The 57,671-nt window shown below is 71.8% G+C and carries 45 protein-coding genes; 9 read left to right on the forward strand and 36 right to left on the reverse strand.

Annotated features, from left to right (window positions below):
- Window positions 1-135: 135 nt before the first annotated feature.
- From D1648_RS16470 to D1648_RS16480, 3 genes are read right to left on the reverse strand one after another with little or no spacing between them, the layout of a single operon-like run.
- Window positions 136-966 (reverse strand): carbohydrate ABC transporter permease, encoded by an 831-nt coding sequence (locus tag D1648_RS16470; protein ID WP_122943677.1) that lies wholly within the window; start codon window positions 964-966, stop codon window positions 136-138.
- On the reverse strand, window positions 963-1,895 hold the full coding sequence (locus D1648_RS16475) for a carbohydrate ABC transporter permease (RefSeq protein WP_122943678.1): 933 nt from the start codon (window positions 1,893-1,895) through the stop codon (window positions 963-965). The genes D1648_RS16470 and D1648_RS16475 overlap by 4 nt, the downstream gene beginning before the upstream one ends.
- 4 nt (window positions 1,896-1,899) lie before the next feature.
- Window positions 1,900-3,198: an ABC transporter substrate-binding protein gene (locus D1648_RS16480; RefSeq protein WP_122943679.1), complete on the reverse strand. Its 1,299-nt coding sequence runs from the start codon at window positions 3,196-3,198 to the stop codon at window positions 1,900-1,902.
- A 479-nt stretch (window positions 3,199-3,677) separates the two neighbouring features.
- On the opposite strand from D1648_RS16480, the gene D1648_RS16485 reads away from it, so the two are divergent.
- Window positions 3,678-5,018, forward strand: coding sequence for an MFS transporter (locus D1648_RS16485; RefSeq protein WP_241155554.1), 1,341 nt, complete (start codon window positions 3,678-3,680; stop codon window positions 5,016-5,018).
- A 16-nt stretch (window positions 5,019-5,034) separates the two neighbouring features.
- Window positions 5,035-7,326: a family 78 glycoside hydrolase catalytic domain gene (locus D1648_RS16490; protein ID WP_122943681.1), complete on the forward strand. Its 2,292-nt coding sequence runs from the start codon at window positions 5,035-5,037 to the stop codon at window positions 7,324-7,326.
- Window positions 7,327-7,390: 64 nt separating this feature from the next.
- Here D1648_RS16490 and D1648_RS16495 read toward each other — a convergent pair whose 3' ends face one another.
- The 17 genes from D1648_RS16495 to hutH form a co-directional block, all read right to left on the reverse strand.
- A complete protein-coding gene (locus tag D1648_RS16495; RefSeq protein WP_122943682.1) occupies window positions 7,391-10,057 on the reverse strand; it encodes a glycosyl hydrolase in 2,667 nt (888 codons plus the stop codon).
- Window positions 10,058-10,151: 94 nt separating this feature from the next.
- Complete coding sequence (locus tag D1648_RS16500; RefSeq protein WP_122943683.1) at window positions 10,152-11,465, reverse strand: ABC transporter substrate-binding protein; 1,314 nt, start codon at window positions 11,463-11,465, stop codon at window positions 10,152-10,154.
- A 218-nt stretch (window positions 11,466-11,683) separates the two neighbouring features.
- Window positions 11,684-12,700 (reverse strand): LacI family DNA-binding transcriptional regulator, encoded by a 1,017-nt coding sequence (locus D1648_RS16505; RefSeq protein WP_122943684.1) that lies wholly within the window; start codon window positions 12,698-12,700, stop codon window positions 11,684-11,686.
- A 53-nt stretch (window positions 12,701-12,753) separates the two neighbouring features.
- A complete protein-coding gene (locus tag D1648_RS16510; protein WP_122943685.1) occupies window positions 12,754-13,857 on the reverse strand; it encodes a LacI family DNA-binding transcriptional regulator in 1,104 nt (367 codons plus the stop codon).
- 47 nt (window positions 13,858-13,904) lie between these two features.
- Window positions 13,905-15,368 (reverse strand): tagaturonate epimerase family protein, encoded by a 1,464-nt coding sequence (locus D1648_RS16515; protein ID WP_122943686.1) that lies wholly within the window; start codon window positions 15,366-15,368, stop codon window positions 13,905-13,907.
- Window positions 15,365-16,666, reverse strand: a complete 1,302-nt coding sequence (locus D1648_RS16520; protein WP_122943687.1) for a Gfo/Idh/MocA family protein — start codon at window positions 16,664-16,666, stop codon at window positions 15,365-15,367. Before D1648_RS16520 ends, D1648_RS16515 begins: the two co-directional genes overlap by 4 nt.
- A complete protein-coding gene (locus tag D1648_RS16525; protein WP_122943688.1) occupies window positions 16,663-18,021 on the reverse strand; it encodes a Gfo/Idh/MocA family protein in 1,359 nt (452 codons plus the stop codon). Before D1648_RS16525 ends, D1648_RS16520 begins: the two co-directional genes overlap by 4 nt.
- 190 nt (window positions 18,022-18,211) lie before the next feature.
- Entirely contained in the window at window positions 18,212-19,144 is a 933-nt protein-coding gene (locus D1648_RS16530; protein WP_122943689.1) for a carbohydrate ABC transporter permease, read from the reverse strand.
- Complete coding sequence (locus D1648_RS16535; protein ID WP_122943690.1) at window positions 19,137-20,075, reverse strand: carbohydrate ABC transporter permease; 939 nt, start codon at window positions 20,073-20,075, stop codon at window positions 19,137-19,139. The genes D1648_RS16530 and D1648_RS16535 overlap by 8 nt, the downstream gene beginning before the upstream one ends.
- A 76-nt stretch (window positions 20,076-20,151) precedes the next feature.
- A complete protein-coding gene (locus D1648_RS16540) occupies window positions 20,152-21,459 on the reverse strand; it encodes an ABC transporter substrate-binding protein (protein ID WP_122943691.1) in 1,308 nt (435 codons plus the stop codon).
- Window positions 21,460-21,877: 418 nt separating this feature from the next.
- On the reverse strand, window positions 21,878-23,695 hold the full coding sequence (locus tag D1648_RS16545) for an ABC transporter substrate-binding protein (RefSeq protein ID WP_122943692.1): 1,818 nt from the start codon (window positions 23,693-23,695) through the stop codon (window positions 21,878-21,880).
- Entirely contained in the window at window positions 23,692-23,940 is a 249-nt protein-coding gene (locus D1648_RS16550) for a hypothetical protein (RefSeq protein ID WP_122943693.1), read from the reverse strand. The genes D1648_RS16545 and D1648_RS16550 overlap by 4 nt, the downstream gene beginning before the upstream one ends.
- Window positions 23,937-24,992, reverse strand: a complete 1,056-nt coding sequence (locus D1648_RS16555) for an ABC transporter ATP-binding protein (RefSeq protein WP_122943694.1) — start codon at window positions 24,990-24,992, stop codon at window positions 23,937-23,939. The genes D1648_RS16550 and D1648_RS16555 overlap by 4 nt, the downstream gene beginning before the upstream one ends.
- Window positions 24,985-26,070: an ABC transporter ATP-binding protein gene (locus tag D1648_RS16560; RefSeq protein ID WP_122943695.1), complete on the reverse strand. Its 1,086-nt coding sequence runs from the start codon at window positions 26,068-26,070 to the stop codon at window positions 24,985-24,987. Before D1648_RS16560 ends, D1648_RS16555 begins: the two co-directional genes overlap by 8 nt.
- The gene (locus tag D1648_RS16565) at window positions 26,070-26,987 is read right to left on the reverse strand and encodes an ABC transporter permease (protein WP_122943696.1); all 918 of its coding nucleotides are present in this window, start codon (window positions 26,985-26,987) and stop codon (window positions 26,070-26,072) included. The genes D1648_RS16560 and D1648_RS16565 overlap by 1 nt, the downstream gene beginning before the upstream one ends.
- Window positions 26,984-28,096, reverse strand: coding sequence for an ABC transporter permease (locus tag D1648_RS16570; RefSeq protein ID WP_122943697.1), 1,113 nt, complete (start codon window positions 28,094-28,096; stop codon window positions 26,984-26,986). Before D1648_RS16570 ends, D1648_RS16565 begins: the two co-directional genes overlap by 4 nt.
- A gap of 189 nt (window positions 28,097-28,285) precedes the next feature.
- Complete coding sequence (gene hutH, locus D1648_RS16575) at window positions 28,286-29,863, reverse strand: histidine ammonia-lyase (protein ID WP_122943698.1); 1,578 nt, start codon at window positions 29,861-29,863, stop codon at window positions 28,286-28,288.
- Window positions 29,864-30,048: 185 nt separating this feature from the next.
- Between hutH and D1648_RS16580 the strand changes: the two genes are divergently transcribed.
- Window positions 30,049-31,101, forward strand: coding sequence for an NAD-dependent protein deacetylase (locus tag D1648_RS16580; RefSeq protein ID WP_241155555.1), 1,053 nt, complete (start codon window positions 30,049-30,051; stop codon window positions 31,099-31,101).
- Window positions 31,102-31,117: 16 nt separating this feature from the next.
- Here the strand turns inward: D1648_RS16580 and D1648_RS16585 are convergent, their stop codons facing one another.
- Window positions 31,118-31,450, reverse strand: coding sequence for a helix-turn-helix transcriptional regulator (locus D1648_RS16585; protein WP_122943699.1), 333 nt, complete (start codon window positions 31,448-31,450; stop codon window positions 31,118-31,120).
- 134 nt (window positions 31,451-31,584) lie between these two features.
- On the reverse strand, window positions 31,585-32,514 hold the full coding sequence (locus D1648_RS16590; RefSeq protein WP_122943700.1) for a hypothetical protein: 930 nt from the start codon (window positions 32,512-32,514) through the stop codon (window positions 31,585-31,587).
- A gap of 150 nt (window positions 32,515-32,664) precedes the next feature.
- On the opposite strand from D1648_RS16590, the gene D1648_RS16595 reads away from it, so the two are divergent.
- The 4 genes from D1648_RS16595 to D1648_RS16610 all read left to right on the forward strand — a co-directional run bounded on the left by D1648_RS16595 (window position 32,665) and on the right by D1648_RS16610 (window position 37,540).
- Complete coding sequence (locus D1648_RS16595) at window positions 32,665-33,435, forward strand: LamB/YcsF family protein (protein ID WP_122943701.1); 771 nt, start codon at window positions 32,665-32,667, stop codon at window positions 33,433-33,435.
- Between the two features lie 83 nt (window positions 33,436-33,518).
- Window positions 33,519-35,390, forward strand: a complete 1,872-nt coding sequence (locus D1648_RS16600) for a carboxyltransferase domain-containing protein (protein ID WP_122943903.1) — start codon at window positions 33,519-33,521, stop codon at window positions 35,388-35,390.
- Window positions 35,391-35,403: 13 nt separating this feature from the next.
- Window positions 35,404-35,895, forward strand: coding sequence for an NUDIX hydrolase (locus D1648_RS16605; RefSeq protein ID WP_122943702.1), 492 nt, complete (start codon window positions 35,404-35,406; stop codon window positions 35,893-35,895).
- 238 nt (window positions 35,896-36,133) lie between these two features.
- Entirely contained in the window at window positions 36,134-37,540 is a 1,407-nt protein-coding gene (locus tag D1648_RS16610) for an MFS transporter (RefSeq protein ID WP_122943703.1), read from the forward strand.
- Window positions 37,541-37,694: 154 nt separating this feature from the next.
- Here D1648_RS16610 and D1648_RS16615 read toward each other — a convergent pair whose 3' ends face one another.
- The 10 genes from D1648_RS16615 to D1648_RS16660 all read right to left on the reverse strand — a co-directional run bounded on the left by D1648_RS16615 (window position 37,695) and on the right by D1648_RS16660 (window position 49,676).
- Window positions 37,695-38,162: a ribose-5-phosphate isomerase gene (locus tag D1648_RS16615; RefSeq protein WP_122943704.1), complete on the reverse strand. Its 468-nt coding sequence runs from the start codon at window positions 38,160-38,162 to the stop codon at window positions 37,695-37,697.
- 175 nt (window positions 38,163-38,337) lie between these two features.
- Complete coding sequence (locus D1648_RS16620; RefSeq protein ID WP_122943705.1) at window positions 38,338-40,074, reverse strand: dihydroxyacetone kinase family protein; 1,737 nt, start codon at window positions 40,072-40,074, stop codon at window positions 38,338-38,340.
- Window positions 40,075-40,231: 157 nt separating this feature from the next.
- On the reverse strand, window positions 40,232-41,017 hold the full coding sequence (locus tag D1648_RS16625; RefSeq protein WP_122943706.1) for an SDR family oxidoreductase: 786 nt from the start codon (window positions 41,015-41,017) through the stop codon (window positions 40,232-40,234).
- A 151-nt stretch (window positions 41,018-41,168) separates the two neighbouring features.
- Window positions 41,169-42,518, reverse strand: a complete 1,350-nt coding sequence (locus tag D1648_RS16630) for an MFS transporter (protein WP_122943707.1) — start codon at window positions 42,516-42,518, stop codon at window positions 41,169-41,171.
- 226 nt (window positions 42,519-42,744) lie between these two features.
- Window positions 42,745-43,746 (reverse strand): D-ribose ABC transporter substrate-binding protein, encoded by a 1,002-nt coding sequence (locus D1648_RS16635; protein ID WP_122943708.1) that lies wholly within the window; start codon window positions 43,744-43,746, stop codon window positions 42,745-42,747.
- 76 nt (window positions 43,747-43,822) lie between these two features.
- The gene (locus D1648_RS16640) at window positions 43,823-44,908 is read right to left on the reverse strand and encodes an ABC transporter permease (RefSeq protein ID WP_122943709.1); all 1,086 of its coding nucleotides are present in this window, start codon (window positions 44,906-44,908) and stop codon (window positions 43,823-43,825) included.
- 28 nt (window positions 44,909-44,936) lie between these two features.
- The gene (locus D1648_RS16645; protein WP_122943710.1) at window positions 44,937-46,472 is read right to left on the reverse strand and encodes a sugar ABC transporter ATP-binding protein; all 1,536 of its coding nucleotides are present in this window, start codon (window positions 46,470-46,472) and stop codon (window positions 44,937-44,939) included.
- On the reverse strand, window positions 46,469-47,155 hold the full coding sequence (locus tag D1648_RS16650; RefSeq protein ID WP_122943711.1) for a DUF2291 family protein: 687 nt from the start codon (window positions 47,153-47,155) through the stop codon (window positions 46,469-46,471). Before D1648_RS16650 ends, D1648_RS16645 begins: the two co-directional genes overlap by 4 nt.
- A 242-nt stretch (window positions 47,156-47,397) precedes the next feature.
- A complete protein-coding gene (locus D1648_RS16655) occupies window positions 47,398-48,486 on the reverse strand; it encodes an alcohol dehydrogenase catalytic domain-containing protein (RefSeq protein ID WP_122943712.1) in 1,089 nt (362 codons plus the stop codon).
- Window positions 48,487-48,743: 257 nt separating this feature from the next.
- Window positions 48,744-49,676, reverse strand: a complete 933-nt coding sequence (locus D1648_RS16660) for a sugar-binding transcriptional regulator (RefSeq protein ID WP_122943713.1) — start codon at window positions 49,674-49,676, stop codon at window positions 48,744-48,746.
- A gap of 269 nt (window positions 49,677-49,945) precedes the next feature.
- On the opposite strand from D1648_RS16660, the gene D1648_RS16665 reads away from it, so the two are divergent.
- Window positions 49,946-51,433 (forward strand): FGGY-family carbohydrate kinase, encoded by a 1,488-nt coding sequence (locus D1648_RS16665; protein WP_122943714.1) that lies wholly within the window; start codon window positions 49,946-49,948, stop codon window positions 51,431-51,433.
- Between the two features lie 46 nt (window positions 51,434-51,479).
- Here the strand turns inward: D1648_RS16665 and D1648_RS16670 are convergent, their stop codons facing one another.
- Genes D1648_RS16670 through D1648_RS16680 form a run of 3 tightly spaced genes read right to left on the reverse strand, consistent with a single transcriptional unit; the run spans window position 51,480 to window position 54,775 of the window.
- The gene (locus D1648_RS16670; protein WP_122943715.1) at window positions 51,480-52,838 is read right to left on the reverse strand and encodes an ABC transporter substrate-binding protein; all 1,359 of its coding nucleotides are present in this window, start codon (window positions 52,836-52,838) and stop codon (window positions 51,480-51,482) included.
- Window positions 52,839-52,877: 39 nt separating this feature from the next.
- A complete protein-coding gene (locus tag D1648_RS16675) occupies window positions 52,878-53,786 on the reverse strand; it encodes a carbohydrate ABC transporter permease (protein ID WP_122943716.1) in 909 nt (302 codons plus the stop codon).
- Window positions 53,783-54,775 (reverse strand): carbohydrate ABC transporter permease, encoded by a 993-nt coding sequence (locus D1648_RS16680; RefSeq protein WP_122943717.1) that lies wholly within the window; start codon window positions 54,773-54,775, stop codon window positions 53,783-53,785. The genes D1648_RS16675 and D1648_RS16680 overlap by 4 nt, the downstream gene beginning before the upstream one ends.
- 195 nt (window positions 54,776-54,970) lie before the next feature.
- On the opposite strand from D1648_RS16680, the gene D1648_RS16685 reads away from it, so the two are divergent.
- Window positions 54,971-55,849, forward strand: coding sequence for an SMP-30/gluconolactonase/LRE family protein (locus tag D1648_RS16685; RefSeq protein ID WP_122943718.1), 879 nt, complete (start codon window positions 54,971-54,973; stop codon window positions 55,847-55,849).
- A gap of 46 nt (window positions 55,850-55,895) precedes the next feature.
- Here the strand turns inward: D1648_RS16685 and putP are convergent, their stop codons facing one another.
- Window positions 55,896-57,440 carry a sodium/proline symporter PutP gene (putP, locus tag D1648_RS16690; protein ID WP_122943719.1) on the reverse strand — a complete coding sequence of 515 codons (1,545 nt, stop codon included), beginning with the start codon at window positions 57,438-57,440 and terminating at the stop codon, window positions 55,896-55,898.
- Window positions 57,441-57,671 lie beyond the last annotated feature (231 nt).

Consider the following 57,671-nt stretch of genomic DNA (forward strand, 5'->3'; position numbering starts at 1 on the left):
ACCGGGCGCTCCCGCGTCCACCTGCGTACGTGATCCGCACCCGACTGCCGGGATCATCGACCGCGTGCACGAAGGCCCCGGGGCCCCGCTTCCTGCGGATAGCCCCGGGGCCGACGACATCCCGGTCAATACTGCTCAGCCCTTCACAGCCCCAGAGGTCATGCCCGCCACGATCTGCCGGTTGAAGAACAGGAACACGATGAGCGGCGGGATCGTGATGAGCAGGATGTTCATGAACAGCAGGTTCCACTGCGTGGAGTACTGGCTCATGAAGTTGTAGAGCGTCAGCTGCACGGTCGCGTTCTCCTCCCCCGGCAAGAAGTACAGCGGGTGCACGAAGTCGTTGAACACCGCGACGGACTGCACGACGATCACCGTCACCACGGTGGGCTTCAGCAGCGGCAGGATCACCTGGAAGAAGAGACGCAGCGGCCCGCAGCCGTCGATGATGGCCGCCTCGTCCAGCTCCCTGGGGACCGTGGCCATGAAGGCGCGGAAGAGGAGCACGCAGAACGAGATCCCGAAGGTGATCTCGACCAGGATCAGGCCGGGCAGCGTCTTGAACAGACCCAGGGACTGCAGCACCCAGATGGTCGGCACGACCGCCGGCGGGACGATGAGGCCCATGAGCACCGCAGCGTTGACGAAGCCGTTGATACGGCTGGCGCGGCGCTGCAGCACGAAGCCGACCATCGCCGCGACGATCACCATGCCGGTCACACTCGCGACCGTGAGGATCGTGCTGTTCACCATGGCGGTGACGAGCATGTAGTTCCGCGCCTGGAACACCTCGCGGAGGTTCTCGACCAGGTGGAACGAGGTGGGCAGCGCGAGGTTCAGCTGCGACGATTCCTGCCTGTCCTTCACGGCGTTCACCAGGACCAGCAGGAACGGCACGACGAACACGATGACGAAGAGGATCAGCGTCAGAGCGCTGACGACGTTGACCCTGATTCGGTTCCTCACTGGTCGACCTCCGCCTTGCGCATGAAGTAGTTCAGGGGGACCACGATCAGCATCACGACCAGGAACATCACGACGTTGCCCGCGGTGGAGAGGCCGTAGAAGCCGGCCTGGTACTGCTTGTAGACGACCGAGGCGATGACGTCGGACGCGAAACCCGGGCCGCCGCTGGTCATCGCCCAGATCAGATCGAAGCTCCGCAGCCCTCCGATCAGCGACAGGGTGATGACAGTGAAGGTCGCCGGGCGGATCAGCGGGAGCGTGATGCGTCGGAAGGTGCTCCACGCACCTGCCCCGTCCACGCGCGCAGCCTCGTAGTACTCGGCCGGCACGGCCACGATGCCCGCCATGTAGATGACGGTCGCGAGCCCGACACCCTTCCAGATGTCGACGAGCGCGACGGAGATGAGCGCGAGCTGCGGATCCGCGAGCCACTTGGGGCCCTCGATGCCGACCACGGCCAGCGCTGTGTTGATGAGCCCGTCGGTCGGATGCATCATCGTCGTGAACATGACGCCAACGCCGATCGTCGAGACGAGAACCGGGAAGAAGACCAGCGAGCGCAGGAGCCCACGCGCCCGGATCTGCGAGGTCAGAAGGAGGCCGAGCGCCATTCCCAGCACGACCTTCGCGCCGCTCGTGAGGAAGGCGTAGACGACAGTGTTCCGCAGGGAGCCGATGAGCTGCGGCTCGGAGAGGAACTGGCGGAAGTTCTCGAAGCCGATGAACTCCCAGTCGAACAGGCTCCAGCGGGTGAGACTGAAGAAGAACGAGGCGAACGTCGGGATCGCGAAGAACACCAGGAACAGCAGTCCTGCCGGCAGGTAGTACCAAAGGGGGTAAGCCTTGGCCAGGTAGTTGCTGCGTCTGCGCTCCCCGTTCTCGCGTCCGGCGGGCACGGCGCGGAGCTCCGTGCTGACGACGGCGGTCATCGGCTCACCACCCCTCGAGGCCGAGCTGCTGGGCCTGCTTCTCGACGTCCTGGTCGTAGCGCTGCGCGGCGGTCTTCGCATCGATCGACCCGGTCCCGAGCTCGATGAGGATGTTCTCCAGGTTCGGGCCCTTCACCGGAGAGACGAACTCGAGAGCGGGCGTGGTCGCACCCTCAGTGTCGAAGTACGTCTGCAGCTCCCGGATGGCCGTGGGGACGTCGTCGGGAAGCGGGACGTCGGTGAGCATGTACGGGCCGGTGGGCTGGGCGCCCTCGGCCATCGCGGCCAGCCCCTCCGCGCTCGCGACGAAGGCGAGGAACGCCTTGGCCGCCTCGGGGTTCTCCGCGGTGCCGGGGATGTAGATCCCGTTGGGCAGCCACACGGTCAGCCCGTTCGTCGCGGCGTCGTCGCCCGGTAGGGCGAAGAAGCCGACGTCCTCGAGCTGATCAGGATGGTTCGCCTCAATCTCGGAGATGCCGCTCGCGAAGAAGGGGTAATGTGCTCCCTCGCCGGTAGCGAGATAGGCGAGCGCCTGCTCGAGCGTGGTGGAGACGTAGTCCTCGTTGACCAGCCCCTCCTTCGTGATCTGCTCGACGTGCTCGAAGGACCTGAAGGCCGTGGGATCATCGGCGAAGCCGACCTCGTTGGCGGTGTACTGCTCGGCGAAATCCGGGTTCGCCGTCGCGACGTTGTGGAAATCGGCCAGCACCAGGAACTGCGAGGTGTAGGTCTCGCCGTAGCTCTGGATCACCCCATGCTTGCCGGCGGACTTCGCGGCCTCGGCATTGGCGATGAAGTCGTCCCAGGTCAGCGGGACCTCGAGCCCGAGCTCCTCGTAGGTGGGCTTGTGATACCAGACCCCACCGGAGTTCGAGCCGCCATGCGGGACGCCGTAGACCTTGCCGTCGACGGAGACGGAATCCGGGAAGCTCTCGGCGAGTCGATCGACCCAGGGCTGGTCCGAGAGATCCAGGAGGTTCTGCACGGGGCGGATCGCCTGGAATAGAGAGCCTGAGTTGTAGGAGAAGGCGTCCGGCATGTCCTGCGTGCTGAGCCGCGTCTTGACCAGGTTGTCGCCCTCAGTCCCTCCTGGACGGGTCTCCATCGTGAACTCGTAGTCCGTCTGAGACTCGTTGAACGCGGCGATGAGCGACTCGGATGCGGCGATGTTGTTGGGGTTGTTGTCGACCAGGAAGGTCACAGTCCCTCCCCCACCGCCGCCGCTGCCGCCGCAGCCGGTGATCGCGATGACGGGCACGGCCGAGCCGGCCCCCATGAGGAGTGAACGTCGCGAGAAAGCCATGGGATTCGCACCTACTTCGTCGTAAGCCATGCGGGCACGGCCGTCTTCGGCAGCCCACCGAATGATTGAAACGCTCCAATCTGCGCACAGATTAAGCGGGCAGCTGGGCGGTGTCAACGGTCCGAGATCACCTCGTGACCATAGTGGGGCGAGGCGCCGGGAAAGCTCTCGGTCGGGCAAGGGCTTTCCTGTGAGTCGGCCACACACGCACGCCGCGCAGGCCGCCGGCCACCCCCTCCCGCAGCCCTCCCACCTGCGAATTTGACGACACCTGACTCGCCAGGAGGGCTCGCCCGCAGGGGCGACCACCACGAACGGACCACCGCCAGCCCGCATCGCGATCCGATCGCCCGCCGCACCCTTGCCTGTCGGCGAAAGTCAGTGCTACTCTTGTTGAGACGTTTCATTCAGCGACTCCGCCCCTTCGCCCTTTCATGTCGGGCTCGAAGCCGGAACCACCCTGTTCGAAGGAGAACTGCGTGAGCTGGACCCCCTCCCCCTCCACGCCCCCGAAGCCCTGGCGGGTGGCCGTCATCTGTGGGATGGCCTCTTACATCGATGCCGCTGCCATCGTCAGCTCCGGCACAGCACTCGTGCTCTACCAGCACTCCATCGGTCTTTCGGAGGGGCAGATCGGAGTGCTCTCGGCCGCTCTCACGCTGAGCATCGCCCTCGGCGCATTCACCGGCGGCAGTCTCGGCGACCGTTTCGGACGTCGCTCGGTCTTCCTCTGCACGATGGCGATGATCGTGGTCGGTGCCCTGCTCCTGATCCTGGCACCGAGCTTCACCCCGCTCCTCGTGGGCATGGTGCTGGTGGGCATCGGAACCGGGGCCGATCTGCCCGTCTCCCTCGCCTCCATCTCAGAGGCCGCCGCCGATCACAACCGCGGCAAGCTCATCGGCTTCTCCCAGATCCTCTGGTTCACGGGGATCATCGGAGCGAACGTCTTCGGGATCATCGCCGGAGACCTCGGTCGACTCGGCGGACAGATCATGTTCGCCCATGTCGGACTGGTCGCCCTCGTCGTGATGATCGCGCGACTGTCCGTGCCGGAGTCCACGACCTGGTCCGTCGCGCGCGCCGAGAGGAGCGCAGGCGCCACCACCGTCCGCGCACGCAGCGCGAGCATCCTCGACATCCTGCGGGATCGGACCCTGCTGATCCCCTTCCTCGCCATCGCGGGCTTCTACACCCTCACCAACATCGGCGCGAACACCGGTGGCCAGTTCGGCACTTACATCGGGGTGAATGTCGTAGGCCTGAGCGTCCGCACACAGTCATTCCTCGGCATCGTGATGCTGGGGGTCGGTATGCTCGGCGCCCTCGTCTTCATGCGTCTGGTCGACACTCCGTGGCGCATGCGCGCCTACGCGGTCGGGGCCCTGCTGCTGGCCGGCTCCTATCTCGTCCCCGTTGCTCTGGGCTTCTCCGCCGTGCCCTGGATAGCCCAGAGCTTCTTCAACGCGATCGGCGGCGCCTTCGCTTTCGAAGCCATCATGAAGGTCTGGTCGCAGGAGTCCTTCCCGACCCTTCTCCGCTCCACCGTGCAGGGCTACGTGATCGCTATCGCCCGAGTGATCGCCGCAGCTGTCGCCCTGGTGACCCCGACCCTGATGCACACACCAGGGCTCGCCTACACCCTGATCGCCGCCGTCGTGGCGATCGGCCTCGCCTGCGGCTGGGCGGGCTTCCACCGCCCGCGCTTCGACGCTTTCGCCGTCGAGTCGTCCGACGATGCCGACAGCCACCCGCTCTCATCGTCGGACGCCGACCTGCCTGTTCTCGTATCCAGCTCATCCAGCCCCTACACCACCTAGGAGAAGTGACTCGATCATGACCGCCACCACCGCAGACCCCGCGCCCCTGAGCGACACCCTGCACGACGCCTGCGCCATCACCGCGGCTCCGGTCGAGGGCCGCGCCCCGGTCCTCGCGACCGAGGCCCGCCTCGACCAGCCTGCGGCGCAGGTCGCCCGCGCCGAGCTGGTCGCCACCGCCCACGGCATCTACGAGGCGCGCATCAACGGCTCCGCCGCCACCGAGTCCGTGCTGAACCCCGGCTGGACCGTCTACGAGTCCCGCCTGCAGGTGCAGCGCTTCGACGTCACCGAGCAGGTCCGCGCGGGCGGTGACCGCGTGCGCCTGTCGGCGCTCCTGGGTCGCGGCTGGTGGAACGGCGACTTCGGCTTCGGTGACGCGGAGGCGAACTACGGCGATCAGAACGCGCTGCTGGCCGCCCTCGAGATCACCTTCGAGGACGGCTCCACGCAGCGCCTGGTCACCGACGAGTCCTGGACCGCCACCTCCTCCCCCATCACCCACGCCACGATCTACCAGGGCCAGCACGAGGATCGGCGGCTCGAGCCCGGCGCACCCCGGCCGGTGCAGGTGACCGAGATCGACCGTGGCACGCTCATCGAGCAGACCTCCCCGCTGATCCGACGCTACGAGGCGCTGCGCCCCGAGAAGATCTGGACCTCCCCGTCGGGGAAGACGCTGCTGGACTTCGGGCAGAACCTGGTGGGCTGGCTGCGCTTCACCGTGACCGGCCCCGAGGGCACCATCATCACGCTGCGCCACGCGGAGGTGCTCGAGCACGAGGAGCTCGGCACCCGGCCGCTGCGCGCCGCCGCCGCGACCGACCGCCTGGTCCTCGCCGGCGATCCCGGCGGCGAGACCTTCGAACCGACCCTCACCTTCCACGGCTTCCGCTACGCCGAGATCACCGGCTGGCCGGGCGAGCTGACCGCCGAGGACGTCGAGGCCGTCGTCGTCCACTCGGACATCCGACGCACGGGCTGGTTCGAGTCCTCGCACCCCGGGGTGAACCAGCTGATCAGCAACTCGATCTGGTCCCAGCGCGGCAACTTCCTCGCCGTCCCCACCGACTGCCCGCAGCGGGACGAGCGGCTCGGCTGGACCGGTGACATCGCCGCCTACGCCGCGACCGCCGCCTACCAGTTCGACGTGGACGACTTCCTGCACAACTGGCTGCTGGACGTGCGCGCCGAGACCGAGCTGCCGCCGCTGAGCTTCGTGCCCTTCGTGGTCCCCGACATCCTCAAGCTCCGCAAGAACGGCTCGGACCCGTTCAGCGAGGGCGAGCCGCAGGAGGTCCCCACCGCCATCTGGGGCGATGCGGCGGTATGGGTCGCCGAGGCGCTGTGGAACGCCTACGGCGACCTCGACCGGCTGCGCGCGCACTATCCCGGCATGGTGCTGCACCTGGAGTCCGTCGAGCGGGCCCTGTCCCCGAGCGGCCTGTGGGACCAGGGCTTCCAGTTCGGCGACTGCCTCGACCCCGACGCCCCGCCGGAGGCCGCCGCCGACGCGAAGGCCGACAAGGCCGTGGTCGCCACCGCATGCCTGATCCGCTCGGCCCGCTTCGCAGCGGAGACCGCACGGCTGATCGGCGAGACCGAGGGCGCCGAGCGCTGGCAGGCCCTCGCCGACCGCACGCTCGCCGCGTTCACCGCCGAGTACGTGGGCGAGGACGGGATCATCCGCTCCGACTGCGCGACGGTGTACTCCCTCGCCATCGCCTTCGATCTGCTCGAGCCTGCGCTCCGGGAGAAGGCCGCGCAGCGCCTGGCCGAGGTGGTGCGGGAGGCGGGATACAAGGTCTCCACCGGCTTCGCCGGCACCCCCTTCGTCACCTGGGCTCTCTCGGAGACCGGACACGTCGAGGACGCCTACCGCCTGCTGCTCGAGGAGGGATGCCCCTCGTGGCTGTACCCCGTCTCGATGGGCGCGACCACGATCTGGGAGCGCTGGGACTCGATGCTGCCCGACGGCTCGATCAACCCCGGCGAGATGACGAGCTTCAACCACTACGCGCTCGGTGCGGTCGCAGACTGGGTCTACCAGGTCGTCCTCGGCATCCGCGCCGCCGAGCCCGGCTACCGCCGGATCCGGATCCAGCCCACCCCGGGCCCCGGCATCGATTGGGCGAAGGGCGCCTACGACTCGGTCGCGGGGCGGATCGAGGTGTCCTGGGAGCAGACGGCCGACGGCCTACGCGGCAAGGCCGTGATCCCCGAGGGCACGGAGGCCGAGATCGTCCTGCCCGACGGCACCGAGCGCACCGTCGGCCCCGGCACCCACGCGCTCGAGACCGGCGACTGAGCTCGGCGCGACCCGGTGGGCGGTTCACCCCGCCCACCGGGCCGCACCGCGCCCGCACCCCTGGTCAGCGTGCCGGGAGGTGCAGCACGGGCACCGCTGCGAGCCCCGTCGCGACGCCGTCCAGCAGAAGGTCGAGCTCCTGGGGCTGGAACCGCTCGCCGTAGGTCGCGTGCGCCACGGCGACATCGCGGGCGGCGGGCATGGCGTTCTCCGGGGCGGCGGCCGCGGGCGCGGTCGTGCCCAGCACCCGCAGCGTGAGCCGGGAGGTGCCGGCCGAGATCCGTCCTGTGAGGTCGAGGCGGTACGGCGGGCTCCACAGCATCCCCGCCCCGTGCCCGTCGATCTCGACGATCGCGACCTCCCGGACCGGCGCATCCAGCAGCGCGCGATAGCCGCTGCCCGCTCCGAGCTCTTCGTGGGGAGTGCCCTCGCCGAGGTCGAGCAGCAGCGGGCCCGCCGCCTCCCGCTCGTCGAGGGTCACCGTGGTCTCCAGCACCAGCGGGCGCAGGTCCGCGGCCTCCGTCCCGACCAGCAGGTGCGGGAGCGTGACGGGGCGCGGCTCCTCCCCCTCCCGGGCGACGCTCCACGGCCCGTCCAGAGGCCGGGCGACGGTGCGGGGCGGCGCCGCGTCGTGCAGGTCGGCGAGCGCCTCGTCATGGGCGAGGAGCAGGCGCGACTCGTAGGGGGCGAGGGCGAGCGAACCGCCGACCGGGTCGAGCGCCTGGCGGGCGCCGGTCGCCGGGTCGTGGACACTCAGCCCGGCGCGTGGCCGACGGGGTGCGAGGGACAGCTCGAGGGGTGTGGGCCCGGTGTTTCCCAGCAGGAACAGTTCACCGTCGACGAGGCGGCGGCACACCACGCCCACCTGCCCGCGATCTCCCTCGAGCAGCATCGGCGGCAGTGCGACCGCGTCCAGCGCCGCGGCGAGGGGATTCGCACCTCCCCCGTCGCTCGCCGCGGGTCCCGCAGCCCTTCCGGCGGCGGAGGTGGCGTCCCCGTCGTGGGCCGTCGGCAGCGCGCCGGCCATCGAGAGGGTCGCGTGGTCCACGAGCCGCCCTGCGTCCACGAGCGTCTCCGGCATCGACACCGCGATCCCGGCCGGGTATGCCGGGGACTCCACGGCGAGGACCGTGCCGCCCGCGGCCCGCACCCGGTCCAGCCAGGCCGCGGCGGCGGCCGGCAGCCGGGTGACCCGGGGCAGCACCACGAGCGGATAGGCGGCGGGGTCGAGGGTCTCGAGGATGTCATCGTCGACGAGGTCGAGGTCGTAGCCGGCGCGGCGGATCGCGGCGGGGAGCGCCTCGCCCACATGCGCACGGCAGGCGCGCCACAGGTCGTGGCCCCCTCCCTGGGCGGCGCGGACGTCGGCGTAGGGGAGGTAGAGCGCGACGTCCGCGCCCGGCTCCCCGAGGCGCAGCGCGGCGCAGAGCCGGGCGAGCCGCGCGGTGAGCTCGGGCATCGCGGGCCACCAGGCGTTGCGGTCGTCCAGCGCGCCGGCGGCGTAGAACGTCCAGCCGAGCCCCTCGACGTCGGGGGCGGTGTAGGGCCAGCCGTGGCCGACGAAGTGCGTGATCCCGAGCAGCAGGTGCTCATGCGCCTCGGCCAGCAGGTCCAGCGGCGTGGCGCGGAAGGACGGGGAGTGCACCCAGGTCCACACCTCGCTGGAGACCACGTCGCGGCGGTCGTGGTGGGCGGCGGAGGAGGCCCAGCGCGACTGGGTCAGCGCGGTCCAGCCCGCCCCCTCCCCCTCGATCAGATGCGCGCCCCGCTGCGCCGCGAGCGTGATCGGCGGCTCGCCGTAGCCCTGGAGCCGGAAGCGCACCCCGTGCTCCTCCGCCCACTGCCGGCAGGTCGCGACGAAGCCCTCCTCGACGAGCACCGAGAGGGTGCGTCCGTAGTCCTCGCGCACCTGCTCCGCGCCCGGCGCGTCGACCTCCAGCAGGTGCAGCACGTCCCGCAGCTCGTAGCTGTGCAGCGCGGCGAAGCGCTCGGGCAGGCGCGGCGTCCAGCCCGCCCGGTACACCTCGAGGCTGTCGCTGAAGACGGAGCCGAGCAGCGCGGCAGGGACCGCCTCGAGCACGGCCCCGCCGACGACGTCGAGGTGGTGACGCACGGCGTCGGCGTCGAGGTGGTCCACGACCGGTCCCTCCGCCCCGGCGGCGGCGCGCTTGACCTGCTGGCCCGTGGTGCGCGACCAGGCGATCAGCACGGTGCGGGGCCCGCGCCCGGCGGGGATCCGCAATCGGCCGTCCTCGAGGTGCAGCCGCTGCCATCCCGAGGGCGGCAGCCCCTCCCCCAGGTGCACGGTCACGAGCTCGTCCCCCGGCCAGGACGGGCGCAGCTCGAGCTCGAGCGGCTCCGGGCCCATGTCGCGCCGCTCCCAGTGCAGGCGGCGGGCGGCGTGCTCGTCCCCGATGTGCGCGCCGCCGTAGGACCAGCCGCTGCCGAGGGTGACGTCCAGGCGCAGGCCGAGCTCGCGGGCGCGCTCGGCGGCGTGGCGGAGATGGCCGAGCACCTCGCCGGAGAGATACTCCGGAGCACCCTCGCGCAGCGGGTAGACCAGCGCCACCTCGGCCCCGCCGAGCCCGGCCGCTGCCATCGCGGCGAGCTCGCGGTCGATCTCGCCCCGGTCGAGATCGGGTCCGAACCACCACCAGCGCATCATCGGGCGCGCCGCCGGATCGGGGTCGGCGAGCGCGTCGAGGACCTGCTGGACGGTGTGGGTGCTCATGGTGCCTTTCGAGGTCGTGCAGCCGGTGCGGTTCGCGTTCCGGCTTTCTGCGAGGCGTCGGGGAGAGCCGAGCCGGGAGGGTGGAGTCGGATCCTCAGCCGAGGAGGCCGGGTGCCTCGTCGACGACGGCCTGGGCGGCATCGGCCGGTGAGCTGCGCGCGAAGAGCACGTCCTCGGCACGTCGGGCGATCCCGTCGTCGACCGCGCCGCCGCCGGGCGGGGTCAGCGGAGGCGGGTCCCCGAGCTCGTCGGCGATCGCCTCGATGAAGTCGACCGCCTTGCGATCGGAGTCGGTGAGGTCCTCCCGGATGGCGTCGCGGACCTCGAGGTTCGCCGGCACGCCGCGCTCGGCCAGCAGGATCTTCCCGGCGTCGGGGCTGTTGACCATCCAGTCGACGAAGGCGGCGGCGGCCTCCGGGTTCTGCGCGGTCGCCGCGACGGAGAAGTACATCGAGGCCTTGTACCAGAGCCCCGCCTCGTCGGCGGAGCCGGCGTGGGAGGGCATGCGCAGCACCTCCACCGTGCCGTCGAGGGCGCTGTCGAGGGTGACGGCCTGGTTCGACCACTGGGCCTGCAGCCCGCAGCGGCCGACGGCGAAGAGTGACTGGTCGACGGTCTGCCCGGCCTCCTCGACGGCGACCGACGCCTCGGGAGAGGCGCCGCTGTCCTGCAGGCGGAGCGTGAACTCCCACCACTGGGCGAGCTGCTCCGCGGTGAAGCCGATGTCGCCGTCGGCGCTGAACCGCTCGGCGCCGAGCTGCCGGAGGAACACGGCCAGCGGCGGACCGCCTGCGGCTCCGAACTGCTGCACGCCGAAGGTGCCCTCCGCGGTGCTCTCGGAGATGCGGGTCGCGATGTCGACCAGGTCGTCCCAGGTCCAGGTGGTGTCGTCCGGCATCTCCACCCCGGCCTCCTCGAACACCGCGGGGTTGGCCAGGAGCACGGGCGCGTTGATCCCCGCGTTCAGCGCGAAGAGCCCGCCGTCCACGCGCCCCGCCTCGAGCGCCGCGGGGTCGATGCCCGCGGTGTCGATGGAGGTCTCGGCGAGGTCCGCGAGGATCCCGCGGCTCGAGTACTCCGCGAGATACCCCTCGTCCATCTGCAGGATGTCCGGGGCGTCGCCGCCGGCCACCTGGGTCGCGATCTTGTCCCAGTAGCCGCTCCAGTCGCCGGGCTCTGCCGAGATCGTCACCTCGGGGGCCACGTCCTCGTAGGCGGAGAGCGCTTCGCGGGTGAGCTCGTCGCGGGTCGCGTTGCCCCACCACGCGAAGCGCAGCGCTCCTCCTGCCTCGTCGTCGCCTCCGGCTCCGCCGGGGGCGTTGGGCCCGCAGGAGGAGAGGGCGAGCAGGGCCAGCGGGGCGCCGAGGACCGCCCGTCGGGCGGGGCGGGAGGCGATGGGGAGGGGCATGGCGATCTCCTTCGATCGTGGTGCGCAGCGGTGCCGACGAGTGCCACCCTAGACGTGAGTTTGAAACGTGTAAACGCTTGCCGAGCATCGTTGTCGCAGGTCTGCGCTCCGGACGATTCTCGAGGGCGCGTGGATGACCCCTGCGGTGCTGAGCCGTTTCATCGGGAGGTGGCGACCCGTTTCCTCCGGACGCGGCGACCCGCTGCTCCGAGGGGTCCTCAGCTCTGGCCCAGCGTCGACTCCCGCTCCACGAGCGTGGGCCGGAAGGCGACGTGCCGTCGCGGCGCACTGGGGTCGGCGATCTCCTCCTCCAGCAGGGCCAGCGCCGTGCGGCCCATGAGGTCGGCGGGCTGGGAGACCGAGGTCAGGGGCACCACCGTCGAGCGGGCGAAGGCGATGTCGTCGTAGCCCACCAGCGCGATCTCCTCGGGCACGGCGACCTGGTGGCGGAAGGCGAAGGCCTGCAGCGCCCCGACGGCGAGCAGGTCGTTGACGCAGAACAGCGCGTCGGGCCGCTCGGTGCGGGAGCGGGCGACGACTGCCTCGCCGGCGGCGCGGCCGGCGAGGACGGTCAGCGCCTCCGCCTCGATCACCTCGAGGGAGGCGCCGGCGGACTCGGCGGCGGCACGGGCACCGCGCAGACGCTCGGCGACCTGGCGCAGGTCCTGCCGGGCGGCGATGACCCCGATGCGGCGTCGGCCCAGCTCGGCCAGGTGGCGCACCGCGATCTCGCCGCCGGCGAAGTCGTCGACGCTCACCGAGGAGCCGCCGGTGGAGGCGCGCTCCCGCTCGACGAGGACGACGGGGGTGCCGCGCTCGCGGATCTGCTCGATGAGCTCCTCGGCCGCCCCGGTCGAGGCGAGCAGGATCCCCCGCACCCGCTGCTCCTCGAAGAGGGAGAGGTAGAGGCGCTCGCGCTGCTCGCGGTTGCCGGAGCTGCCGGAGATCACGGCGAGGGAGGACGCCTCCGCCGCGGCCTCGACCCCGCCCACGAGCTGGGAGTAGAAGGGGTTGCCCATGTCCAGCACGATGGTGCCCACGGTCGAGGAGCGGCCGAGCTTGAGCTGGCGCGCGGCGTCGTTGCGGACGTAGCCGAGGCTGCGGATCGCCGCGAGCACGCGGTCCCGCCGCTCGGGGGAGACGATGTCGGGACGGTTCAGCACGTTGGAGACGGTGCCGATCGACACCCCGGCCTCCCGTGCCACGTCCTTGATGCTCGCGGCGCTCCGTGCCATCGACTGCTCCCTCCTGCCTCGCACCTGCCGCCCGGGCCGCGGGCCGACGCAGGTCACCACACTCTAGCGGCGCGCCCATGGTCCGGCGCCTGCGGCCCGGCGACGGCCTCCGTCGGCGCGGCCTGCTCCTGCGTCGGCGCGGCCTGCTCCTCCGCGCGGTCGGACACGGCGAGCAGGCCCCCACCCGCACCGCGGCGCCGCGCGGTGGAGTCGCGGGGCACGAAGCGGGTCTCGAGGCGTTGCTCGGTGACCGCGCCGGCGGGCGCGACGAGCGCGTCGATGCCGAGCGCGCCGATGCGGAGGCGGGGCACCCGCACGGTGCTCAGCGCCGGGCTGGACACGGCCGCGTACTCGATGTCGTCCCAGCCCACTACGGAGATGTCGGCCGGGACGGAGAAGCCGAGCGCGTGCAGCCCGGAGATCAGCCCGATCGCCATGACGTCGTTGTAGGCCAGCGCCGCGCTCAGCTCGTGCAGCAGCAGCGGCTCGGCCGCGGAGCTGCCGCCCTGGATGCTGGGCGGGAAGTGGCCGATGTCCACGATCTCGACGTCGAGCTCGGCGCCGACCTGCGCGAGGGCGTCGCGCCGCTCGGCCTCGGAGCGGCTCGTGCGCGGACCGCTGACGCAGCCGATCCGGCGATGGCCGAGCGCGGCCAGGTGGCGCACTGCGGATCTCACCCCGCTGAGCGCGTCGAAGGAGACGGCGGACAGGTCCCGGTGACGGCGGTTGACCAGGCACAGCCGGGTCAGCCCCGCGGCCTCCTCGAGGTCGCTCTCGCTCATCCGGCTCGAGCACAGCAGGATCCCGTCGACCTGCGGGGCGAGGGTCTGCACGAGCGGCAGCTCGCCGTCGGGCGTCTCCTCCGCATCGGCCAGCAGCAGATGCATCCCGTGCTCGCGGGCCCTAGCCTGGGCGCCCTTGAGCAGCGCCGGATAGAAGGGGTTCAGCAGGTCGGGGACGATCACGCCGAGGGCGCCGCTGCTGCCCGGGGCGAGCTCCCGCGGGGCGCGGGAGGGACGGTAGCCGAGCTGGAGGGAGATCTCCTGGATCCGGTCGCGGGCATCCTCGCTGACCATCTCGGGGCGGCTGAGGGCGCGGGAGACCGTCGCGACCGACACCCCTGCCTGCTCCGCGACGTCCCGCAGCGTCACCCGCATGATGCCCCCGCCCTCCCGTGCTCCTGGTGTCCCTGCCGTCGCCCGCCTCAGGCCACGCCGATCCCCTCGGCGACCGTGCGCTCCTGCGCCGCGGCGGCGAAGGGGGCGAGGTGGCGGCCGATGTGGGCGGCAAGGACCTCGGTGTACTCGGCGTGGTGCGCCTCGAGCACGGTGCGCAGCCGCTCCCCGATCAGGGTGCCGTCCGCGTCGGTCGCGGTGAGGGAGTCCCCGTAGCCGACGTGGAGGATCTGGCGCGAGTCGGGGGCGGCGATGAGCGCCGCGAGATCGACCCCGTCGAGCGTCTCGGGGGTGCGGTCCTCGTGGGCGGAGACCTGGTAGGAGGCACGGGAGCGGGCGTAGGCCGCTCGCGAGATGTCCCAGATCAGGGCCAGCAGCTCGGGGTCGTGGCGGGCGAGGACCTCGAGGGCGCACAGATAGCTGGTGCCGGAGGTCTTCAGGTGCACGTGCCCCTGCGTCGCCTCGACGGCGAGGGGGTAGATGCTGAACTTGTCCGAGCCGGAGTGCAGGGAGATCTTGTACCCGCCGTGGAGGCGGGAGATCGCGTGGTGGGCGGTGAGGTTCTCGCGCAGCTCGTCCTCGTCGCCGAGGAAGTCCAGGCCCTTCTCGAAGCCGTCGACGTAGCGGGGGGCGAAGCTGAACCAGTCCACGCCCAGTCGGGCGAGCTCCCCGGCCATGTAGTGGTGCTCGACGAAGGTGGTCAGCCATGCGGTCTCGTCCACCGCGATCTCGGCCTCGACCTCGTGGCGGGCGCTGCTGCGCAGGTGGCGGTGGAGCCGCACCGTCTCGGCGACGGCCGCGCCGTACTTCACGGCGGCGGTGTCGATCGCCTCGCGGGTGATCTCGATCTGCCGGGTGCCGAGGTCGAGCACGGTGCCGACGTAGCGGGCGCGCAGCGCGTCGAGGTCGTCGCCGAGCGCGTCCCAGGGCACCTCGGCGAGCTGGGCCTCGGTGATCCCGCCGGTGACGTCCACGACGTGGTCGCCGGGGTCGAGGGTGAAGGTCACGAACCCGGCGGCCAGGCCGCGGTCGATGCCCTCGGTGGTCTTGATGTGGTCGCAGTCCGCGCCGTAGCCGCCGTCCCAGCCCTCCTCGAGACAGCCGAAGGTCGCCTCGTCCAGGACGGAGAGGGCCTCGCGGCCCAGGCGGTCCATCTCGCGGATCGACTGCTGGGCGAGCACGGGCGCGAGCCCGGCGCCCTGCTCGCGGAAGGCGCGGGCCTGCCCGGCGGTCGCGAGCCCCAGCCGGTCCCCGGTCCCGACGGAGGTGCGGGTGGCGCCGATCGGGCGGGGTCGCAGCACCTCGAAGGCCTCGCGCAGGGCGGCGGCGTTCGCGGACGAGAGCGGGCCGATCAGCAGGTGCTGGTCCCCGTCGGCGCGGGTCTCCCCCTCGAAGGGGGCGAGGTGGGCGGGATCGGCGGCGCGGACCTGGAGGGTGCTGCCGTCGGCGGAGCGGAGCACGTCCGCCTCGAGGTGGTCGGTGCTGAGGGTCATGAGCGGTTCTCCTCGTCAGGTGCGTCCCGGCCGTCGGCGCGGGATCCGGTGGTGGTCGTGGGGGCGGGCGCGGCGTCAGCCGGGTGCGCGGGGGTCGAAGGCTCCTGCGGCGCGGGGGCCGACGGGTGCCAGGTCGTGATCGCGTCCTCGCACGCCCAGGCGACGCCGTCGCGGCTGAACGGTGCGCCGGTCTCGAGCGCGGAGAGCAGGGCCTGCTCGATCCCGTGGACGACGGGCCGGGCGGCGTCCCCCTCGCCGTGCCAGGTGACGTGCTCGGACGAGATGGGGGCGGGGTCCGGGGCGGACTGGATCGCCTCGAGCACGGCGCTGAACGGCGCGGTCGCCGCCGCCGGGCACAGCAGCTCCACGGCGGGGTCGCGCACGTGGGCGAGGAGGTTCTCGACCAGGTCGGTGCGGGGGTGGCGGTCCTCGGTGACGGTGCCGTCGGCGTCGGTGCGGCGGGTGAGGTCCTCGGTGTAGTGCAGGCGCGCGGTGCCCTTCTCGCCGGTGATCTCGACCCAGGGCGGGCTCTGGTCGGGGGCGGTGGTGGTCAGGGCGCAGACCACCGACGGCCGGGGGCGTGCGGGATCCGTGACCGGGTCGATGCGCAGGAAGGTCGTGTCGTCGGCCTCGATGTCGTGGGCACGGCGCAGCTCGGTGGTGACAGACGCGATGTCGGCGAGCCGATCGATCCCGGCGATGACCAGGCCTGCGTGGACGCCGTGGGCGAGGGGGTTGGTGGCGACGCCGTCGGCGACCCGGTGGCCGTCCAGGCGTCGCCGGCCCGCCCAGCGCGAGCGGCGGTAGTAGGCGCGGTCGCGCGACCAGGCGCCGTACACGCGCACGGTCCCGATCTCGCCGAGCTCCCCGCTCGCGACGAGCTCGCGCAGCACGTCCACGCCCGCGCCGCCGCGGGCCTGGAAGCCGATCTGCACGGCCCGGCCCGCCGCCGCGGCGGCCGCCTCGAGCACGGCGTGATCGGCCAGCGAGGGCACGGGCGGCTTCTCGAGGTAGACGTGGGCGCCCGCGGCCAGGGCCTGCTGGGCCAGCGGCAGGTGCGTGTCGATCGGGGTCGCGATGATCACGACCTCGGGCGGGGCGTCCGCGCGGGAGGCGAGCAGGGAGTCGAGGTCGCGGTGCCAGAGCTCGGCGACCTCGGCGGGAGGCTCCTGCGGGTCGACCACGCCGATCAGCTCCGCGAGCCCGGCGGCGCGCAGGCGCTCGAGGTTCTCCAGGTGCACGCGGCCGAAGCCCCGCGCCCCGATCAGCGCGACCCGCACGGGCGTGGAGCGGGTCATCGGCGGACCGCCCCGGCGAGGTCCTCGCGGGCCGCGAGCGGCACGCCCATCGTCTCGGCGACGTCGACCGGCGCACCGGTCGCGAGCGAGACGTTCCCGCTGATCCCGACGGCGATCGCCCGCATCCCGTCGACGTGGTCGCTGGCGCGGCCGAGCGCGTCCTCGTCGGGACCGAGGAACACGTCGCGCAGCAGCAGCGCGTCGCCGCCGCCGTGCCCGCCCTCCCCGGCCCGGATCTCGACCTCGCGGGCGGGCGCGAAGTGCCGCTGGACCACGAGATGCTCGCCGCGCTCGCGCACGCCGGCGTCCGCGGTGGTGACCGCGACGGCGCTCGGGTCCACGTGGGCGGAGGCGTCCTCGGCCGTCGGGGGCACCACCTCGGCCCGCTCGACGACCTCGAGCTCGGCGCGTCCGGCGGTGCCGTTGACGGCGACCCGGTAGCCCTCCCACGGGCTGTGGGCGTTGAGAGCGTAGGTGAGCACGGGGCCGCGCGCGTAGTCGACGATCGCGGTGAGGTTGTCCTCGATGGTGATGCCCGGATCGAAGACGGAGCGGTCGCGCAGGTAGCCGTCGTGCTTCTCGGCCTCGAGGTAGAGCGCCTCGAGCCGCTCGTCCGAGCGGAGGTCGAGCTCGAAGGGGTCGTGGGGGCCGTCGTGGGTGCCGCGGCCGGGCAGGGCGGCCTGCCCACGACGGGCGGCGGCGTCCTCGCCGTAGAACCGCAGCCCTCCGCGGGCGTAGACGCGGGCAGGGACGTCGTCGATCCACCAGTTCACGAGGTCGAAGTGGTGCGCGGCCTTGTGGACGAACAGGCCTCCGCTGTTGGCCTTCTCGCGGTGCCAGCGGCGGAAGTAGTCCGCGCCGTGCTGGGTGTCCAGCACCCATTCGAAGACGACCGAGACCACCTCGCCGATCTCGCCGGAGGCGATGACCTCCTTCAGCGCCGTGTTGCGGGGGCTGTAGCGGTAGTTGAAGGTCACCACGACGGAGCGCCCCGTGCGGTCGATCGCGTCCTGGATGCGCCGGGCGCTGTCCGCGTCGATCGTCAGCGGCTTCTCGACGACGACGTCGGCGCCGGCGTCGAGTGCGCGCACCACGTGCTCGGCGTGGAGGCGGTCCATGCTCGTGACGATCACCCGGTCCACGCGCTGCTCGGCGATCACCTGCTCGAGCCGGTCGGGGCTCTCCAGGAGCACGTCCGCGAAGGCGGGGACCCGGTCCCGGTGGAAGGCGAGCCGGGCGGGGTTGACGTCCAGCATCGCGACCAGCTGGGCGACGTCGGCGTGCGGGCCGGCGATCGCGTCGAGGTACATCTGGGCGCGGTGCCCCGAGCCGATCAGGGCGTAACGGGTGGTCATGTCTCTCCTGTGTCGAACGGTGTGCTGCATCTGCGTGGTGCTGGGGGTCGTGCCGTGGTGCTGGGGGCCGTGCCGTCGCCCCGCCCCGCCCCCGGCCTCTTGCGCGAAGGTGCGATTCTGAACCGTTCTCGGGTCGGAAGCGGTTCAGATCGGCGCATTCCCGCCGGTGGTGGGGGCGAGGCTCGGCCCGCTACTTGATGCCGGTGGTGGCGAAGCCCTTGATGAGGAACCGCTGCCCGAAGAGGAACACCAGGAACAGCGGGATCAGCGAGACGACGGACATCGCGAACATCGCGCCCCAGTCCGAGGAGCCCTGGGTGTCCAGGAACGACTTCAGCGCCAGCGGCACCGTGAAGTTCTCGGGCGAGGTGAGGTAGATGAGCGAGCCGAAGAAGTCGTTCCACATCCACATGAAGGTGAAGATCGTCGTGGTCGCGAGCGCCGGGAGCATGAGCGGCAGGATCACCTGGAAGAAGATCCGGAAATGCCCGCAGCCGTCGATCCGAGCGGCCTCGTCGAGCTCCCGCGGGATCCCGCGGATGAACTGGACCATGAGGAACACGAAGAACGCGTCGGTCGCGAGGAACTTCGGCAGGATGAGCGGCAGCATCGTGTTCACCCAGCCGGTCTGGGAGAAGATGATGTACTGCGGCACGATCACCACGTGGATCGGCAGCATGAGCGTCATGAGCATGACCGCGAACGCGATGTTGCGACCCCAGAACTTCAGCCGGGCGAAGGCGTAGGCGGTCAGCGAGCAGGCGATCAGGTTGCCGATCACGCAGCCCAGCACCAGCAGCGTCGAGTTGATCAGGTAGTGGCTGAACGGCTGCGCCAGCGATTCCCAGCCCCGCTCGTAGTTCGAGAAGTCCAGGCTGATCGGGAGCAGCGAGGGGTTGCGGAAGATCTCGTCATTGGGTCGCAGCGAGGAGACGACCATCCACAGCAGCGGGTAGATCATCACGATGCTCGCCAGGATCATCACGACGTGCCGGAGGGTCCGTCGGCCCATCTGACGCGGGCGATGCTTGCGGGGCGATGCCGTCCCCGAGGTGGAGGCACCTCTGCCCGGGGCCTGCGCGGTCCCATCTGCGGCGGTGGAGGTGAGCTGGAGATCAGTCATCGTAGAACACCCAGAACTTGGAGACGAAGAAGTTGATGGCGGTGAAGATCGCGACGATGATCAGCAGCAACCAGGCCATCGCGGACGCATATCCCATGTCGAACTGCGTGAAGCCCTTCTGGTACAGGTACAGCGTGTAGAACATCGTCGAGTCCGACGGGCCGCCCGTACCGCCCGAGACCACGAACGCCTGGGTGAAGGACTGGAAGGCGTTGATCACCTGCAGCACCACGTTGAAGAAGATGATCGGGGTGAGCAGCGGGATCGTGATCTTGAAGAACTGAGCGACCTTGGAGGCGCCGTCGACGCTCGCCGCCTCGTAGTACATCTCCGGGATCTGCCGCAGACCGGCCAGGAAGATGATCATCGGAGAGCCGAAGGTCCATATGTGCAGCAGGATGATCGTGCCCAGCGCCGTATCGGGGTTCGAGACCCAGCCGGGCAGGTCGTGGAAGCCGAACATCCCCGCGATCTGGTTGACCAGGCCGCTCGCGCCGAACATCTGCCGCCACAGGATCGCGATCGCGACCGAGCCGCCCAGCAGCGAGGGCAGGTAGAAGATCGAGCGGTAGAAGGACAGGCCCTTCATCCCCTGGTTCAGCAGCACCGCCAGCAGGAGCGCGACGATCAGCTGCAGCGGCGTGCCCACGAACACGTAGATGAACGTGACCACCAGCGAGTTGTGCAGCCGCGTGTCCGCGATCATGCGACGGATGTTCTCCAGCCCCACGAAATCCGGTGCGGCCAGCAGGCTGTAGTCGGTGAATGCCAGGCCGAACGAGGCGATCATCGGGATCAGCGTGATCCCGAGGAAGCCCAGCAGCCAGGGCGTCATGAACGCGAGCCCGACCTTGTTGTCGGGGTGCTTCTCCTTCGGTCCGCCCTTCTTGCGGCTGGAGACGATGGAGGCGAGCTCGCCCACTGCACTCATAGGCTCTTCCCTTCTCGATAGGTGCCCTCCGGGCCGACGCGGCGGCGCCCGCCGGCCCGGGAGGGGCGCTGCCTGATCAGCCCAGCGCGCCGGCGAGGTCGTCGAGGACGCGCTGGCCGGCCTCGGCCGGGGTGAGCGTGCCGAAGAGCATGTCCTCGCAGGCGCGGGTGAGGATGTCCTCGAACTGGCCACCGCCCTGCGGGGTGATCTCAGGCGCCTCGCCGAGCTCCTCCTCGACCGCCTCGAGGTACTCGACGGCCTTGAGGTTCGCCTCGTCGAGGTCCGGCACGATCGCCTCGCGCACGGCGAGGTTGCCGGGCACGCCGCGCTCGACGGAGAGGATCTTCCCGGCCTCGGGAGAGTTCACGAGGAAGTCGACGAAAGCGACGGCGGCCTCGGGGTTCGCGCTCCTGGCGGAGACCGCCCAGTACATCGAGGCCTTGTACCAGAGCTGCGCGTCGGCGGCGGAGCCGGTCATCGACGGCGGGCGCAGCACGGTCACGCCCTCGGGCACGAGGACGTCATGGGCGACGACCTGGTTGGACCAGGCCACGGTCATCGCGACCTTCCCGGTGGCGAACAGGGACTGGTCCATCGCCTGGGCGGAGTCCTCGACGGAGACGCTCGCGGAGGGGCCGGCCTCGGAGTCCTGGATCTCCTTGGCCCATTCGAACCACTTCGTCGCGGTGTCGACGTCGAAGCCGGCCGCGCCGTCCTTGTACTGGTCCTGGCCGGCCTGGCGCAGGTACACCTGGAACAGTCCCTGGACGGAGCCCATCTGGGTCATCCCGTAGGTGCCGTCGGGGGTGTTCTCGGTGATCTTCACGGCCGTGTCGATCAGGTCGTCCCAGGTCCAGGTGGTGTCGTCCGGGATCTCGACCCCGGCCTCCTCGAACACGACGGGGTTGACGAGGAACGCGAAGGCGTTCAGGCCCGCGTTGATCGCGGCCAGGCCCACCTCGGGCAGCTCGCCCACCTCGACCGAGCCCTCCACGAAGTCGGCGGTGTCCAGGCCGGCACCTGCGAGGTCGAGCAGGGCGCCGCGCTGTCCGTACTCGGCGAGGTACTTCTCGTCCATCTGCACGATGTCGGGGAAGTCACCGCCGGCGGTCTGGGTGGCGAGCTTGTCCCAGTAGCCGCTCCACTCCCCCGGCTCGAGGGAGATGGTGACGTCGGGAGTGGACTCCTTGTAGGCCTCGACGACCTCCGTGGTGTTCTCGTCGCGGGTGGGGTTGCCCCACCAGGCCAGTCGCAGGGAGCCGGAGTCGGCGTCGCCGTCCCCTCCTCCGCTGCCGCCGCCGGAGGCGTTCGGCCCGCAGGCGACCAGGCCCGCGAGGCCGGGGACGGCGAGGCCGAGGGCGAGGGCTGTACGTCGGTCGATCATGAGATCTCCTTTGATCATCGTGCGTTCGGGGGACGGCGGTCGTGCGGTGACCGCCGTGGTCATCGCGCACAGGAGAAGCGGGGCCGGGCACCGCGACGTGGGGTTCGCGGGGTGATCCGTGAGGCGGCGAGCTGTCGCTCATCACCCGGGAGGGCGTGAAAGGTTTCATGCCCTTCCGGTTCCCCGCGGAGTGTGGATCATCTGGCGGTCCGATCCGCGTCCGTGGGGTGGATCACGTACAGGAAAGCGCTTGGCGGAGCGGATGTCAACCGCCCGTTGCAACTTTGCAACGCACTGATGCAAATCCGGTGGTCGGGTGCGGCGCCGGCGACCTCCGACGGCAGGACGTCCGGACAGCACGACAGCGGGGCGGGGACTCTCGGTCCCCGCCCCGCTGCGGCCGCCTGGCCGGTGCCCGTCAGCTCTCGACCGGCGTGATGTCCCCGCGGAACATCTTCAGGATGACGAAGTTGTCCGCGTACGGTGCGTTCTCCAGGATCGGATCGTCCTCCGTCGGGAAGCCCTGCACGCGCACCCCCTCGAGGGCCGGGTTGTTCCCGTACCGCTCGAACAGCGGGATGATCGGCAGCAGCTCGTTGAAGGCGAGCGCCACGGTGGAGATGTTCTTCTTCTGCTCCTCCACGTCCAGACCCTCGCCGGAGGCGGTCACGAGCTCCTCGAGGTCCACGGTCCCGGCCGAGGTCTCCACGTCCTGCAGCGGGAAGCCGTACCCCTTGCCGCCCTGGTTCTTCGCGATCGGGATGTTGTGCAGGAACAGATCCGTGATGAAGGAGAAGTGCGGATGGGGGTGCGTGGAGGAGCCCCAGGCCTGGATCGCCATCTCGAAGTCGCCCTTGTCGATGTCGATCGGCGCCTGCTTGTCGTCGAGACCGCGAGCGGTGACGTCGATGCCGAAGGCGCTGAGCTGCTCGGCGACGCTCTTCCCGGCCGCGGACCAGTCCGCATACGTCTGCGGGAACTGGATCTCATAGGCGGCGGCCTTGCCCTCCGGGGTGGACCACGAGCCGCCGGACTTCGTCCATCCGGCCTCCTCGAGCAGGGAGGTCGCCTTCGCCTCGTCCATCTCGTACTTCTCGATCTCGCCCTTGACCTCGTCGGTCAGCCACTCGTCGACGAAGTTGTCGGAGAAGCCGACCATGTTCTCGACCGCGACCCCGGACTCGGCCAGGGAGATCTGGCCGATCGTGGCCCGGTCCAGGAGGTAGGCGAAGGCCTGGCGCACGCGCACGTCGGCGAACTCCTCGAACCGGTCCTGGTTCAGGTACAGGGCCGGGCCCGAGTAGACCGGCGGGCGCAGGATCGTGTACCCGGCGGACTCGAAGGGCTTCTCCGAGGCGGGGGCGAAGCCGTGGGTCGCGTAGTCGACGTCCCCGGACTGCACCAGCGAGGTGACCTCGGTGGTCTCCCCGGCGTAGATCACGATGCTGTCGAAGGTGACCTTGTCCGCCCCGTAGCCGTCCGCGTTGCGGATCAGGGTGAGCTGGGTGTTGGTGATCGTGTCGTAGTCGAAGTCGTACGGGCCGGAGACGATCACGTTCTCGGGCTTGAAGGTCTGGAACTCGGTGCCCAGGTCCTCCCCGTCGCCCTCGTCCATGGTGCCGCCGGCGTCCACGATCGCCTTGGCCCGGTCCGCCCACTCGCCGTACTGCGCGGTGGAGAGGATGTTGCTCTTGAGCACGTAGCGCTCGAGCACGGCGGGCGGGTCCTCGAAGTTCACCACGACGGTCTGCTCGTCGGGGGCGTCCAGACCGGTGATGAAGTCCCAGGACGGCGCCCGCTGGATGAACTGCAGGTAGAAGGTGGTGAGGTAGTCCTGGGAGGTGAGCTTCGAGCCGTCGCTCCAGACGAGGTCGGGCTTGATCCTCACGGTGAGGGTGCCGGCCTCGGCGTCGAGCTCGTGGGACTCGGCGATGAGGTACTCCCACTCCTTGTCCGCCCAGAGCCACAGGGCCGACGGCGGGGTGAGGAGGTCGCGATAGGGCCCGTCGGCGAGGAGCACGGTGGGGACCCCGGCGTAGGGCTGGGCGGCGAAGTTGAAGTGCCCCTCGGGCGGGGGCAGGTAGGGCCAGGCGCCGTGGAAGGTGCCGCCGCTGCTGCCTCCGCCGTCGCCGCTGCCCTCGGGCTCGGCGGGGGCGCAGGCGGCCAGGGCGGCTCCGGCAGCGCCGGTCAGGCCCACGGCCTTCAGCAGGCCGCGTCGGCTCCAGGTGGTGTTCATGGTGTCTCCTCGAGGGTGGTGACGTCGTCGTCGGTGAGGTCGGTCATCGCGTCGGTGCGATGCCGTCGAGCAGCGAGCAGTCGCGCGGCGACGGCGCCGGCGACGGTGCCGAGGCCCAGCAGCAGGGCGAGCACGCTGACGATGCGCGCTGCGCTGCCGGACTCGGTGAACGGGAGCATGAGGGCCGCACCGACCCCCACGAAGCAGCCCAGGGACAGCAGCGCCCGGGACGCGGTCTCGATCATGGCCGGCCCCCTCCCGCGCCGGAGGCGGCCTCCGCAGGGGCCGCGGGGTCTGCGGGGTCGGTGACCACCATGCAGGCGACGTCCTGGCGTGCGCCGGGCGCCGGGAGCAGCTGCGGGACGGAGGCGCGGCAGCGGTCCTCGGCCAGCGGGCAGCGCGGGTGGAAGGTGCAGCCGGTCGGCAGTGCGGCGAGGCTCGGGATCTCGGCGCTGAGCAGGCCGCCTCCGGCCTTCTTGCGTGCGGCGAGCTCGGGATCGGGCTCGGGCACCGCCTCGAGCAGCGCCCTGGTGTAGGGGTGCTGGGGGTTCGCGATGATCTGCGGGGTGGGGCCCACCTCGACGATCCGTCCCAGGTACATCACCGCGGTGCGCCCCTCCCAGGCGAAGTACTTCGCCAGCGCCAGGTCGTGGGTGATGTAGATGAAGCCGACGCCATCCTCCTTCCGCAGCCGGGTGAACATGTTCAGCAGGCTCACGCGGATGGACACGTCGAGCATCGACGTGGACTCGTCGGCGATGAGCAGCTTCGGGGAGAGGGTGAGTCCGCGGGCGACGGAGACGCGCTGGCGCTGCCCGCCCGAGAGCTGGTGGGGGAACTTCGCGCTGTAGCTCTCCGGCGGGGTGAGGTCCACGGTGCTGAGCAGCTCGTCGACCCTCGCGTCGACGTCGGCGGCGCAGCGGGCCAGGCCGTGCCGGCGCAGCGGGATCGACAGCGTGCCGCGCACGGAGCGGATCGGGTTCAGGGAGGCGTAGGGGTCCTGGTGGATGTACTGCACGGCGCGGCGGTACTCGCGCCGCTCGGCACGGCTCATCTCGGCGAGGTCCCTGCCGCGATAGCGCACCGCGCCCGAGGAGGGCGCGGCGAGCCCGGCGGCAAGGCGCGCGGTGGTGGTCTTCCCGCTGCCGGACTCCCCGACCAGGCACAGCACCTCGCCCTGGTCGACGCTGAGGGACACCTCGGAGACCGCGGGCAGGTCCTCGCCCTTGACGTGGAAGACCTGCGAGGCGTGATCGAGCTCGATGAGCGGTGCAGCGGTTCCCGTGGTCTCAGGCACGCGCGATCACCTTCCGTTCGTGATGGACCTGGTCGTGGTGGATGCAGGCGGCGGCGTGGGTCATGTCGGCCGGGCGCTCGACGAGCGGGATCAGGGGCGGCTCCGCGGCGAGGCACTCGTCGGTCGCGAGCTCGCAGCGGGGCGCGAAGGCGCAGCCGGGCGGGAGGGTCGCGAGCGACGGCGGGGCACCGGGGATGGAGGCGAGCTCGGCGAGATCTCCGCTGACCGGCGGGACGGCGTTGATGAGCTTGGAGGTGTAGGGATGGCGGGGCGAGGAGAAGATGTCGGCGGTCGACCCGGTCTCGACCACGGTCCCGGCGTACATCGTGATCACGCGGTCGGCGAGCTCGGCGGCGAGCGCGAGGTCGTGGGAGATGAAGATCATCGCGAAGCCGAACTCCTCGCGCAGCTCGGCGAGCAGGTCGATCACGGTGCGCTGGGTGAGGATGTCCAGCGCCGTGGTGGGCTCGTCGAGCACGAGCAGCCGGGGATGCATCAGCAGGCCGGTGGCGATGAGGGCGCGCTGCTTCATCCCGCCGGAGAGCTCGTGCGGGTAGCTGCCCAGCACGCGACGGGGCTCGAGCCGCACGGAGCGCAGCGCCTCCGCGGAGCGCTCGTGGATCTCGCGTCGGCCCAGGCGCCCGGTGGCGTGGTCGCGGAGCGTGTCGGCCATCTGCGCGCCGACGGTGAGGACGGGGTTGAAGGCGTTCTGCGCGCCCTGGAACACCATCGCCGCCTCCGACCAGCGCCAGCGGCGCAGCTGGGCGGGGGTCATGTCGGTGACCTCGCGGGCGCGGCCGTCGTCGCCGGTGAAGGTGATCGAGCCGCCCGTGATCTCCCCGAGGGTGGGCAGCAGGCGCAGCAGGGCCAGGCCCAGCGTGGTCTTGCCGCAGCCGGACTCGCCCACGAGCGCGAGGGACGTCTCGGGGTGCAGGTCGAAGCTCACCCCGCGCAGCGCGCGGACGCTCTGGTCCCTGCCGGTGCGATAGGCGACCTCGAGGTCCTTCACGGACAGCACCGGCGCGGAGCGGGCATCGCGCGCGGGAGCGGGGGCGGGGGTGCGCGGGCTCGTGGGCATCAGCGGTCCCTCAGTCGGGGGTTGAGGATCTCCTCGAGGGTGCGGGTCAGGAGGATCAGACCCAGCTGGAGCAGCACGATCATCGTCACCGGCGCGATGATGTACGGCATCGCGTCGGGGTTGAACATCGCGCCCTTGGTCCACGCGTCGTTGATCATGATCCCCCAGTTGGTGCCGCGCTGCGGGGCGAGGCCGAGGAGGTACAGGCCCACCATCGCGTAGATCGCGTTGGTCACGGCGATGATGAAGTTGATGAGGATGTAGCTGGCCATGTTCGGCACGATCTCGCCGAACACGATCCGCACCCAGCCCACGTCCAGCAGCTGCGCCGCCTCGACGAACTCGCGCTCCTTGAGGGAGAGCACCTGGGCGCGGATCGAGCGCATGAGCACGGGCCAGCTGAGCACGCCGACGATGATCGCCAGCAGTGTGGGCGAGTCGAGCTTGTAGAACGCGCCCACGACGGCCAGCAGCACGATCTGCGGGACGGTCATGACGATGTCGGTCAGCTGCAGCATGAGCGCGTCGAAACGGCCCCCGAAGTAGCCGGCGAGGGAGCCGATCGCGACGGCGATCACGGTGGTGATGGTCGCGGCGAGGAACCCGACCATGAGCACGGTGCGCCCGCCGATGACCAGCAGGTGCAGGGTGTCCTTGCCGGCCCCCTCGAGGCCCAGCCAGTGGCGGGCGCTGGGCGCCTCCCAGGCGCGGGCCGGGTCGCCGGGCACGGAGGTCCCGATCAGCACCGGGCCGACGACGGACAGCAGCACGATCGCGAGCACCAGGCACAGGCCCACGAAGCCGGAGGTGCTGCGGGTCAGCTCGCCGAACAGGCGCCGCAGCGGGCTGACGGCGGAGCTGCGGGACGGGGTGGGGACGGCCTGCTCGGCGGGGACGGGGGACGAGGTCGCGGTCATGCCGCCCCTCCTTCGCCGAGGCGGATCCGCGGGTCGAGCGCGGCGTTGACGAGGTCGGCGCAGAGGTTCGCGAGCACGACGGTGATGGTCACGACCAGCAGCACCCCCTGGATCATCGGGTAGTCGCGGGTGTTGATCGACTCGAACAGCAGCAGCCCGACGCCCTCGTAGGAGAAGGTCTGCTCGACGAAGATCGCTCCCCCGACGATGAACCCTGCCTGGGTGGCGATCTGGGCGATCAGGGGCAGCAGCGCGTTGCGGCCGACGTAGTTGGTCTGGATCCGCGCGTCCTTCAGGCCCCGCGCCCGGGCCACGGTCACGTAGTCCTCGCCGAGGACCTGCGTGGTGGAGGCCTTCATGATCAGCGCCCAGGTGCCGACGGTGGTGAGGATGTAGGTGATCATCGGCAGCGTCGCGTGGTACCCGATGTCGGAGAGGAAGCGGATCGACAGCTCCGGGGACACCCCGGGGGAGACGTTGCCGCGCATTCGGGTGTAGTCGATGACGCCGAGCTGGACCGCGCCGACCACGACGATGAGGATCGCCAGGAGGTAGTTGGGGATGGCGTGGAAGCCGCTGCCGATGATCGAGACGGCGTGGTCGATGATCCCGCCGCGCCGGTAGGCCATGATCATGCCCAGCAGCAGCCCGACGGTGATCGAGATGATCAGCGCCAGGCCCACGCTGTAGAGGGTCCACGGGAGGTAGTGGGCGATCTTCTCGGTGACGGTCACGCCGGGCGTCGCGATCGAGGTGCCCATGTCGCCGCGCAGCAGCCCGGCGAGATAGTCGAGGTACTGACGCCACAGCGGCGTGGCGGGGTCGAAGCGGAAGTAGTTCTGCGCCTCCGCCGCGGCCTGCTCGTAACTCTTGCCGTACAGGGCGATCTGCTGGTTGATGTAGACGTCCACCGGATTGCCGGGCAGCAGGCGCACCATGAGGAACACCCCGGAGGCGACCACCCAGATCACGAAGGCGGAGCGCACCAGGCGCCGCAGGATGAAGGAGTGGTAGATCCGGTGCCCGAGCGACGTACCGGCGCGCCGGTCGGGGCGGTCGGGCGACCCGGTGCCCGGTGGGGCCTCGACGGTCACGGCATCTGCGGCCATGGGTCTCCTTCGTCAAGCAACGGTGCTCGCGACGAAACTGTAGCCAAGTGTGACCTGCTCCACATCGGACATTCGGCAACGATATGATCAAATCTGCGCGGCCCGACGTCGGACCGAGCAGTGCGACCATGCCGAGCCCACCTCCGCTCCGACGGGGCTCGGCCCAGCGGGCGCCGGGTCCCGCGGGTCCTAGCCCAGCGGGCCGACCACGGACTCGACGGCTCCCTTCACCGCCTCGCCCCGCACCAGCTGGGTCATCGTCTCGATCTCGGGGGCGAGCCGTCGGTCCGGGCCCACGCCGTCGACACGCTCGCGGATCGCGGCGAGCGCGGCGGCGGTGGCGGGAGCCGGGGCGAGCGGGGAGCGCAGCTCGAGGCCGCGGGCGCCGGCCATGAGCTCGATCGCGAGCACCCTGGTCAGCGCGTCGACCGCACGGCGCAGCTTGCGCGCGGCCGACCAGCCCATCGAGACGTGGTCCTCCTGCATCGCCGAGGACGGGATCGAGTCGACGCTCGCCGGAGCGGCGAGCCGCTTCATGTCGCTGACCAGCGATGCCTGCGTGTACTGGGCGATCATGAGGCCGGAGTCGATGCCCGGGTCCGCGCCGAGGAACGCCGGGAGACCATGGGAGCGGGCGGGATCCAGCAGCCGGTCCGTGCGACGCTCGCTCATCGAGGCGAGGTCCGCGGCGGCGATCGCCAGGAAGTCGCAGACGTACCCCACGGGCGCGCCGTGGAAGTTGCCGTTGGACTCCACCCGGCCGTCGTCCAGCACGACGGGGTTGTCGATCGCGCTGGCCAGCTCGACGGCGGCGACCTGCTCCGCATGGGCGAGCGTCGCACGGAAGGCGCCTGCGACCTGGGGAGCGCAGCGCAGCGAGTAGGCGTCCTGGACGACGGTGCAGTCCGCGCCCCGATGGCTCGCGACGATCGCCGAGTCCGCCAGCAGCGAGACCAGGTTCCTGGCCGAGGCCTTCTGGCCGGGGTGCGGGCGGACCTCCTGCAGTGCCGGGTCGAACACGCGATCCGTGCCGAGCAGCGCCTCGACGCTCATCGCGGCGGAGACGTCGGCCGTCCGGGCCAGGACGTGCAGGTCGTGGATCGACAGCGCGAGCATCCCCAGCATGCCGTCGGTGCCGTTGATGAGCGCGAGGCCCTCCTTGGCCTGCAGCGTGATCGGCTCCGCGCCGAGCTCCGCGAGCGCGTCGGCGCTGCCCCTCAGGCGCCCCTGCCGGTCACGCACCTCTCCCTCGCCGATGACCGCGAGGGCGCAGTGCGCGAGCGGCGCGAGGTCGCCGGAGCAGCCCAGCGAGCCGTTCTCGAGGACGACCGGCGTGAGCCCCTCGTTCAGCAGCAGCGCGTACCGCTCGGCGACCTCCGGCCGCACCCCGGTGCGGCCGGTGGTCAGCGTCTGCAGGCGCAGCAGCATCAGCGCCCTGGTCGTCTCCTCCTCGACCTCCGCGCCGGTCCCCGCCGCGTGCGAGCGGACGAGGGAGGCCTGCAGCCGCTCCCTGGAGTCGACGTCGATCTTCCGGTCCGCGAGGGCGCCGAATCCGGTGGAGACGCCGTAGGCGGGCGTCTGCCCCGAGGCGAGAGAGTCGACCGCGGCCCTGCCCGCGACCATCCGCTCCCGTGCCGCCTCGGCGATCTCGACCGAGGCACGGCGGCGTGCGACCTGCACGACCTCCTCGACCGTCAGCGGGCGTTCCCCCAGGACGACGGGGCGGGGTGCCGTCCCGGTCTGCTGATCCTCGCTCGCACTCGTCATCTGCTCGCCTGCTCCTCGTCCGGACGGATGGTGCTGTCACCCTCCAGAGTGACCCCTCGTCGGCGCGCGCGGGCTGCGGGAGCGCCGCTTCCGTCCGGGATACCGGATCGGGCGCGTCTCGCAGGAGGCCGGGCACTCCGCTCGCGGCGCGGCGGCGGCACCGGGCACCGCCTAGGCTCGAGTCCATGGATGAGGTCGGCGAGGTCGGGCGCGACGAGGAGCTCGACGGCTCCGCGGAACACGTCGGCTCCCCCGCCGGCGTCGGGCCCGCCGCGGACGTCGGACGCTGGTTCGCCACCGCCACCTCGCGCCCGCTCGACGGGCCCGGCCCCGCCCGCGGCGGGCCGCGCCTGCCCGCCTGGGGGCCGATGGACGGGGCGCCCTACGGTCTGCGCAGCCACGACGACGAGATCGCCGAGGCGCTCGCGCTGCTGCGCGACCGCCCCGTCGCGGTGCTGACCGGCGCGGGGATGTCCACCGGCTCGGGGCTGCCGGACTACAGGGGCCGCGACGCGGTGCCGCGCACGCCCATGACCTACCAGGAGTTCATGGGGCACGACCTGGCTCGACGCCGCTACTGGGCCCGGTCGACGGTGGGCTGGGAGCAGTTCCGCCGCGCACGCCCCGGCCGTGCGCACCGCCTGCTCGCGGCGCTGGACCCGTCGGCCTTCCCGGTCACCTCCGTGATCACCCAGAACGTGGACGGCCTCCACGCGGCCGCGGGCTCCGCCCCGGTGATCGACCTGCACGGGCGGCTGGACCGCGTGCGCTGCCAGCAGTGCGGCGCCCTCTCCTCCCGCATCGCGCTGCACCAGCGGATGCTCTCGATGAACCCCGAGCTCGCCGCGCGCCTGCCCGAGCTCGCCGCCGATGCCGCCCAGGCCCCCGACGGGGACGCCGAGGTGGATCGCACCAGCTCCTTCCGCTATCCGCCGTGCGCGCTGTGCGGCGGGATCGTGAAGCCGGACGTGGTGTTCTTCGGGGAGTCCGCGCGGCGCGAGGTGGTCGCCGAGGCGTTCGCGGCGCTCGCGGACGCCCGGGCGCTGCTCGTGCTCGGCTCCTCGCTGACCGTGCAGTCCGGGCTGCGGTTCGTGCGCGCCGCCCGCCGGCAGGACAAGCCCGTCGTGATCCTCAACGACGGTCCCACGCGCGCCGACGCCGAGGCGACGCTGCGGGTGCACGGGCGGCTCGAGGACGTGCTCGCGCGCTGGGCCGCCGCCGTCGGCGCGATCCCCTGAGCCGACCCGCCGGGGATCAGCCCAGGGGCCCGGGCGGGTCCGGGGCGAGGGTGCCGTCGGGGGCGATGTGCTCGAACATCTGCCGCACGATCGTGAGCACGTGCGGATCGTCGACGACGTAGTAGAGATGGCGCCCCTCGCGCCGCGCGCTGACCAGGCCGGCCAGGCGCATCTTGCTCAGATGCTGGCTCGCCGTGGTCAGCGTCACGCCGGCGGCCTGCGCGAGCGAGGTGACGTCCCGTTCGCCCTCGGCCGCGAGCACGACGAGGTGCAGTCTGACCGGTGACGACAGGAGCCGGAAAGCCTGCGAGATCACGTCGAGCTGCACCGGGGTCGGATCGATCGCCATCTACCCATCATGCCAAGCGGAGGGGTCGTTTCCGGGGAGAACGCCGCCCGTCCGGGGAGAACACCGCCCGGGGCCGGCCGACGGCGGGCGCGCCGCGCGAGGGCCGCGCTTCCCGGGCCCCGCAGGAGTTCCTCTCAGGTCGCCCCCGGCGTGGGCTCCCCGCTGATCAGCACGGTCGCGAGCGCGCGAAGGGAGGCGCGGTCCACGGGACGGATCTCGAGGGGCGGGTCCTCGGCATCCGGATCGAGCGCCTCCATGGTGAGCATGCCGTCGGCCGTGGCGTAGGCGCTGAGCTGCTGGACGGTGCCGTTCGTCGTGCGCACCACGGTGAGCACGGTCAGCGCCCTGGTCGCCGCGAGACGGGCGGCGAGTGGATGCGCCGGCAGCTCGGAGCCGCGCACCCGCACCGCCTCGCCGTCGGCGTGCGCGGCACCGGCAGGATCGAGGAAGGCGGTCAGGCGCTCGGCCGCCCGTTCGGGCGCGAGCACGGTGAAGCGGTGGAGGCCCTCGGCCGTGACCTCCTCCTCGAGCACCCCGCCCGGATGGGTGAACAGGTGCAGCCGGTGCACCTGCGGACCGGCCTCGGTGCGGACGGTGCGCTCGGCCGTGGTGAACGACTGCGCGGTGCGGCGCAGCACGAGGCAGCCGGAGATCTCGGGCACCGCTCGCCAGCGGGGCCCCTCCCCGTGGCCGGAGGTGCGCGTGAGGACCTGGCCGGCGGCGATCAGGCCGCGCAGCGCGACCGCCGCGGCGAGGCGGCGCTGCTCGGGGTGCTGCTCGAGCCAGGGGCTCGCGACGAACTGCCGACGCTCGTAGCCGTCGAGCGCCGCGATCTGCTCGTCGCTCAGCGTGACCACCGGCGCGGGAGCCGCGGGCGTGGTGGAAGCGGCGCGTGGAACGGCGCTGTCCTCGCCGCGCACGCGATCCAGCAGGTCGCGGGCGGCGGCGACGTCCTCCGGCGTGTACCGCAGCGGCTGCTCGGGATCCGTGCCGCCGATCCCCGCCGGCAGATCGGGGAACTCCCCCGGGGGCGCGGGGGCGGGGTCCGGGGAGGGCTCGCTCATCCCTCGAGGCTATCGGGCGTGGGGCGGCGACTCAGCTGCTCTTCGGCGTCTCCCCCGTGGACCGGAAGTGCAGCAGCCCGGGCGAGGTGACGTCCGCGCACCGGGGGCGGACAATGGGCAGCATCCGCCGTCGGACGAAGGAGCCGCCCCATGACCGCCCCCGCCGCTGCCGCCATCGACCTCAACGCCGACCTCGGGGAGGGCTACGGCGACTGGTCGATGGGTGAGGACGCGGCCATGCTCGACGTGGTGACCACCGCGAACATCGCCTGCGGCGGCCATGCCGGGGACGCCCGGTCGATGCGCGCCGCCTGCCGGGCCGCGGCCGCCCGCGGTGTCGCGATCACCGCGCACGTCGCCTATCCGGACCTCCAGGGCTTCGGCCGACGCTTCCTCGACATCGCCCCCGCGGACCTCACGGACCAGGTGGTCGTGCAGGTCGGGACGCTGCAGGCGATGGCCCGGGCCGAGGGCACGAGCGTGCGCGGGGTGAAGCCCCACGGCGCCCTGTACAACGCGCTCGCCCATCACGAGGCGCAGGCCGGGGCGGTGGTGCGGGCGCTCGGCGAGCTGGGCTCGCTGCCCCTGGTCGCGGCGCCCGGCGCGGCGGTCGTCCCGTTGGCGGAGGCGGCGGGGCTCGAGGTGGTGCTCGAGGGCTTCGCGGACCGCGTCGTCCTCCCGGACGGCACTCTCGCCCCGCGCTCGCGGCCCGGCGCCGTGCTCACCGATCTCGCGGCCGTGACCGCGCAGGCGCTGTCGATCGTGACCGCCGGCGGGGTGCGGTCGGCCGACGGGACGTGGGTGGAGCTCCCGGTCCGCTCCCTGTGCCTGCACGGGGACACCCCGGGTGCCGTCGAGCTCGCCAGGGCGGTGCGCGCCCGGCTCGAGGAGGCGGGCACCGAGCTGAGGGCGGCGCTGTGAACCGCCGGACGCCCGACCGCTCCGCCCCGGAGGACCCCGCGGCAGGCCCCACCGCGCCGGGGCGCTCCACGGGGGACCGCACCATGCCGCAGCACTCCACCGCCGGCCTGCTCCCGCCTCCGCACCGCGTGCACCGCGCCGGGGAGACGGGGCTGCTCGCGGAGTATCGGGACACCGCCGCAGTGCTCGCCGCGGCGGAGGCGGTGCGCACGCTCCGTCCCGCGCACCTGCTCGATCTCGTCCCCGCAGAGCACACCCTGCTGCTGCGCGGCACCGACCCCCGCGACCTCCCCGACCTCCAGGCCCTGCTCGCACAGCTGCCGCCCGCGGCGGCGGAGGACGCGGCGCCGGCCGAGACGAGCGTGGGCATCGTCTACGACGGGGAGGACCTCGACGAGGTCGCCGGGCTGCTCGGCATGAGCGCGGAGGCCCTGATCCGTGCGCACTCCGGGACGACCTGGACGGCGGCCTTCGGCGGCTTCGCGCCGGGCTTCACGTATCTCCTCGCGGAGGTTCCGCCGGGGTCGCCGGAGGCGCAGGGAGGGACCGGCCCCGTCGGCCCGCCCTGGGAGGTGCCGCGCCGCGCGGAGCCCCGCAACGCCGTGCCCGCGGGCGCCGTCGGCCTCGCCTCCCGCTACTGCGGCATCTACCCGCGTCCCTCCCCCGGCGGCTGGCAGCTGATCGGACGCAGCGACGCCCCTCTGTTCGACGCGCACCGGGAACCGCCGGCCCTGCTCACCTCGGGCACGCGCGTGCGCTTCACCCCGCAGCGCGCGAGCTCCCGCCCCTCGGCCACGACCGCCGCCCTCGCTCGCGCCGCACGGGAGGCCGCGGCCGTCCCCGCGCGGCTGGGTCAGCGGCGCGGGCGACCCGGCGCCGAGAGCGTCCGCCCCGTGCTCGAGATCCTCTCCCCCGGCCCGCTCGCTCTGCTGGAGGATGCCGGTCGCCCAGGGCGGGGCGCGATCGGCGTGAGCAGCTCCGGGGCCTTCGACCGCGGCGCGATGCAGCGCGCGAACCGGGCCGTCGGCAACCCCGGAGGGGCGGCCGTGCTCGAGGCGCTCGTCGGACCGGTGCTGCTGCGCGCCGCTGCGCCGACGGTCCTGGCCGTCTCCGGGGCACGGGCCCCGGTGCGGATCGGGCGCCGGGACGAGGAGGTCGGCGACGTGGCGCTCCCGGCCGAGGCCTCGCGGGAGCATGCCCTCGCCCTGGACCCCGGCGACCGGATCGAGGTGGGGCCGGCCGAGGACGGGCTGCGCCTGGTCCTCGCCGTCCGGGGCGGGATCACGCGGCTCACGCGGGCATCGTCGGCGTCTGAGCACGACGGCGAGCCGGTCCCGGGCGCCGACCCCGCCCCCGACCGGAGCCGACAGGTCGACATCGAGGTGCTCGGCTCCCGCTCCCGCGACACCCTCTCCGGACTCGGGCCCGAGCCGCTGCAGGCCGGGGACGTGCTGTGCGTCGGGCGCGAGCAGGGGCTGGACGCGGTGCCCGTGGTCGCACCGGCGGCGGCGGACGGCCCCGGATCCCCGTCGGCCGATGCGGCCCTCCGGATCCCCGTCCTCGTCGGACCGCGCGAGGCGCTGCTCGGCGCGGAGGCGGTCGCGGCCCTGCTCGGCACGGAGTGGACCGTGCGACAGGACTCCGACCGGGTGGGCGTGCGGCTCGAGGGGCCCGCGCTGCCGGTGCCGGAGGGCGCGGGATCCGTGCCGAGCGAGCCGATGCTGCCCGGGGCGGTGCAGGTGCCGCCCTCGGGCCTGCCCGTCGTGTTCGGACCCGACCACCCCACCACGGGCGGCTACCCGGTGATCGCCGTGGTCACCCGGCGCGGGCTCGACCGGCTCGCCCAGACCGGCGCCGGCACACGGCTGCGCTTCGTCGACGCGGCCGACGCGACCGGCCGCGAGGGTGACGGGGACGCCGACGGGAGGCGCTGGTCGCCGCCGGCCGGCCGATGACACGATGGAGCCCATGCCCCACCTCCTGCCCGACCCCGCCTACTTCGCGACCCTGCCCAAGGTGATCTCCTCCGGGGCGGTGGTCCTGCGGGACGAGCACGGCCACCTGGTGATCGAGAAGCCGAACTACCGCGACCACTGGCTGCTGCCCGGCGGCGGCGTCGACCCTGGCGAGGACGCCCGCCGGTGCGCGCAGCGCGAGGTGCACGAGGAGCTGGGCCTCGACGTCGAGGTGGGGCGGATGCTCGCGGTGGACTGGATCCCCTCGAGCGTGGTGCGCGGCGCCCCGATGGGCGTGCACTTCCTGTTCGACGCAGGTGTGATCCCGCGGGCCGAGCTCGAGTCGCAGGTGATCCCGCAGGTCGAGGAGCTCGACGACTGGGCCCTGGTCGCGGAGGAGCAGCTGGACCTGCTCGGGCCCTGGGGCGCGGCCCGCACCCGTCGCGCGCTCGCGGTCCTGCGCGGCGAGATCGGCCTCGACCTCGTCTCCCACCCCGCCCGCTGACCCGTCGGGCGCGGGCATTGCGTCCCGCGCCTCGAGACCGGACGGGCGGGCGACGAGAATGCAACGCTTCCGAGACCTCCCGCTTTTCCTCACAGTGACCAGGAGTCCTGCGCGGGGTGCAGCACCACGGCGCCGCGAGATGTGATCCCCGTCGCAGGCCGGGCTCGTCGTGGTGAGCCATGATGTGCCCACCCCGCCCCCGGTGCGCCTCGCGCCGTCCCCACCGTCGGAGAAGACCATGAGCCCCTCCCACCTCGCTCCGGACTCCGCGCCGGTCCGCCGACCGCTGACCCGCTCGCAGCGCCTGGACCGCCTCCCCTTCACCCGCAAGCACGGCAGGCTGCTGGGCGCCTCCGGGATCGGCTGGGCGCTGGACGCGATGGACGTCGGCCTGATCTCCTTCGTCATCGCCGCCCTGGCAGTCCACTGGGACCTCGCGAAGTCCGACGGCTCCCTCATCGCCTCCGCCGGCTTCGCCGGGATGGCGATCGGCGCGAGCCTCGGCGGACTGCTGGCCGACAGGCTCGGCCGACGCTCCGTCTTCGCCCTCACACTGCTCGTCTACGGCCTGGCCACCGGCGCCTCCGCCCTCGCGATGGGGGTCGGCACGCTGATCGCGCTGCGGTTCGTGGTGGGCCTCGGCCTCGGCGCCGAGCTGCCCGTCGCCTCGACCCTCATGAGCGAGTTCGCCCCGGCCCGGATCCGCGGCCGCATCATCGTGTGGCTCGAGGCGTTCTGGGCGGGCGGCTGGATCCTCGCCGCCGTGATCGGCACCTTCGTGGCGACCTCGGGGCCGACGGGATGGCGCTGGGCGCTGGCCCTCGGCATGGTCCCGGCCGCCTACTCGATCGTGATCCGGCTGGGGATGCCCGAGTCGGTGCGCTTCCTGGAGACGAAGGGCCGTCACGAGGAGGCCGAGCGGATCGTGCGCGACTTCGAGGCCTCCGCCGGGCTCGACGCCGCAGCGCAGGGCGTCCTCGCCTCCGACGCCGGCACCGAGGAGGGCCGCGTCGCCGCGGACGCCGTGGGCGTCGTGCCCGAGGCCGACCAGGTCGCCTCCGGCGGCATCTGGTCCGCCGCGCTGCGCGCCCGCACCGCCGGGCTGTGGGTGGTGTGGGCCTGCATCAACCTCGCCTACTACGGCGCGTTCATCTGGATCCCGACGCTGCTCGTGGACCGCGGCTTCACCCTCACCCAGTCCTTCACCTTCACGCTCATCATCACCCTCGCCCAGATCCCCGGCTACGCCGCCGCGGCCTGGCTCATCGAGGTGCTCGGGCGGCGCTGGACCCTCACGCTGTTCCTCGCCGGCTCGGCGGTCAGCGCCGTGGGCTACGGCATGGCCGACTCCGAGGCGACGATCCTCGTGGCCGGATGCCTGCTGAGCTTCTTCAACCTGGGTGCCTGGGGCGCGCTGTACGCGATCGGCCCGGAGCTCTACCCCACCGCGGTGCGCGGCACGGGCACGGGAGCGGCTGCCGCCTTCGGCCGGCTCGCCTCGATCGCGGCCCCGTTCCTGGTCCCCGTGCTCGTGGTCTCCGGCGGGCAGTGGCTCGCATTCGCGGTGTTCGCCCTCGCCTTCGCCGTCGCCGCCGCCGCGGCCTTCACCCTCCCCGAGCAGCGCGGGAAGGCGCTGGCGGAGTAGAGCCGGAGGCCAGGGGTGCGGCACTCCCGGCAGCCCGGGTCCGAGCAGGGCCGGGCTCAGCCGGCCCGGCCCGGCCCGGTCAGGTCGGGCCGGTCAGCCCGGCCCGGTCAGCGCGGCCCGGTCAGGTCGGCCCGATCAGCTCGGGCCGGTCAGCTCACTTCTCGAGGGAGCCGTCGTAGGCGCAGATCGCGTCGACCTTCGCGGCGGAGGAGGACTCGGGGTCGAACTCGAGGTCCAGCCACACCTTGACCAGCTCCTTGGCCAGCTCCAGCCCGATCACGCGCTCGCCCATGGTGAGGACCTGGGCGTTGTTCGACAGCACCGAGCGCTGCACCGAGTACAGATCGTGCGCGGTCACGGCACGGATGCCGGAGACCTTGTTCGCCGCGATCGCGACGCCCAGGCCCGTGCCGCAGACCAGCAGGGCACGATCCGCCTCGCCGGCGGCGATCTTCTCCGCCGCCTCGACCGCGACGTTCGGGTAGTAGGTGCCGTCCTCACGGCCGGTCACGCCCACATCGATGACCTTCTCCACGCGGGGGTCGTTCTCCAGCAGCTCCTTGAGCGCGGACTTGTGGCCGTAGCCGGCATTGTCGCTGCCGGTGACGATGGTCAGAGCCATGATGTTCTCCTTCAGATCAGATGACGCGCGACCGGGACGGCCCCGACGCGCGTGACGGTGATGGATCGGTGTGCGAAACGTGGACGAGCCGCCCGTGTCAGGATCTCAGCCGTTCCCGGGCCGGAAACGGCTGAGAACCTGACACTCGCGGACCACCCGGCCCCGGCCCGCCGGGTCAGGCCGTGAGCTTCTCGGCCAGCAGGGTCACGATCTTCGAGAAGGAGATCGCGCCCGGGTCCGGGGTGCCCACGGACTTCTCGCCGTGGTTGCGGGCACGGCCCATCGTCGCAGCGATGTCGGACGTCGCCTCGGCGGCCTCGACCGCGCGGGCCGCAGCGGTCTCGATCGTGCGCGAGGCGGAGGCGGCCGGGCCCTCCCCCTCCTCGGCGCCCGTGGCCAGGGAGAGGCTGATCGCCTCGCGGAAGGGCACGGCCGCGTCGACCATGGTCTTGTCGCCGGGCTTCGCGCCGCCGAGCCGCTCGACCGCCTCGACGGCCTGGACGAGCCCGGTGAGCAGCTGCTCCCCGGAGACGGCGGCGTCGTCGGCGAAGGCGCGGCCCAGGCTGGTCAGCGCCGCGCCCCAGAGCGCGCCCGAGGTGCCGCCGGCCTCGGCGGACCAGGCGGCGCCGGCCTGGACGAGGACGGTGCGGGCACCGCCGTCGGCCCCGGTGACGTGCTCGGCGGCCGCGCGGGCGGCCTTCGCGCCGAGCACCATGCCCTGGCCGTGGTCGCCGTCCCCGGCGATCGCGTCCATCCGGCCGAGCTCCGGCTCGAGCTCGACCAGCAGCGTCTCGACGTCGGCGAGGATCCCTGCGATCCGCTCGGCCGACTCCCGGGACTCTGCGGAGGCCTCCGGGATCGGGTCCTCGCCGGGGGTGTAGATCTCGGTGCGCTCGGTGCCGAGGTCGCCCTCGACGGTCCCGCCGCGCCGGAAGGCCGGGGCGTCGGCGGCGGCGAGCCAGTGCTGCTCGAGCTCCTCGTCCAGGCGCATCACGGTCAGGGACAGCCCGGCCATGTCGAGGCTGGTCACGTGCTCGCCCACCTCGGGGCGCACGATCGTCAGGCCCGCCTCGGCCAGGAGCTGCGAGGCGTGCTTCCACACCACGAACATCTCCTCGTGCTTCACGGTGCCCAGACCGTTCAGCACCACCGCGACACGGTCGGAGGAGAGCTCGGGGGTCTCGGCGAGCACCCCGTCGACCAGCACCTTCGCGAGCTCCTTCGCGCTCGGCATGGGCTTCTCGTCGATGCCGGGCTCGCCGTGGATGCCCAGGCCGATCGCCATCTTCCCCTCGGGGACGTGGAAGAGGGCGTCCTCCGCGCCCGGCAGGGTGCAGCCGTCGAAGGCGACGCCGAGGGAGCGGGTGGCGTCGTTCGCCTTCCAGGCCAGGCGCTCGGCCGTCTCGAGGTCGGCGCCGGCCTGGATGGCGGCCCCGGCGACCTTGAAGATGGGCAGGTCGCCGGCGATGCCGCGGCGGTCGCGGTGCTCGCCCTCGCGGCCGGAGGCGATGTCGTCGCTGACGGCGACGATGCGCACGTCGATGCCCTCGGCGCGCAGCTTCTCGGCGGCGACGCCGAAGTGGAGCACGTCGCCGGCGTAGTGGCCGAAGCCGAGGATCACGCCGCCGCCGTTCTCGGCGTTCTTCGCGACCGAGTACACCTGGTCCGAGGACGGGGAGGAGAAGATGTTCCCGCACGGCGCGCCATGGGCGAAGCCCGGCCCGACCCAGCCGGCGAAGGCCGGGTAGTGGCCGGAGCCGCCGCCGACGACGAGCGCGGGCTGCCCCTGCGGTGTCCGCTTGGCGCGCACCACGCCGCCGTGCACGCGCAGCAGCTCCTCGGGATGCGCGGCGACGAGGCCCTCGACGGCGTCGGAGGGGAAGGTCTGGGGATCATCGAACAGGTAGGTCATCGGGTCTCTCCGGATCGGCGGGGTCGGGGGCGGATGGCGGATGGGCGGCGGGCCGACGACCGGCGAGCGGTCGGTCGGCCCGCGGTCTGACCGTCGGGCGGACGGTCCACGGGCGAGCGTGCGGGGCCGACGCTCCTCGTCGGCCCCGCACGAGGGCTCAGGCGGCGGTGTAGCCGCCGTCGATCGACAGGATCGAGCCTGTCACGAAGCTGGACGCGTCGGAGGCGAGGTACACGGCGGCGCCGGCGAGCTCCTCGGGCTCACCGGGGCGGGACATCGGGGTCATCATGTTCCAGATGTCGATCTGCTCGCCGCCGGCCTCGTAGAACCCGCGGGTCAGCTCGGTGCGCATGTAGCCGGGGGCGATCGCGTTCACGCGCACGCCGCGGGAGGCCCACTCGAGAGCGGCGGAGCGGGTGAGGTTGTGGACCGCGGCCTTCGAGGCGTTGTAGGAGGCCTGGGTCTGGGGGACGTTGGCGATGATGCCGCTCATGGAGCCGGTGTTGATGATGCTGCCGCGGCCGCGCTCGAGCATGCGCCGGCCCACGGCGGAGAGCACGTGGTAGACGCCGTCGAGGTTCAGGCTCATCACGGCCCGCCACCTCTCGCCGTCGCCGTCCTCGAGGGGGTGGTGGATCGTGCGTCCGGCGTTGTTGAGCAGGATCTCGAGCCCGCCGACCTCCTCGTCGATCGCGGCGACGACCCGCTCGACCATGCCCTGGTCGGTGACGTCGAGGTGGCGGTAGGAGACCTCCACGCCGGTCTCGGCGGCGAGGTCCTTCGCGGCCTGCTCGCCGGTGGCGTCGTCGATGTCGGCCAGCACGATCGGGGCGCCGTGCTGGGCGAGGCCCTTCGCCATCGCGAGGCCGAGGCCCTTCGCGCCGCCGGTGACGAGGGCGGTGCGGCCGGTGAGGTCGAACAGAGAGCTGGTGCCGGTGGTCATGGGTGCTCCTTCGAGACGAGGACTGGGGCGGAGAGGCGGACGGTGCGCGCCGCGGGCGGGCGAGGCGCGCCTCGAGCAGGCGGTGCGCGCCCGGCCGGGCGTGCGATGCGCCCCGGGGGCCGACGGATCCGTCGGCCCCCGGGGCGACGGCTCAGGACTCGGCGGCGGCGATGTCCTTCTTGCCGAGGCGGGGCTGGTCGACCTTCAGCGCGAAGGTCATGAGGAAGGCGCACAGGTAGAGGACCACGAAGGCCCAGACCACGCCGACGTTCCCACCCCAGGGGCGGACGATCGCGACCACGGCCGAGCCGAGGAAGGTCGCACCGCCCGCGGCGGTGGTGTACATGGCCATCGCGGCGCCCTTGTGGTCGGGGGCGAGCGCCGGCATGATCGCGCCGAGCGGCACGAAGCCGGCCAGCAGGATGCCGAAGACGGTGCCCGCGATGAGGGAGACGACGAAGCCCCAGTCGGAGCCGGCCGGCACCCAGTGCGGCACGTACCACCACAGCAGCAGGCCGATCGCGGAGCCGACGATGCCGAACCAGCGCACCGTGGTGGTCCATCCGATGCGGTCGCCGAGGGCGCCGAAGGCGGCGTTGAACAGGATGTTGCCGGCGAAGATCACCGAGGTCATGAGCAGCCAGCGACTCTGCCCCCAGCCGAGGGTCTCGGCGATGACGGTGGGCAGGATGATGAACATGCCGAACTGCGGGGCGGTGTTGATCAGGCGGGTCAGGAAGCCCAGCAGGACGCGCTTGTTCCGCCAGGACAGGACGACACCCGAGAGGATGACCTGGCGGCTGGTCTCGCCCTCCGGGGCGAGGCGGCGGTCGCCGTGCTCCTCGCGCACGCCGAGCCGGGCGATGAGGAATCCGGCGACGACGATCGCGGTGGAGGCGATCATGGCCCAGCGCTCGCCGAACAGGCCGCCGCCGAAGGCGGGGATCAGCCCGATGGCGACGAGCGAGCCGATGGTGGGCATGCCGCCGGTGAACATGACGTAGAACCAGCCCACGGCCGCGCCGTTGCGCTCTTTGGGCACGACGGCGTTGACCCACACGAGGAAGGCGAAGGCGAACAGCGGGAAGCCGAAGCCGCGCAGGAGGTAGCTGCCGAAGATCAGCGGCACGGACTCGGTCGCGAGCGCGCCGACGAACGCGGCCTGGAACACGACCCAGACCGCGACGCCCAGCAGCATCACCTTCTGCGGGCCCCAGAGGTCCGAGAGGGCGCCGGCGAGATAGGAGCCGATCAGGGAGGCGAGCGAGTAGAAGGTGATGACGGTCGCGGCGAGGTTGATCATCTCGTCGCCGCCGCCGAAGACCTCGGCCATGTGCGGGGAGACGAAGTTCGTCTCCACGCCGTTGCCGGTCATGAACACCAGCACGCCGAGGAAGCCCCAGCGCAGGGCGTGGGGGATGCCGATGCGGTCCAGGAAGGTCTCCTGGGAGGTGCCGGCTTCAGGCACCACCTCGTCCGTCGTGGTCGGGGTGGGGGTCATGAGGACACTCCTTCGTGCGGCGGATCTTCGGTGGCCGCCGGTGACTCGCTGCCCGGGGGCGCGGAGCGCTGCGGCCGACGGGGACGACACTAGGACCCGTCGACACATACGTCAAGCACAAATGTTCCGGACTGGGGTGACTCCCGTCTCCCCGCCGTCGGCCCAGGTCACGACCTCGTGAAAGAGCGGTCCGCGATGCGGAACGCCCCGCATCGCGGACCCTGCCTCACTCGGTGTAGGTGAACGGCGCCGTCATCTTGTCGACGTTGTCCTCGGTGATGAGGATGCAGTCCAGCGCCTGCTTCTCCTCCTCCGGCTCGGTGCCGTTGCGCAGGAAGTCGTCGGCCATCTCGATGACCAGCTCGGCGAACTGGGCCACGGGCTGCAGCACCGTGTACGCGAGCTCTCCGTTCTTGATCGCCTCGACCGCGTCGGGCGAGCCGTCGAAGCCGCCGACGACGATCCCCTCGAGCGCCCCGGCCTCCTTGAAGGCCGCGATCGCGCCGAGCGCCATCTCGTCGTTGCCGGAGATGAGGCCGTCGATGTCCGGATGGGCCTGCAGCAGGGACTGCGCCTTGTCGTGACCCTTGGTGCGGTCCCAGTCCGCGACCTCCTCCCCCACCTTCTCGAGGTCGGGGTACTGGCTGATCGTGGTCGTGAAGCCGTTGGAGCGGGTCTGGGCGTTGTTGTCCGAGGGCAGGCCGAACAGCTCCACGTAGGTGCCGGAGCCTCCCATCCGCTCGACCCATTCCTGGGCACCGAGCGCCGCGCCCTGGGCGTTGTTCGAGACCAGCTGCGCCTTCGCGACGCCGGCCTCGTTGATCTCGGCGTTGATGAGGAAGACGGGGATGTCCGCCTGGATCGCCTTCTTGATCGTGCCGATCGACCCGTCGGCGTTGGCCGGATCCATGATCAGCGCGACCGACTGGTTCGAGATCGCGGTGTCGACCAGGGTGTTCTCGGTGTTGGTGTCGCCCTTGTGGGCGCCGACGGTGGTCGTGTAGCCGAGCTCCTCGGCCTTGGCCGCGGCGACGTCGCCCTCGGTCTTCCAGTACGGGTTCGAGGGGTCGTTGACGATGATCGTGATGAGACCGCCGTCGACCCCGCCACCCCCGCCGCCGTCGTCGGAGGAGCCGCCGGAGGCGCTGTCGTCGGAGCCGCCGCATGCGGCCAGGCCCGCCGCCGCGGCGCCGATGCCGAGGGCGGAGAGGAAGTGCCTGCGTTCCATGATGTGTTCCTTTCGTGGGGATGCGCCCGGGTGGAGGCATCGGTGCCGGGCCCGAGGGCCCACCTGCGGTGGAGGGTCAGGAGGTGGTGGTCGCGTCGGCCGGCGCGGCGGTCGGCTGCTTCGTCCGGCGGGGCCGGCCGTACTCGAGCGAGTTCAGCATCACGGCGATGACGATCACGGCGCCCACGAAGACGGTCTGCCAGTAGGCGGAGACGCCCACGAGCACGAGCCCGTCGGAGAGGAAGCCGATCACGAAGGCGCCCAGGAGGGTGCCGCGCACGGTGCCGCGCCCGCCGGAGAGGGCCGCGCCGCCGATGACGACGCCGGCGATCGCGGTGAGCTCGTAGGTGTTGCCGGCGGTGGGGCTCGCGCTGGTCAGCGTCGAGGCGAGGATGACGCCGGCGATCGCCGAGCAGAGGCCCGCGATGACGTACACCCACACGGTCACCTTCTTCACCGGCACGCCGGAGAGCTCCGCGGCGCGGGCGTTGCCGCCGGTGGCGTACAGCCAGCGGCCGAAGGTGGTGCGGGCCAGCACGAGCGCGATGATCAGGGCGACGACCGCCATGATCAGCACGCCGACGGGGATGCCGAGGACGCGGTTGAAGCCCAGCCACTCGATGCCGGTGTTGCCCAGGCCCTCGTCGCCGGAGATGTCGTTGATGGTGCGGCCGTTCGTCATCAGCAGCGCGACGCCGCGGACCACGTAGAGCATGCCGAGCGTCGCGACGAAGGGGGCGACCTTGAAGCGGGCGACGAGCACGCCGTTGATGACGCCGATCAGTCCGCCGAGCAGCACCGCGATGAGCACCGAGACGAAGACGTTCGGGTAGAGGGTCACGCCGAAGACGTCCAGCGGGACGCCGCGGAGCAGGAAGCCCGCGATCACGGCGGAGAAGCCGAGGGTGGAGCCGACGGAGAGGTCGATGCCGCCGGTGAGGATCACCAGCAGCTGGCCCATCGAGAGCAGGGCGAAGATCGCGACGTGGGACGCCATGATCAGCAGGTTGTCGACGGTCAGGAAGTTCGGGGAGAGCAGGGAGAAGACGACGATGATCAGCGCGAGGGCGAGGAAGGCGCGCCCCTCGATGAGCAGCTTCGAGATGTCGAGGCTCTTCGTGGGCTTCTCGCCGGCGGCTGCGGCGGCGGGGGTGGCGGTCATGGTGCGGGTTCCGTTCGTGGCAGCGGGGTCAGGTGGCGACGGCTTCGCCGGAGGCGGCCATCACGTCGGCCTTGTCGGCGTCGGGTCCGAACTCGGCGGAGATGCGTCCGCGGCGCAGCACGATGATGCGGTGCGCGATGCTGAAGCATTCCTCGACCTCGGAGGTGGTGAACAGGACGGCGAGGCCGTCCCGGGCGTGGTCGGCCAGGAGGGAGAAGACCTCCGCCTTGGCGCCGATGTCGATGCCGCGGCTGGGCTCGTCCAGGAGCATGACGGCCGGGTCGGTGGCGAGCACCTTCCCGATCACGACCTTCTGCTGGTTCCCGCCCGAGAGCGCCCCGATGGGGGTCTGCGGGCCGGGGGCCTTGACGGTCACGTCCTTGATCAGCGAGGTGGCCAGCGCCTTCTCCTTGACGCGGGAGAGCAGCCCGCGGCTGAGGAAGCGGCGGATGCTCGCGAGCGTCAGGTTCTGGCCGACGGACATGGTCGGGACCAGTCCGTCCCGCTGGCGGTCCTCGGGCACGAGTGCGATGCCGCGCCCGATGCGGTCGCGGATCCCGCCGCGGTCCAGCTCCTGCCCGTCCAGCAGGACCCGGCCGCCGGCGATCTCGCCGCGCCCGGCGACGGCCTCGAGCAGCTCGGTGCGGCCGGCGCCCATCAGGCCGTACAGGCACACGATCTCCCCGGCCCGCACGTCGAGGGAGAGCCCGTCGACGATCGCCCGGTCGGGGCTCTCGGGGTCCAGCACGGTGAGGTCCTGGACCTGGAGGGCGGGCTCGCCCAGCTCGTAGCCGTCCGGCGGGGAGCCGAGGTCGAAGTTCTCCCCGACCATGTGGCGCACGATCCAGTCCAGGTCGATCTCGGCGCGGTCCCCGCGGGCGGTCATCGTCCCGTCCCGCAGCACCACGGCATGGTCGGTGACCTGCAGCGCCTCCTCGAGGTGGTGGGAGATGTAGACGAGGGAGACGCCGCGGGAGGTGAGCTCGTCGATGATGCCGAAGAGGATCTCGACCTCCTTCGCGGCGAGCGCGGAGGTCGGCTCGTCCATGATCAGGATCCGGGCGTCGATCGACAGGGCCCGGGCGATCTCGACGATCTGCTGCTGTCCCACGCGGAGGTCGCCGACGGGCGTGGAGGGGTCCACGTCCAGGTGCATCTCCTCCAGCAGCGCACGGGTCTGCCGGGTCTCCTCGGCGTAGTCCACGGCGCCGCCGCGGGTGATCTCCCGGCCCAGGAAGATGTTGTCGCGCACGGAGAGGTTCGGGGCGAGGCTGAGCTCCTGGTGGATGATCGCGATGCCGTGGTCGCGGGCATCGTTCGTGGTGGCGAAGGCGACCGGCTCCCCGTCCAGGACGATCCGCCCGGAGGTGGGCTGCTCGACCCCGGAGAGGATCTTCATCAGGGTGGACTTCCCGGCGCCGTTCTCCCCGAACAGGGTGGTGACGGTGCCGCGGTGGATGTCGAAGTTCACGCCCTTGAGGGCGCGGGTGCCGCCGTAGGTCTTGACGATGTCCCGCGCCTGCAGCACGACGTCGGCGGCGCGGGGTGTGTCCTCGGTGGTCATGACACCTCCAGGTCCGACGGGGTCACGAGCCAGCCCTCGGGGTTGATGAGGGTGAAGGCGCCGGTGACGGTGACGGTCTCGCCCTCGAGGTTCGGTGCGTCGACCGGCTCGAGCACCTGCTTCTTCATCTCCTCGTTCAGCGCGGCGCCGGCGTCCTGGAACTCGATCTGATTGGTGAACTGGGAGAAGTCGTACTCGCCGGTGGCGTCGCGCAGCTCGGTGCCGTTGATGGCGGGTCCGGTCTGGATCCGCACGGTCACGCCCTCGGGCATGCCGTCGACGGCCACCTCGTAGAGGCCGTCCTCGCCCTCGCCGACGGTGCCGGTGAAGGTGGTGGTGTAGAGGGTCTGCCCGGAGGCCTCCACGCCGTGCTCCTCCGCGGCCGCCTCGGGATCCTCGGCGATGGCCTCGGCGAGCTCGGGGGCGGGTACGGCGCTCGCGGCGATCGACTCCTGGACGGCGGGGAAGTTCTCGGCGCCGAAGGTGGCCTTGTCGAAGGCCGCCGTGCCCTCGGCGAGCTCGGACTCCTGCCCCTGTGGCACGACCTTCGTGCCCAGGACGACGACGAGGAGCGCGAGGACGGTCAGGCCGATGCCGATCCATCGGCCGAGGGGGGCCCGGCGCGGGGCCGGGCTGCGGGAGGCGCGGGGCGCGGGAGGCGCGGCGTCGGTCGTGGTGCTCATGGGGAGCCTTCCTCGGCGCCCCGGTCCACGGGTGGGGAGGGCGACGGTGCCGGGCTGTCGGGGACAGCGGATGGGGTGGGAGAGGGGGAGCGCGTCATCGCGCTGTCCCGCGTCGTCGCGGGAGGTCGTGCACCGGGGGGCTCGCAGCGCTGCGTCGGCTCGGCGGTGGGTGGAGGGGCGGGTCGGGTGGCGGGGCGGGGACGCGGCCGGGCGCTGTGCCCGGTCGCGTCCCTGGAGACGGCTCAGAGGCCGGGGACGATGGACACCTTGACCGAGGCGCCGGCGGAGTCACCCACCTGGTCCAGGGCCTTCTGGACGTCGGCGAGGCCGTACTGGTGGGTGCAGATCTCGTCCATGGGCAGCACCCCGGACTCGATGATCTTGATGGCGGCGGGCCAGCAGTTCGGGCCGAGGTGGGCGCCGAGGACGTCGAGCTCCTTGTCGTCGGAGATGATCGACCAGTCGACCGTCACGTCGTCCTTGAACACCGAGTACTCGACGAAGGTGCCGAGCTTGCGCAGGAGGTTCAGGCCCTGCGAGACGGCGCTGGGGTGGCCGGTGCACTCGATGTAGACGTCGGCGCCGTAGCCGCCGGTCAGACCCCTGATCTCCTCGTAGATGTCGACCTCGGAGGGGTTCAGGGTGAGGTCCGCGCCGCACTTCTTCGCGAGCGCGAGCTTGTCGTCGTCGAAGTCGAGGGCGATGACCATCTTGGGGGTCTTGTGGGCCGCGCCGATCACGGCACCGAGACCGATCGGGCCGCAGCCGGCGATCACGACGACGTCGTCGAAGCTGAGGTTCGCGCGCTCGACGGCGTGCAGCGAGCAGGACAGCGGCTCGGAGAAGGCGGCGTGATGGGGCGGGATCTCCTTGGAGACCTTGTGGGCGCGGGCGAGCGCGGGGACGATCATGTACTCGGCCATCGCGCCGTGGTAGCTCTTGAAGCCGAACATCGCGTGCGGCGCGCACATCCAGTACCAGCCGCGCCGGCAGTACATGCACTCGCCGCAGGGCACGATCTGCTCGCAGGCGATGCGGTCGCCGATCTGGACGCCGTGGTGGGCCAGGGCCTCCTCGGAGCCCGAGACGACCTCGCCGACCAGCTCGTGGCCGGGGGTGATGCCGGGCTGGACCCAGCGGTCGCGGTTCTCGTCGCCCCAGAACTTCGCGGCGCCGTGGTAGCACTTCAGGTCGCTCGCGCACACGCCGACGGCCTCGACCCTGATGAGCAGCTCGTCCGCCGCCGGAGTGGGGACGTCGATCTCCTCGAGCCGGTAGTCCTCGGGTGCGTGCATCACGACGGCCTGCATGGTTCGCGCGATCTCTGTCATCTGACACATCTCCTTCGATACGTTCCGTCGGCCTCGAGGCCTCGACCCCGACAGGGACGAGCCGGCCACGGCCTACGGGATCGAGCGTAGACACTGCGAGAACAATCGTCAAGCACAATTGTTCGCCTTGGGGTCGACAGAAGTTCTGCGGAGGGGATCAGGTGCACAGAGGGGCCGCGCCGCGGCGGTCGATACGGGGCGGGCGGGACCGTCGGCGGTGCACACGGGGCAGCGATGCAGACAGAGCCGGCGGCCGTTCAGGCGGCGAGGATCGCCTCGGCGGTGGGGGTGTCCGTGACCAGGGTGGTGAACAGGCCGGTGCGCGCACCGGCGCGGATCGAGACCGCCTTGTCGGGGTCCGCCGCGAGCGCGATCGAGGACGGGATCGCGCGCAGCTGCTCGAGGGAGGGGCGGATGAGGCGGTCGGATCCGGGGAACGCGATCGTCTCGCCCTGCTCGTCGTAGAAGTAGAGGCACACGTCGCCGGCGGCACCCCGGAGCGAGGGGTCCTCCCGCGGGACCACCGAGGTCAGCGCCGCCCGCTCGTCGTAGGGGGAGCCGATGCCGGTGACCAGCACGCGCGCCCTCCCCCACAGCTCCGTGATCGATCGGAAGCTCGGATCGGCCTGCAGCGAGCTGAACAGGCTCGGGCTGGGCAGCGCGGGGGCGAAGATGAACTGCGGCTGCGCACCGGTGCGGTCGGAGAAGGTGCGCACGATCTCGTTGGTCTGGAAGGTCGGGTCGGGCTCCTGCTGGCCGCCGACCGTCGGCGCGACGATCACCCCGGGCAGCTCCGGAAGGCCCCGGGCCCTGCTGACCGCATGGGTGGTGGTGCCGGACGAGATCAGCAGCACCTCGCCGCGGCGCAGCGCGAGCCGGCGCAGCTCCTCCCCCAGCAGGTCCCCGAGGCCGCGATAGTCCCGCTCGCGCTGATCACCGGGGGCGATGAGGACCTTCTCGACGCCGAGCCGCTCGCGCACCTGGCCCGCGAGGTCGGCGAGGTCCACGCTGGGCAGGTCGAGCACCTCGATGCGGACCATCCCGATCCGTCGCGCCTCGGCGAGCAGCTTGCTCACCGTCGGCCGGGAGATGCCCAGCCGCTCGGCGACCTCGGCCTGGCGGAGCCCATCGGTGTAGTAGGCGGAGGCAGCATGATGCAGCAGCTGAAGATCGATCGAACTCTCGAGCACGCCGCCCCCTCCTCGCGATCAGCGTCGCGGCCCCGCCGCTCGCACATCCTCTGTTCGCCCGCCGATCCTATAGAACTCCCGCGCCCCGGGGACAGGGTTGAGAACAGTAGTTCCGAACTTTCGTCGGACGAGGGGAGCTGCAGGGGCGCCGGGCGTGCCCGGGGCCACCTGTCGAGAGCCCGGCCGGGACAGGCCGACGTGGCAGGATAGGGCAGTTGCGCGGAGCCCCGCGCTCGAGGACGAGCCCGTGACGGGAGGCGGAGCAGCAGATGGCGACAGGATCCAGCGCGGTCCTCGGCGTCGACGTCGGCACGTCGAGCACGAAGGGCGTGCTCGTCGCCCTCGACGGGACGATCCTGCGCAGCACCGTCCGCGAGCACACCGTCCAGCGCCCTGCGCCGGGGCACGTCGAGATGGACGCACGCATCTGGTGGGACGAGTTCGTGGCGATCGCCCAGGAGCTCACCGCCCCGGCAGACGTCGAGGTCACCGCCGTCGGCGTCTCCGGCATGGGGCCGTGCGTGGTGCTGACCGACGAGGCGGGCACCCCGGTGCGCCCCGCGATCCTCTACGGCGTCGACACCCGCGCCGAGCGGCAGATCACGCACCTGACCAACGTGCTGGGCCGCGAGGACATCGTCGCGCACTGCGGTGCGGGCCTGACCTCCCAGGCCGCCGGCCCGAAGATCACCTGGGTGGTGCAGAACGAGCCGGAGGTCTATGCGCGGACGCGGCGGGTCTTCATGCCCTCGTCCTATCTCGCCTTCCGCCTCACCGGCGAGTACGTGCTGGACCACATCAGCGCCAGCCAGACCAACCCCATGTACTCCCTGCGCACCCAGGACTGGCATCCGCGCTGGGCGGAGCACGTCGCCCCCGGCCTCGAGCTCCCGTCCCTGCGCTGGGCGGGCGAGGCAGCCGGCCCCCTCTCCCCCGACGTCACGCGGCTCATCCCCGGACTGCGCGCCGGGATCCCGGTGATCGCCGGGACGATCGACGCCTGGGCCGAGGCGGTCAGCGCCGGGACCACGGAGCCCGGCCAGATGATGCTGATGTACGGCACCACCACGTTCCTCGTCGCCGGGATCGCCGAGCCGATGGCCAGCCGCACCCTGTGGCCCACCTCCGGCGCACGCCCCGGCGTCTACACCCTCTCCGGCGGCATGGCGGCCTCGGGAGCGATCACCGGCTGGCTGCGCGACCTCACCGGGGAGACGGACTTCTCCGCCCTCGTCACCGAGGCCGCCGCGAGCGAACCGGGCGCGAACGGCCTGGTCATGCTCCCCTACTTCGCCGGCGAGCGCTCCCCCATCGCGGACCCGTCGGCCCGCGGCGTGATCGCCGGGCTGACCCTCTCCCACACCCGCGGGGACCTGTACCGGGCGGCCCTGGAGGCCGCCGCCTACGGGGTCCGCCACCATCTCGAGACCCTCGAGGCGGCCGGCCTGCCCGTCACCCGGGTGGTCGCCGTCGGCGGCGGGGCGCAGACGGACCTGTGGCCGCAGATCGTCTCGGACGTCACCGGGCTCGTGCAGGAGATCCCCAGCAGCACCGTCGGCGCCTCCTACGGCGGGGCGCGCCTGGCCGCGGAGCTCGCCCACGGCGCCGACACCGCGCACTGGAACCCGAGCGACCACGTGTGCACTCCCGATCCCCGGCACCGGGAGCGCTACGACGAGCTGTACCGGCTCTACCGCGAGCTCTACCCCGCCACGCGCGACATCACCCACGCGCTGGCCCGCCTGCAGCGGGGCTGAGCCGGGGGGCGCGGAGCCGGCGGGCCAAGGCTCAGCGCCACCCCGCTCAGGGCAGCTTCGGCTCGATCTCCTTGGTGTAGATGCCCTCGAGCGTCTCCTTGAGACCGTCCATCGCCTCCTGGACGTCACCCTCGGCGGTCGCGATCGCGGCGATGGCCTTGGCCATCTCCTGATCGGCGCCGGGCAGGAAGACGCGCGCGAAGTCCTGCGGCCGGGTCTGGTCCAGCTGGTCCACGGCGGTCTGGATCTGCGGGGTCTCCTCGGTCAGCTCGGTGAGGTCCGCGCTCTTGCGCACGGGCATGTACCCGGTCGCTGCGGAGAACGCCACGGTGGACTCGGGCCGGCCCATGAACTCGATCAACATCGCCCCGGCCAGCTGCTCCTCCTTCGAGATCGCGGCCGGGATGCCGAGGCCGGCACCGCCGGTGGGGCACACGGGCCCTTCCACCGAGCCGCCGGGCAGGAAGCCCACGCCCACGTCGAAGGACGAGGACTCGAGCACGCCCACGAGCGATCCCGTCGAGGCGATCGTCGCCGAACAGACCCCTGCGGCGAAGGCATCGGCCGAATCGCTCGAGGCGACCTGCGCCCAGCCGTCGGAGAACACGGAGTCCTGCACCCACTGCATCACCTCGACGGCCTCGGGGGTGTTGCAGGTGATCTCCCATTCGTCGGACCAGGCGGCGCCCTCCCCCCACAGCACGTTCTGCAGGGTCCAGCCGGCGTAGCCGGCCAGGTCGGGGTACATGTACGGGGTCTCGGCCTCGGTGAGCTCCGGCGCCCACTCCTCGAACTCCTCCCAGGTCTCCGGGGCGCGGTCGGGCAGCCCCGCAGCGGAGAAGTGGTCCTTGTTGAAGTAGAACAGCGGCGTGGAGCGGCCGTAGGGCAGCGCCCACTGCTTGTCGTCGTACTGGTAGTCCGCCACGAGCGAGTCGCGGTAGTCGGACAGGTCGATCTCCAGCTGCTCGACGAGGGTGTCGACGGGGATGATGTTGCCGTTGATGAAGTAGCGGAACCACCAGACGTCCGAGAGCACCACCACGGCGGGCAGTCCGGAGTTCGCGGCCTGCGCGGTCTGGAACTTCTGCGCGATCTCCTCGTAGTTGGAGCCGGCCGTGACCAGGTTGACCTCGACGCCGGTCTCCTCGGTGAACGCCCCCAGCAGCTCCTTCTCCACGTCCTGGGAGCCGCCGGGATGGCTGCTCCAGAAGTCGATCTTCGTGGCGGGCTCGACGCCGGAGAAGTCGAGGTCGAGGTCCTCGGCGCCGCCTCCGCCGTCCCCGCCGCCGCCGCCGACCTCGGGACCGCCGCAGGCGGCCAGGCCCAGCGCCCCGGCGCCTGCCGCGCCGAGCCCGATGAGGGAGCGGCGGCTGAGCCCGCGGGGGATGTGCAGTGAGCTGGTCATGATGGGTGTCCTTTCGGGGTGGGGGCGGACGCGGTCGCGTCAGCCGGTCACGCTGCCCTGGGTCAGGCCGGAGACGATGTGCCGCTGCAGCATCGCGAAGACGATCAGGACCGGGGCGATCACCAGCACCGTGCCGGCCATGAGGATCCCCCAGCCCGCGCCGGTGTTGCCCTCCGAGTTCGACAGGGCGGTCAGGCCCACGGGGAGGGTCATGCGGCTCGCCTCGGAGGTGATGATCAGCGGCCAGATGTAGTCGTTCCACTCGGTGACGATGGTGACCAGCGCGACGGTCGCGACGGTCGGCACGGAGATCGGCACGACCACCGAGAGCAGGGTGCGCAGGTGCCCGGCGCCGTCGATCTCGGCGGCCTCGAGGATCGCCGGCGGGATGGTGAGGAAGAACTGCCGCAGCAGGAAGGTGCCGAAGGCCGTGCCCAGGCCCGGCAGGATGATGCCCCAGTAGGTGTTCACCCCGCCCAGGCCCGCGATCAGCACGTAGTTGGGCAGGATCGAGACCTGCGGCGGCACCATCAGCGCCACCAGGATCAGCACGAAGATCACCCGTTTGAAGGGGAAGCGCACGAACACGAGGGCGTAGGCGGTGAAGATCGCCAGCAGCACCTTGATCGACGAGCCGATCGTCGTGACGATCACCGAGTTCAGGAAGAACCGCGGGATCGGCACCGAGTTCCAGGCCGCCTCGTAGTTCGACAGCGACGGCTCGGAGGGCAGCACCACCAGGTCCGTGGAGAGGATCTCCTGCGGCGCCTTGAAGGAGCTGATGATCATCCACAGCAGCGGCAGCACCATCACGAGGGTCGCGAGGATCAGCGGCAGATAGCCGCCGGCGAGGGTGGCGCCCAGGTTCGCGCGGGAGAAGGGGCCGTTCTCCCGGCGCGGCGCGGGCGCGACGGCGTTCTCGGGGGCGGGGCGGGCTGGAGCGCTCATGAGTAGTGCACCTTCCTCTCGACGAAGAGGATCTGCGCGACGGTCATGACGATGAGGATCACGAACAGCAGCACCGAGATCGTGGCGGAGTAGCCGGCGCGGGAGTAGCCGCCGAAGGCCTGCAGGTAGGACTCGAAGATCATGGTGTTCGTGCCGCGGCCCGTCGGCGTCATGATCCGCAGCAGGTCGAAGGCCTGCAGGCTGTTCAGCGTGGTGGTGATCAGCAGGAAGAAGGTGGTGGGCGAGAGCAGCGGCAGCGCGATGCTCACGAAGCGGCGCACCGCCCCTGCCCCGTCGAGCTGCGCGGCCTGCATGACGTCCTGGGACAGGGACTGCAGACCGCCGAGGTAGACGATCGCGCAGTAGCCGAGGTTCTTCCAGACGTACACGACGATCACCATGATCAGCGACATGTCCGGGTCCAGGAACCACTCGGGGCTGTCCAGGCCCACCTGCCGGAGGATCCAGCCGAGCACCCCGAAGTTCGGATCGAAGATGAACAGCCACACCAGGCCGACGCCCACTCCCGAGAGCACGTACGGCGCGAACACGGCGGAGCGGGCGAGGCCGCGCCCGGGCACGTCGATGTTCAGCGCGACGGCGATCAGCAGGCCCAGCACCATCGCCCCGCCCACCGTGAACAGCGTGAAGATCGCCGTGATGCGCAGCGACTCCAGGCCCGCGTCGGAGGTGAAGAACTCGATGTAGTTGTCCAGGCCGATGAAGGTCGCGGTGCGCGAGCCGAGGGTCCAGTCCAGCATCGAGTACTGGATGTTCAGGATCAGCGGCCGGTAGGTGAACATCGCGATGAGCACCAGGTTCGGTGCGGCGAAGGCGAGGAACACGAGGGCGTCGCGGCGGGCGCGACGACTCATGCGTCGGCGTCTGAGCACCGGCGGGGAGGACTGGCCCGGCGTTCTCCCGGGCGGCGGCGAGGCGGCGGTCCGGGGGGCGTCGGTGCCCGGGACCGTTCTCGAGGAATCGGTCATGTGGCGCTCATCGTGTCCGTGATCGTGCCGCCGGCGTCGGTGTCGGCGGTCCGCTTCACAGTATGGACGCTTCACCCACGGATCCGGGGGCGGATCGCCGAACACCGCAGCGGCACGTCGTCGGGGGCGGCCGCGTACGGTGGCGGCAGGGCTGCGTCGCATGCGGCCCGTCCGCGCGAGGATCCGGAGGTCCCCATGCACGCCGAACGCCTCACCCCGTCCCTGTGCCACCACGCCGAGGGCCCGTACTGGTCGCCGACCTGGGCCGGGCTGCGCTGGGTGGACATGCTCGCCGGCGACATGCTCCACCTCGACGTGGACGGGACCGCCCACCGGCTGACCACCCCGAGCCCGGTCGCCGCCTGCGTGCGCCCTGCCGCGGACGGCGGGGCGGTGCTCGCCCTCGAGAAGGGATTCGGCCTCGAGGACGCCGACGGGTCCATCCGCGCGCTCCCGCCGCTGTGGGAGGACGAGGTGCGCATGAACGAGGGGGCGATCGCGCCGGACGGCTCGTTCCTGTGCGGCTCGATGGCCTACGACCAGGCCCCCGGCGCGGCCGCGATGTGGCGGCTGCTCCCCGACGGCACCACGACGCGCCTGTTCGGCGACCTCACGATCTCCAACGGCCTCGCCTTCACGGCCGACGGGACGCGCGCCTACTACGTCGACACCCCGACGGGACGTGTGGACGTCTTCGACTGGTCCGACGCCGACGGGCTGCTCGACCGTCGTCCCTTCGCAGACCTCTCCGGCGAGGACGGGCACCCGGACGGGCTGTGTCTGGACGCCGAGGGTCGGGTGTGGGTGGCGATGTTCGGCGGCTCGCAGGTGCTGGGCCTGGACGAGCACGGCGCGGTCGCGGAGCGGATCGGGGTCGGGGCACGGCAGGTCACCGCCTGCACCTTCGGCGGCGAGGACCGCATGACGCTGTTCATCACCACCAGCCGGGAGAACCTCGCCGACGGGGAGGACCCGGCGGCGGGCTCGCTGTTCACCGCCCGTCCCGGCGTGGCCGGTCCCGTCGAGGAGACCCTCTTCGGCGATGCGGAGGACGTCGCGGGCCAGGCGGGCTGACCCTGCTCGGGCCACGCCGCCCGGCGCGCGACGCAGTCCACGGTGCTCAGGCCGCGGCGGGCTCCTCCGCAGAGCGGTCTCGGGCCTCGCCCGTGGCGAGGGAGTCGAGCATGTCGTCGAACTCCTCCATCGCCTTCGCGGGCGGCTGCGGGGTGATCAGGCTGAAGACCACGGCGAGGACGAGGCAGGTCGCGAAGCCGGGGATGATCTCGTAGAGGTGCTGCTCGCCGAACAGCCCGATCGTCACGTCGGGCTCGAACTGCCCCCAGACGAAGGCGACCACGGCGCCGGCGACCATGCCCACGGCGGCTCCGGCCATGGTCAGGCGACGCCAGAACAGGGACAGCAGCACGATCGGGCCGAAGGCCGAGCCGAAGCCCGCCCAGGCGAAGGCGACCAGCGCCAGCACGGAGCTGTCGGGATCCAGGGCGAGGACCACGGCGATGACGGACACGACGAGCACGCCGATCCGGCCGCCCCACAGCTTGGCGACGTCGCCGAGCTTCACGCCCACGCCGCCGACGATGTCCTCGACCAGCGCGGAGGTGGTGACGATCAGCTGCGAGGAGACCGTCGACATGATCGCGGCGAGCACCGCGGCCAGCAGGATGCCGGCGATCAGCGGGTGGAACAGGATCTGGGCGAGGTCGAGGAAGACCGACTCGCCGTTGGTGGCGTCGGTGATCTGCACGTCCTGGTTCTGCTGGAAGTAGGCCAGGCCCGCCATCGCGGTGAACACCGCCCCGCCGACGCACAGGATCATCCAGCTCATCCCCACGACGGTGCCGTACTTCGCATCGCGCGAGGAGCGCAGCGCCATGAAGCGCACGATGATGTGCGGCTGGCCGAAGTAGCCCAGGCCCCAGGCGACGGCGGAGAGGATGCCCACCCAGGTGCCCCCGGAGACCAGGGAGCCGAAGGACGGGTCGACCTCGCGCACCGAATCGAACATCGCCGCCGGACCGCCGACGACGAACATCGCGGTGATCGGCACGACCAGCAGCGAGACCAGCATGATCAGCCCCTGGACGACGTCGGTGTAGCTCGCGCCGAGGAAGCCGCCGAAGAGCGTGTACACGATCGTCACGCCGCCCACGAGCAGCATGCCGACGAGATACGGCCCGCCGAACATCGACTGGAAGAACACGCCGCCGGCGACCATGCCGGAGGAGACGTAGAAGGTGAAGAACACCAGGATGATCAGGCCCGCCGCGATCCGCAGGATGTTCGTGCGGTCGTGGAGGCGATTGCCGAAGAAGCTCGGCACGGTGATCGCGTTGCCGGCGATCTGGGTGTACTGGCGCAGCCGTGGAGCGACGAAGATCCAGTTCAGGCCGGCGCCGATGGTCAGGCCGATCGCGATCCACGCCTCGACCATGCCGCTCATGTACAGCGCGCCGGGAAGGCCCATGAGCAGCCAGCCGGACATGTCCGAGGCCCCGGCCGACAGCGCCGCGACGAAGGGATGCAGCTGCCGACCGCCGAGCATGTAGTCCTCGCCGCCCTTCGTCTTGCGGAAGGCGTACAGGCCGATGCCGATCATGGCGCCGAAGTACACGGCGAGGGCGACCAGCTTGAAGGCGAGGTCCATGGGACTCTCCGATCTCTGGTGGGGAAGGGCGGACTGGCCGGATCGACGAGCCCGCGCGCAGCCTCATCGCTCGCACGGCCGCCGGTCCGGTCGTGGACGACGCGCCACCGTACCGGTGCCCGGGAGGGCAGCTGCGGCCGAGCCTACGCCGATGTGACCCCGATCACCCCATCTCGTGTCCGGACGGTGACCTCTCGTCGGACGCGCGAACGCCCGGCACCTCGCGAGGAT

Source organism: Brachybacterium sp. EE-P12, assembly GCF_003711805.1.
Classification (GTDB): domain Bacteria; phylum Actinomycetota; class Actinomycetes; order Actinomycetales; family Dermabacteraceae; genus Brachybacterium.

Coding starts and splice junctions, on each gene's coding strand:
- D1648_RS16490 (WP_122943681.1), top strand. CDS start 5,035: ATGACCGCCACCACCGCAGACCCCGCGCCCCTGAGCGACACCCTGCAC.
- D1648_RS16625 (WP_122943706.1), bottom strand. CDS start 41,017: ATGACCACCGGCACCAGCTCTCTGTTCGACCTCACCGGCCGCACCGCC.
- D1648_RS16495 (WP_122943682.1), bottom strand. CDS start 10,057: ATGAGCACCCACACCGTCCAGCAGGTCCTCGACGCGCTCGCCGACCCC.
- D1648_RS16635 (WP_122943708.1), bottom strand. CDS start 43,746: ATGGAACGCAGGCACTTCCTCTCCGCCCTCGGCATCGGCGCCGCGGCG.
- D1648_RS16620 (WP_122943705.1), bottom strand. CDS start 40,074: ATGACCTACCTGTTCGATGATCCCCAGACCTTCCCCTCCGACGCCGTC.
- D1648_RS16500 (WP_122943683.1), bottom strand. CDS start 11,465: ATGCCCCTCCCCATCGCCTCCCGCCCCGCCCGACGGGCGGTCCTCGGC.
- D1648_RS16515 (WP_122943686.1), bottom strand. CDS start 15,368: ATGACCCTCAGCACCGACCACCTCGAGGCGGACGTGCTCCGCTCCGCC.
- D1648_RS16685 (WP_122943718.1), top strand. CDS start 54,971: ATGCACGCCGAACGCCTCACCCCGTCCCTGTGCCACCACGCCGAGGGC.
- D1648_RS16680 (WP_122943717.1), bottom strand. CDS start 54,775: ATGACCGATTCCTCGAGAACGGTCCCGGGCACCGACGCCCCCCGGACC.
- D1648_RS16510 (WP_122943685.1), bottom strand. CDS start 13,857: ATGCGGGTGACGCTGCGGGACGTCGCGGAGCAGGCAGGGGTGTCGGTC.
- D1648_RS16590 (WP_122943700.1), bottom strand. CDS start 32,514: ATGAGCGAGCCCTCCCCGGACCCCGCCCCCGCGCCCCCGGGGGAGTTC.
- D1648_RS16475 (WP_122943678.1), bottom strand. CDS start 1,895: ATGACCGCCGTCGTCAGCACGGAGCTCCGCGCCGTGCCCGCCGGACGC.
- D1648_RS16670 (WP_122943715.1), bottom strand. CDS start 52,838: ATGACCAGCTCACTGCACATCCCCCGCGGGCTCAGCCGCCGCTCCCTC.
- D1648_RS16525 (WP_122943688.1), bottom strand. CDS start 18,021: ATGACCACCCGTTACGCCCTGATCGGCTCGGGGCACCGCGCCCAGATG.
- D1648_RS16595 (WP_122943701.1), top strand. CDS start 32,665: ATGACCGCCCCCGCCGCTGCCGCCATCGACCTCAACGCCGACCTCGGG.
- D1648_RS16565 (WP_122943696.1), bottom strand. CDS start 26,987: ATGACCGCGACCTCGTCCCCCGTCCCCGCCGAGCAGGCCGTCCCCACC.
- D1648_RS16535 (WP_122943690.1), bottom strand. CDS start 20,075: ATGAGTGCAGTGGGCGAGCTCGCCTCCATCGTCTCCAGCCGCAAGAAG.
- putP (WP_122943719.1), bottom strand. CDS start 57,440: ATGGACCTCGCCTTCAAGCTGGTCGCCCTCGCCGTGTACTTCGGCGCC.
- D1648_RS16645 (WP_122943710.1), bottom strand. CDS start 46,472: ATGACCACCGAGGACACACCCCGCGCCGCCGACGTCGTGCTGCAGGCG.
- D1648_RS16545 (WP_122943692.1), bottom strand. CDS start 23,695: ATGAACACCACCTGGAGCCGACGCGGCCTGCTGAAGGCCGTGGGCCTG.
- D1648_RS16480 (WP_122943679.1), bottom strand. CDS start 3,198: ATGGCTTTCTCGCGACGTTCACTCCTCATGGGGGCCGGCTCGGCCGTG.
- D1648_RS16675 (WP_122943716.1), bottom strand. CDS start 53,786: ATGAGCGCTCCAGCCCGCCCCGCCCCCGAGAACGCCGTCGCGCCCGCG.
- D1648_RS16640 (WP_122943709.1), bottom strand. CDS start 44,908: ATGACCGCCACCCCCGCCGCCGCAGCCGCCGGCGAGAAGCCCACGAAG.
- D1648_RS16615 (WP_122943704.1), bottom strand. CDS start 38,162: ATGGCTCTGACCATCGTCACCGGCAGCGACAATGCCGGCTACGGCCAC.
- D1648_RS16560 (WP_122943695.1), bottom strand. CDS start 26,070: ATGCCCACGAGCCCGCGCACCCCCGCCCCCGCTCCCGCGCGCGATGCC.
- D1648_RS16505 (WP_122943684.1), bottom strand. CDS start 12,700: ATGGCACGGAGCGCCGCGAGCATCAAGGACGTGGCACGGGAGGCCGGG.
- D1648_RS16655 (WP_122943712.1), bottom strand. CDS start 48,486: ATGACAGAGATCGCGCGAACCATGCAGGCCGTCGTGATGCACGCACCC.
- D1648_RS16630 (WP_122943707.1), bottom strand. CDS start 42,518: ATGACCCCCACCCCGACCACGACGGACGAGGTGGTGCCTGAAGCCGGC.
- D1648_RS16540 (WP_122943691.1), bottom strand. CDS start 21,459: ATGATCGACCGACGTACAGCCCTCGCCCTCGGCCTCGCCGTCCCCGGC.
- D1648_RS16520 (WP_122943687.1), bottom strand. CDS start 16,666: ATGACCCGCTCCACGCCCGTGCGGGTCGCGCTGATCGGGGCGCGGGGC.
- D1648_RS16665 (WP_122943714.1), top strand. CDS start 49,946: ATGGCGACAGGATCCAGCGCGGTCCTCGGCGTCGACGTCGGCACGTCG.
- D1648_RS16550 (WP_122943693.1), bottom strand. CDS start 23,940: ATGATCGAGACCGCGTCCCGGGCGCTGCTGTCCCTGGGCTGCTTCGTG.
- D1648_RS16610 (WP_122943703.1), top strand. CDS start 36,134: ATGAGCCCCTCCCACCTCGCTCCGGACTCCGCGCCGGTCCGCCGACCG.
- D1648_RS16580 (WP_241155555.1), top strand. CDS start 30,049: ATGGATGAGGTCGGCGAGGTCGGGCGCGACGAGGAGCTCGACGGCTCC.
- D1648_RS16605 (WP_122943702.1), top strand. CDS start 35,404: ATGCCCCACCTCCTGCCCGACCCCGCCTACTTCGCGACCCTGCCCAAG.
- D1648_RS16650 (WP_122943711.1), bottom strand. CDS start 47,155: ATGAGCACCACGACCGACGCCGCGCCTCCCGCGCCCCGCGCCTCCCGC.
- D1648_RS16570 (WP_122943697.1), bottom strand. CDS start 28,096: ATGGCCGCAGATGCCGTGACCGTCGAGGCCCCACCGGGCACCGGGTCG.
- D1648_RS16585 (WP_122943699.1), bottom strand. CDS start 31,450: ATGGCGATCGATCCGACCCCGGTGCAGCTCGACGTGATCTCGCAGGCT.
- hutH (WP_122943698.1), bottom strand. CDS start 29,863: ATGACGAGTGCGAGCGAGGATCAGCAGACCGGGACGGCACCCCGCCCC.
- D1648_RS16600 (WP_122943903.1), top strand. CDS start 33,519: ATGCCGCAGCACTCCACCGCCGGCCTGCTCCCGCCTCCGCACCGCGTG.
- D1648_RS16530 (WP_122943689.1), bottom strand. CDS start 19,144: ATGACTGATCTCCAGCTCACCTCCACCGCCGCAGATGGGACCGCGCAG.